Annotated in this window: 24 protein-coding genes (1 of these 24 running past the window's edge); 16 read left to right on the forward strand and 8 right to left on the reverse strand. The window is 66.4% G+C overall.

Annotated features, from left to right (window positions below; genetic code table 11):
* Nucleotides 1-1841, forward strand: a 1841-nt coding sequence (locus AC6CID_RS12200; protein ID WP_498354005.1) for an acyltransferase family protein, incomplete at its 5' end; no start/stop codon positions are given.
* A gap of 307 nt (nucleotides 1842-2148) precedes the next feature.
* Entirely contained in the window at nucleotides 2149-2301 is a 153-nt protein-coding gene (locus tag AC6CID_RS12205) for a hypothetical protein (protein WP_455901182.1), read from the forward strand.
* A gap of 201 nt (nucleotides 2302-2502) precedes the next feature.
* Here AC6CID_RS12205 and AC6CID_RS12210 read toward each other — a convergent pair whose 3' ends face one another.
* The 4 genes from AC6CID_RS12210 to AC6CID_RS12225 form a co-directional block, all read right to left on the reverse strand.
* Nucleotides 2503-2880, reverse strand: coding sequence for a hypothetical protein (locus AC6CID_RS12210; protein ID WP_498354006.1), 378 nt, complete (start codon nucleotides 2878-2880; stop codon nucleotides 2503-2505).
* A gap of 270 nt (nucleotides 2881-3150) precedes the next feature.
* Complete coding sequence (locus tag AC6CID_RS12215) at nucleotides 3151-3957, reverse strand: aspartate dehydrogenase domain-containing protein (protein WP_498354007.1); 807 nt, start codon at nucleotides 3955-3957, stop codon at nucleotides 3151-3153.
* A gap of 180 nt (nucleotides 3958-4137) precedes the next feature.
* Nucleotides 4138-4944, reverse strand: a complete 807-nt coding sequence (locus tag AC6CID_RS12220) for a helix-turn-helix domain-containing protein (protein WP_498354048.1) — start codon at nucleotides 4942-4944, stop codon at nucleotides 4138-4140.
* Nucleotides 4945-5375: 431 nt separating this feature from the next.
* The gene (locus tag AC6CID_RS12225) at nucleotides 5376-6299 is read right to left on the reverse strand and encodes a UTP--glucose-1-phosphate uridylyltransferase (protein ID WP_498354049.1); all 924 of its coding nucleotides are present in this window, start codon (nucleotides 6297-6299) and stop codon (nucleotides 5376-5378) included.
* A gap of 502 nt (nucleotides 6300-6801) precedes the next feature.
* Between AC6CID_RS12225 and AC6CID_RS12230 the strand changes: the two genes are divergently transcribed.
* From AC6CID_RS12230 to AC6CID_RS12265, 8 genes are all read left to right on the forward strand, one after another.
* On the forward strand, nucleotides 6802-8349 hold the full coding sequence (locus AC6CID_RS12230) for a sugar transferase (protein WP_498354008.1): 1548 nt from the start codon (nucleotides 6802-6804) through the stop codon (nucleotides 8347-8349).
* 343 nt (nucleotides 8350-8692) lie between these two features.
* A complete protein-coding gene (locus AC6CID_RS12235) occupies nucleotides 8693-10021 on the forward strand; it encodes a UDP-glucose dehydrogenase family protein (RefSeq protein ID WP_081494089.1) in 1329 nt (442 codons plus the stop codon).
* Between the two features lie 79 nt (nucleotides 10022-10100).
* Nucleotides 10101-11051: a glycosyltransferase gene (locus tag AC6CID_RS12240; RefSeq protein WP_498354009.1), complete on the forward strand. Its 951-nt coding sequence runs from the start codon at nucleotides 10101-10103 to the stop codon at nucleotides 11049-11051.
* 2 nt (nucleotides 11052-11053) lie between these two features.
* A complete protein-coding gene (locus AC6CID_RS12245) occupies nucleotides 11054-11983 on the forward strand; it encodes a glycosyltransferase family protein (RefSeq protein WP_498354010.1) in 930 nt (309 codons plus the stop codon).
* A gap of 160 nt (nucleotides 11984-12143) precedes the next feature.
* Nucleotides 12144-13070 carry a nitroreductase family protein gene (locus AC6CID_RS12250; protein WP_498354011.1) on the forward strand — a complete coding sequence of 309 codons (927 nt, stop codon included), beginning with the start codon at nucleotides 12144-12146 and terminating at the stop codon, nucleotides 13068-13070.
* Between the two features lie 539 nt (nucleotides 13071-13609).
* Nucleotides 13610-14449: an O-antigen ligase family protein gene (locus AC6CID_RS12255; RefSeq protein WP_498354012.1), complete on the forward strand. Its 840-nt coding sequence runs from the start codon at nucleotides 13610-13612 to the stop codon at nucleotides 14447-14449.
* A 1-nt stretch (nucleotide 14450) separates the two neighbouring features.
* Entirely contained in the window at nucleotides 14451-15704 is a 1254-nt protein-coding gene (locus AC6CID_RS12260; RefSeq protein ID WP_498354013.1) for an MATE family efflux transporter, read from the forward strand.
* Nucleotides 15701-16948, forward strand: coding sequence for a polysaccharide pyruvyl transferase family protein (locus AC6CID_RS12265; protein WP_498354014.1), 1248 nt, complete (start codon nucleotides 15701-15703; stop codon nucleotides 16946-16948). The genes AC6CID_RS12260 and AC6CID_RS12265 overlap by 4 nt, the downstream gene beginning before the upstream one ends.
* A 411-nt stretch (nucleotides 16949-17359) precedes the next feature.
* On the opposite strand, the gene AC6CID_RS12270 is transcribed toward AC6CID_RS12265, so the two are convergent.
* Nucleotides 17360-19198, reverse strand: coding sequence for a DUF4012 domain-containing protein (locus AC6CID_RS12270; protein WP_498354015.1), 1839 nt, complete (start codon nucleotides 19196-19198; stop codon nucleotides 17360-17362).
* Nucleotides 19199-19413: 215 nt separating this feature from the next.
* Between AC6CID_RS12270 and AC6CID_RS12275 the strand changes: the two genes are divergently transcribed.
* Nucleotides 19414-38193, forward strand: coding sequence for a non-ribosomal peptide synthetase (locus AC6CID_RS12275; RefSeq protein WP_498354050.1), 18780 nt, complete (start codon nucleotides 19414-19416; stop codon nucleotides 38191-38193).
* Nucleotides 38193-39944 carry a tyrosine-protein kinase domain-containing protein gene (locus tag AC6CID_RS12280; protein ID WP_498354016.1) on the forward strand — a complete coding sequence of 584 codons (1752 nt, stop codon included), beginning with the start codon at nucleotides 38193-38195 and terminating at the stop codon, nucleotides 39942-39944. The genes AC6CID_RS12275 and AC6CID_RS12280 overlap by 1 nt, the downstream gene beginning before the upstream one ends.
* Here the strand turns inward: AC6CID_RS12280 and AC6CID_RS12285 are convergent.
* On the reverse strand, nucleotides 39915-40430 hold the full coding sequence (locus AC6CID_RS12285) for an arsenate reductase/protein-tyrosine-phosphatase family protein (protein WP_024101937.1): 516 nt from the start codon (nucleotides 40428-40430) through the stop codon (nucleotides 39915-39917). The genes AC6CID_RS12280 and AC6CID_RS12285 overlap by 30 nt on opposite strands.
* Before the next feature lie 181 nt (nucleotides 40431-40611).
* Here AC6CID_RS12285 and AC6CID_RS12290 point away from each other — a divergent pair, with 181 nt between their 5' ends.
* Complete coding sequence (locus tag AC6CID_RS12290) at nucleotides 40612-42027, forward strand: DUF7159 family protein (protein ID WP_255025410.1); 1416 nt, start codon at nucleotides 40612-40614, stop codon at nucleotides 42025-42027.
* A 9-nt stretch (nucleotides 42028-42036) separates the two neighbouring features.
* On the opposite strand, the gene AC6CID_RS12295 is transcribed toward AC6CID_RS12290, so the two are convergent.
* Nucleotides 42037-43320: a YibE/F family protein gene (locus tag AC6CID_RS12295; protein WP_006553046.1), complete on the reverse strand. Its 1284-nt coding sequence runs from the start codon at nucleotides 43318-43320 to the stop codon at nucleotides 42037-42039.
* 329 nt (nucleotides 43321-43649) lie between these two features.
* Nucleotides 43650-44906, reverse strand: a complete 1257-nt coding sequence (locus AC6CID_RS12300; protein ID WP_006553045.1) for a pyridoxal phosphate-dependent aminotransferase — start codon at nucleotides 44904-44906, stop codon at nucleotides 43650-43652.
* Nucleotides 44907-45072: 166 nt separating this feature from the next.
* On the opposite strand from AC6CID_RS12300, the gene AC6CID_RS12305 reads away from it, so the two are divergent.
* The 3 genes from AC6CID_RS12305 to AC6CID_RS12315 form a co-directional block, all read left to right on the forward strand.
* On the forward strand, nucleotides 45073-45276 hold the full coding sequence (locus tag AC6CID_RS12305; protein WP_006553044.1) for a cold-shock protein: 204 nt from the start codon (nucleotides 45073-45075) through the stop codon (nucleotides 45274-45276).
* Nucleotides 45277-45489: 213 nt separating this feature from the next.
* Nucleotides 45490-46662, forward strand: coding sequence for an alkane 1-monooxygenase (locus AC6CID_RS12310; protein ID WP_064256517.1), 1173 nt, complete (start codon nucleotides 45490-45492; stop codon nucleotides 46660-46662).
* A 74-nt stretch (nucleotides 46663-46736) separates the two neighbouring features.
* Nucleotides 46737-57671 carry the start of a non-ribosomal peptide synthase/polyketide synthase gene (locus AC6CID_RS12315; RefSeq protein WP_498354017.1) on the forward strand. It continues 19626 nt past the right edge of the window, so the window shows 10935 of its 30561 coding nt (coding positions 1-10935); it begins with the start codon at nucleotides 46737-46739; its stop codon lies beyond the right edge, outside the window.

The raw sequence follows: 57671 nt of genomic DNA on the forward strand, positions 1-57671 counted from the left end.
GAATCATCCCGGCCGCATTGCTCGTCCTGACCGTTACTGTCCTCGCGGCGTACATCACATTTCCTGCCACCCGAGCGAAGGAAACCTTGGTTGACGCTCTCTGGGCCGCGGCATTCGCCGCGAACTGGCGGTTCGAACAAGTCGGTACCGACTACTTCCAAGAAGGCCTTCCACCTTCGCCCATCCAGCACTACTGGTCTCTGTCGGTAGAAGAGCAGTTCTACTTCGTGTGGCCCGTGGTTCTTCTCGGCCTGTTTTGGATCACCCGCAGGTCGCATCGACGCAAGCGCAGCTCCATACGGCAAGGTGCGCTGGGCGCAGCAATGTTCACCATGGTTGCGACATCATTCATATGGGCCATGCTGCAAAGCTCCAATGAGCCCACGTCGGCGTACTTCTCAACCTTCACCCGAGTGTGGGAACTCGGAGTCGGCGCGCTTCTCGCCATCGCTGGTCCGGTACTGATGAAGCTCCCGGACCCGATACGTCCGGTGCTTGCGTACATCGGGCTGGCCGGTGTTATCGCGTCACTGTTCGTCATCACGTCCGAGACTCAGTTCCCGGCGCCGGGTGCAGCGCTTCCCGTCTTGTCCACTGCACTTGTCGTTGCCGCGTTCCACGGCTCACAGGTCCGGGGCGTTCCGATGCTCACTAACCGTGTGGCGCTGTACTTCGGTCGCACCTCCTACTCGCTGTACTTGTGGCACTGGCCGGTCATCGTGGTGCTTGCTGCGGTCATGCCGGAAGACACTGTCTACTTCGTGGTTGCTGCGATCGCCGCCCTCGTCCTCGCTCACGTGTCGTTCACGTACTTCGAGGACCCGATTCGTCGTTCCAAGTGGCTTGAGAGGCCTACGTCGGTCCGGGTGAGAACGTCGGAAGTGGAGCTTACCCCGTCTTTCTGGCGGACTACTGGATTCATCACGGCGGCTGTTGTGGTCGCCAGCGCGATGCTGATTCAGCTCTCGGATCGAACCAATCGCGCAGGTGAACAGTATGAGTCGCTCTACGTCGCCGGTGTGGAGGAGTCGATCGAGAATGCCGACCCGTGTTTCGGTGCGGCAGCAATGGTCAACAAAGCGCAGTGTGATCCGTCGGTGAACCTGGATTCGTTGACCCCTCGCCTGGATACCTTCGCGAAGGACACACAGGGCGCATATTCCTGCTGGCGCCAGAAGGACGGCCCCATGCCGACCTGCCGTATCGGCTCCACCAAGGACGACGCGCTGCGTGTAGCGCTCATCGGAGACTCCCATGCCGCAATGCTGCTGCCGGCACTCAGCCAGTTCGTAGTCACAGAAAATTGGAGCCTTCGGGCGTTCGTGGGCTACGACTGTCAGTGGGAGATCAGACCCACGGACAACTGCGGCTCCGTCATGGCCAGCATTCAAGAAGAACTGCTCGCGGGCGATCCTTACGACCTAATCCTCACGACCGCCTCTCGAAAGTATGGAGATGTCGAGGCCTTCCACGCGGCCTGGACCCCGGTGATCGAGCGCGGCAGCAAAGTCGTTGCGATCGCTGACAACCCGTCAATCTCCGAAGACGTCATTTCCTGCATGACGCGGTTCGGAGCGGATAGCGACGACATCGCTCAATGCGGCACACCAATATCCAGCGCTACCGAAAAAGCAGACAACCTGGTCACTGCCGCGAACGCTATCGCTGACGCTGCAGTGGTCGATATGACCGATCTGTACTGCAGCCACGGTTGGTGTCCGGCTGTCATCGGCAACGTCGTGGTCGCACGTGACACTGGCGGTCACATCACCGCTACGTATTCCAGGTCTCTAGCGCCTTACCTGCTAGAACGAATCCGACCTCACTTGCCTGCTGCTTGACAGCTCCGAATTAGCGCTGGTGGGGAGGGAATGGGGTCCCCTCCCCACCAGTGCATCCCCAAGGGTTGGTTCCTGTGGGCCGTGATGCAGCTCGGCTCCCTGGGGTTGTGCCGAAAGGTTCCCCGCTCGCATGGTTGAGGTCGTCGGCTAGGATCGTCCGCCAGCAGACGGACCGGGCCGGCTGGCTTCTTCGAGTGAATGATGCGAGCTCCGTGTAATCCGAACAGTGTCATGCGAACGGGTGAATCTGCAGGTGACTTCCTTACCCGGCAGTAACAAATCGGCGACTCGATACGTTGTTCGGTATGTGAACTGGGTTTTCTGGCTGATCGTCGGGTGGCTCGCCGTATCGGTGACCGTCGCGATCGTCTTCGGCCGTGTCATCCGCGCCCGCGACAAACGCGAGGCCCCGCCATCGCTCCACCGGGACGACGACGAGCAGTGGCGGGACGCCGGCTGAGCCTGCCGCGCCGAGGGCGGACAGCAGCAACTTTGACGGTGCCTGGATCGCCTGTGGTACGAGGCGTCGATGGAATCGAGCTACGTGAAGGCTCGACGGCCCACCTCAATGGTGGACGCCGTATCCCAGGGTTGAGGCTGAACAAACGAGTCGTGCGCGTCGGTGGGTATCCACCGACGCGCACGACGTCGTTCTGGAGGGTCAGACCGCGCTGCGTACAGCCCCTCCGTAAGTGTGTCCCCTGGCTGCCGAGATCGGCACGACCGAAGCAACGTCGGCGGAGGCTTCGGCCAGCGCTGCAAGGATCTGCTCGGGGCCGGCGCATGTGCTTGCGCACGTGACCCCTCGAGCCCGGAGCTTCTGAAGGGTGAGTGCTTCGGCGGTAGTGCAGTAGCCGTCGAGGATGTCCTCGGTGAGGATCGCGTAATCCACTTCGCCTTCGAAGGCAGTGATGGTCTCGATGCCTGCGAGATCGAGGCTCTCCTGCAGTTCTCTCCACCGGTCGAGTGCGACGGCATCGGAGGGAGTGCCGAGGAAAAGTACCCGCGCCGGTCGGTCGGAAGGCGATGATGTCGTCACAGGCTGCTCCAGGGTGCGAGTAGGTCAGGTGAAACCGAATAGCCACTCCCGGTAGGGAGTTACACCTTCACCTGCGAAATGTGTTGTTTCACACTGTGTACAGCACTGGTTCATCTGCCGCTACCTGGAGAACCATCAGGAAACACGAATGTGACAGAAGCCGTTACGGTTCGGACCACCCGGTGAGGACTTTGGTCCCGAAATTCTTCGTCAAACACGCGAAAGCGACAATGTCCTTCAGGTGAAGGCATCGGGCCACTTCGGAGCGCGCTACTTTCTCCGAGGAGTCCCCAGCACGACCGCACCTGACCCGATTCCCCGCGGCAGGGCCGCAAGAACCTCGACCACCGACCAGGCAGTGATCGCGGAGGTGCGCCCGTCCGACGCCGGGTCGATCGAGTTCTCGAACATCAACTCGTATCGGCCGAGCGGTGACTCCCACTTCACTATGTGACGTGTGCTGGTGGCATCCGGGTCGGCAAAGACCACCACCTCGACCCGATCGAGCCCGAGCGTCGCGAACGCGAGAGCCACCGACGAGTTCGAAGTTCGAGGGAAGGTCAGTGCTGCTTCTCTGGCGGATCCTCGGAACACCTCACGTTTCGCGTCCAGACCTTCTTCGATGCCGAGAGCACTGGGTCGTTTGATCGTGGTGTGAGTCAGGCGGGCGTCGCGTGTGCCTGCTCGTGCCGCCGAGGCCAGAATGTCGAAGCCACCGATCGCGCCCGTCGGGAGCAGCACACGTCCTGGTCCTGCCGCGAACGATCCCGCATCGAAGCCGCGCTCGGCGAAGACACCGCATGAGCAGACGACGATGTCCTTACCGCGTTGCACCGCGTCGGGCAGCAGGGTGCGGGCTGCGTCGACGGTGGCTGCTTCCACCACGACGTCGGCGGTGTCGAACGCAGCGTCGGTCTCCTCTGTACTGCTTCGTGAGGTGAGCACGGCCGCGAGGCTCACACCCGGCACCGTGTCGTCGCGCAGAGCGTCGATCACGGTCTGTCCGATCGTGCCGGCTCCGACGACGCACACTGCGATCGGTCGACGCTCGATTCCTTCGGGTGCCAGTTGCCTCACATCCTCTGCGGTATACCGCCGCTCGTACTCGTGACTACGGGCTCATGGTACCGAGGGAAAAGGTCCACGATGTCCGACTCACGACGTCACCGTGTCTCGCGCGACGCCGTCCGATGATCGGAATATGTTGCTATCACGTCGAATAGGGAGGCAGCGCGTTGTCGACGGCGGCGAGTGCGTTCACGCAGCCAACGGCATCGCTTCTTGGAACGGAGCGGTAATCCTGTGCGACGTCACCTGACGGCACGGGCACCGTACCGCGCGCCCGAGCTCGTCGTCGGGTAGCCAGCCGTACTCATCGCACCCACCGCACCGCGGTGGGAGTTTCGGTCGGGGTGGTTGCAGTGACTGCCAGACCGGGATCCACGCCGCCGCGGAACGAGCCGGATCCCATGGTCGATGACGTTCGAGCGCGGCACGGACAAGAGCCTCCACTCCATGGGTGTCGATGGATTGTTCGACGAGTGCGCGTTTCGCGGCCGACAAAGAACCGAACCGGGCAGTGAGGCCGGCCCGGCGGCACGCCGTGGCCAGTTGATCGAGGGAAGAGGGCTGTTGCGCTTCGGGTTCGACAGCGCCGGTGCGCTTCGACGCGTGGGGGAGTGCAGCAGGTTCATCTTTTGGTTCAAGGACGGTTCGGGTGACCGGGGTGTCACCCCGCTCGGTCGTTCCTGTCACCCCGTGACGCTTCGTCTTGTCACCTCGTTCGGAGCTGCGGGGTGACGACGTGTCACCCCGCTTCATCGACAGGTTGTAGAGGACGGGTCGGCGGTCTTCGCGAGGGATCGTCGCCGCGATCCGCTCTTGATCACCCCGGGAAATGAGGCCGAGGGTTGCGAGCGCCTTCAAGCAACGCTGTACTTGGCGTTCGCTGATGCGGGCGTACCCGGCGAGTGTCCGCACGGATGGATATGCGTCCGCGCCGTGACGGGACGCGTGATTGGCCAAGCCGAGCAGGACCACCGTCAGCGCTGGTGCCGAGGGCATCCCGGGCGGAGTCGGGGACGGAATTTCGGCGCGTTCGAGCGCCCAGATGATCGCTTCGATGCTCACGATGTCACCTGCGCATAGGTATGCTGACGCATGTTCGACTCCTGTTTAGTCGGACATCCGGCCCGTCGCGATGCCAGTCGCGGCGGGCCATCTGTTTTCAGTTTTCGCACACGCATTCGAGCGCGTGGTTGATCATCTTGGCACCCACGCGGAGGAGCGTCAACGCCTGTAGGGGTCTCCCAAGTAGCGCGAGCCCCGCTGGCAGGGGGAGGAGCCAGCGGGGCTCAGGTGCTGCCAATTCCCGGGGAGGGGAAGGGGCATGTTGCAGGGAGGCAACACACTTGAGAATTTAACCAGAATCGGTGCCATACGGCACATCGAAGCAAGGACCTAAGTCCCATCAATGTGATTCGATCGCACTTCGCTCAGTCGGCGTTAGAGGCGCCAAGATCAAGCCGCTCGTGGAGCCACTTGCGGAGTCCGTCGCCGTATTCGTCACTGTCGAGTGCCGCGTCGACGGCTGCACGGAGATATCCACCAGGGTTGCCAAGGTCATGGCGGGTCCCGCGGTGCACGACGACGTGGACCGGGTGACCTTCTTCGATCAACAGCGCAATCGCGTCCGTCAATTGAAGTTCTCCGCCGGCACCCGGCTTGATCCGGCGAAGGGCGTCGAAGATCTCACGATCGAGGAGGTAACGACCGGCGGCAGCAAGCGTGGAAGGAGCGTCGGCAAGAGCGGGCTTCTCCACCATGCCGCGAACTCGCAGAACATCCGGATTCGCGACGTCGGGTACTTCCTCGACCTCGAATACGCCGTACGAGCTCACCTGACTCTTCGGAACGTCGATGGCGCACAGTACGCTTCCTCCCCGCTTGGCGCGGACACGAGCCATCGTTTCCAGGATGCCGCTCGGTTGCACGAGGTCGTCCGGGAGAAGAACGGCGATCGCATCTTCGTCAGGCTCCAGAGCGGCTTCGGCGCAGCCGACAGCGTGACCTAGACCGAGCGGCTTCTCCTGAACAACCGATGCGACCGTGAGCAGATTCGGTGCGCGGCGTACCTTCTCGAGCAGCTCGAGCTTGCCCTTGGCCTCGAGGTGCTTCTCGAGGTCGAAGTCGTCGACGAAATGCGCGACAACTCCATCCTTTCCGGGAGCCGTCACGATGAGAAGTCGTTGAGCTCCCGACTGGGCGGCTTCCGTCGCGACGAGTTCGATGCCCGGGGTGTCGACCACCGGCAACAGCTCCTTCGGCACAGTCTTTGTGGCCGGCAGGAATCTGGTGCCCATCCCTGCCGCCGGTACCACTGCTGTGCGGAAAGCTATGCGCATTCCTACTTCTTGCATGGTTCTACCCTCGCCTCCCCTGTCGAGCGCATGACCGCGCCGGAATACCCGCGAATGCACGGTCAAAACGTTGAACAATGGTGATATAGATCTCACCTTCAAGTTTCCGACCGTCAATCCCGCATCACCTGAGGGGTCGGTAAGCGCAGTCTAGGGGCCGCCCTGCGGGTTCGCGAATCGAAGAATGCACTGAAAGTGCAAGATAGCAGGGAAGATTGCCTTTGACGGGGCTTGTAAACGCGGATCGCGTCGCCAACCGTAACTGCGCGGCACATACAAAAAGAAGGTTCGATCTGGACGACCGTTCAAGCTGCCAGATCTCGTAAGTAACGTTACAGTCTCAACGAGCGTTTTCGCATAGGAGCGACACGCGTACAACTGGAAGAACTGCGCCCGGCTGGGCACGCAACGGGCAGGTCACGCGACCGGGGAGGGTACGCGGATCGGGTCCGGCGTTGCTTGTTCGTGCGAGCAGTAGGTGTCTCGGGGAGGAGACAACGATGTGGGTGGTTGGGCTATGACCGCCGTCGGGGAGGCGAGTCACGGCGTACCCGATGCCCTCGTGGGGGACTACGCCAATTCCATTCGTGGACAGCGTCAACCGTCGGGTTCGGCGAACCGTAGAAACTGGCAGCAGTCCTACATCAGCCGATTGATCTGGTCCGACGTGATTGTGGTTGTGCTGGCCGTCGTTGTGGCACACACCGTCCGGTTCGGGCAGGGCGACCTATTTACAACGGAGCCGGTCTCCGAACTCAGTTACGCGTTGATCTCGGTGGGGCTTGCCGGTCTCTGGCTGATCACTCTCGCCTTGTTCCGCACGCGCTCACGGCGTGTTATCGGCGCAGGTCATAGCGAATATCAACGTGTCGTATCGAGTACCGCTCGACTATTCGGGTTCATCGCGATCATCGCACTCGTATTCCGCCTGGAACTGGCACGTGGATATTTGGCCACTGCCCTGCCGGTGGGTCTTGTCGGTTTGTTGCTTACGCGGTGGTTGTGGCGGAAGGTGATCGCGCGCAAGCGGGCTCGGGGTGAGTTCCAGACGTCGGTGCTGGTGGTCGGTGGTGCGCGGGCGGTGCGGCATATGACGCGCACCTTCTCCCGTAAGGACGGGGAGGGTTACCGCGTGGTCGGGGTGTGTGTGCCGCGTTATTCGGGGGCGCCGGGTGAGGTGATCGATGTCGACGGCCGGGAGATCACCATCTACGGCGACGAGCATTCGGTGGTCGACGCATTGAAGTTGTCGCGTGCCGACACGGTGGTGGTCACCGCGACGGAGACTCTGGGCAGCGAGGGTCTGCACGATCTGGTCTGGCAGCTCGAACCGCTCGAGACGGATCTGGTGGTCGCGACGGGGGTGGTCGATGTGGCGGGTCCGCGGATCGAGATGCGTCCGGTGGCCGGACTGCCGCTGATCCATGTGGAGAAGCCGAGTTATCACGGGGCGAAGCGGTCGGGGAAGCGGATTTTCGATCTCGCCTTCGCGGGCCTGGCGTTGGTGGTGTTGGCGCCGGTGTTCGCGGTGGTTGCGTTGTTGATCAAGCTCGAGGATCGGGGTCCGGTCTTCTACCGGGCCGAGCGGATCGGTCTCGATGGTGAGCCGTTCGGGATGGTGAAGTTCCGGTCGATGGTCACCGACGCGGACAGGTTGGTCGACACCTTGTTGGCGCAGAACGAGGGTGCGGGTCCGTTGTTCAAGATGAAGGACGATCCGCGGGTTACTCGTGTGGGGAAGGTGATGCGGCGGTTCAGTATCGACGAGTTGCCGCAGTTCCTCAATGTTGTGCGGGGGGAGATGAGTGTGGTGGGTCCGCGTCCGCCGTTGCGGCGTGAGGTGGAGGCCTACGACGGTCGGGTCCAGCGCCGGTTGTTGGTGCGTCCGGGTGTGACGGGTCTGTGGCAGGTCAGTGGCCGCTCGGATCTGTCGTGGGACGAGTCGGTGCGGTTGGATCTGTCGTATGTGGAGAACTGGTCGATGGTCTCGGATGTGTTGATCATCGGTAAGACCGTCAAGGCGGTGCTCGCCAGCGACGGCGCCTACTGAATGACCGAGATACTGATGATCTGTTCTTTCGACGATGTTCGTTGTTGCGACTTGCCTTATTTTTTATCGCATCACTCATCGAGTACCCAAACTATATGAGCCTCCGGATTTGGTCAAAGGGTCGGTGTCGTCGTGAACGGTCAGAACCTTAATAATCTCCAGCTTCAGTCGGTGGTGCGCGTTCGCGTCCCAGTTGGTTTTGGTTCCTCATCCGGGACATTTCGCGTCGTGGCGCCGATTCCTCGGCACAAAGTGAATCCGTGCGACGATTGCATGGTCGTCGAAAAGCCTCTGCCGTCGGAACCAATCCGCCAACCTAGTAGCTAGATATGGGAGTAATGACATGAGTCGTAGAATCGCAGTATTCGGTACTGGCTACCTTGGAGCCACACACGCGGCCTGCATGGCCGAACTGGGTCACGAAGTTGTAGGAGTGGACATTGACCCGGCGAAGCTCGCGAAGCTGGAAGCCGGCGAAGTTCCTTTTTATGAACCGGGCCTTGAAGAGGTCTTGCAACGAAATATTCAGAGCGGAAGACTGCGCTTCACTTCATCGTACGAGGAAGCCGCAGCGTTCGCAGATGTGCACTTCATCGGTGTCGGCACGCCTCAACGCAAGGGGGAGTTCGCCGCTGACCTGACGTATGTTAATGCAGTAATTGATCGGCTGGCACCTTTACTGACCGGTCCGTCCGTCATTTTCGGAAAGTCGACGGTTCCGGTAGGGACGGCCGAAGGCCTCGCGGAACGTGTACGGACACTTTCGCCCGCTAGTGAAGAAGTCGAGCTGGCCTGGAACCCAGAGTTTCTCCGCGAAGGATTCGCTGTGCAAGACACTCTGCATCCAGATCGTATGGTTCTAGGGGTCTCACGGAACAGCCGTGGACTGGCGGAACGGGTCGCTAGAGAAGTCTACGCACAACTTATCGAAGAGGACATTCCGTTCCTCGTCACTGATCTAGCGACAGCGGAACTTGTCAAGACGGCAGCGAACGCATTCTTGGCGACAAAAATTTCGTTCATCAACGCGATGTCCGAAGTGTGCGAGGCCGCAGGAGCCGACGTAGCATTCCTCGCAGACGCGATTGGCCACGACGTCCGCATCGGGCGACGCTTCCTTAACGCGGGTATCGGTTTTGGCGGAGGGTGTTTGCCTAAGGACATTCGTGCTTTCATGGCCCGCGCAGGGGAGATCGGTGCGGATGAAGCGCTGACATTCCTGCGCGAAGTTGACAATATTAATATGAGGCGTCGAGCACGTATGGTCGAGCTCGCCCGTGAAGCAGTCGATGGTTCGTTGATCGGGTCCCGAGTTGCGGTGCTAGGTGCTGCTTTCAAACCTGACTCCGATGACGTGCGAGATTCGCCCGCCCTGAACATTGCAGGCCAGATCCAGCTGCAAGGCGCATCAGTGACGGTCTTCGATCCAAAAGCGATGGAGAATTCGAGGACAATATTCCCCACGCTTAGCTACGCAACTGACATCAAAGAAGCATGCAGTGGCGCCGACGTGGTCCTTGTGCTGACGGAATGGCAAGAGTTCCGTGAGCTTGCGCCGACGAGCATCGAAGATCTCGTTCGCCGGAAGAAGCTGATCGACGGACGAAATTGCCTTGATGCCAGCAAATGGAGGGCTGCCGGATGGGAGTACCGCGCACTGGGCAGGCCTTGACAGGAGTGTGAATCCCGGCAGGGATCGACGACTTTATCGGCTATAAGCAACATTCTCCGAATAAGGGGCGGAACGAACCATGGAAATCGCAGAAAGTAGCAGGCGCTTGATCTTGGCAGCCTCTACTGGAGGACACCTTGAACAGTTGGTTCGACTAGCGCCGACTCTCGGCGCGACCGACGACTCACTCTGGATTACATTCGATTCACCGCAGAGCAGGTCGTTGCTTGCTGGAAAGAACGCGCTCCATGTTCCGTACATCGCGCCGCGGGACTACGTGGGCACATTCAGTGCATTCCGTACCCTGACATCCTACTTGCGGTCTACGAGCATCAAATACGACGAGGCGATCAGCACAGGGGCTGCCCTTGCCCTTGCAGCGCTGCCAGCCGCTCGATTGGCCGGCGTGCCGACACGCTACATCGAGAGTGTCTCGAGGACTGACGGACCGTCGTTGTCCGGGCGTATCCTACATGCGCTCAGATTCACAAAGTTGGAGGCTCAGCATAAGGAATGGGCTACTGGGCGCTGGAGTCACCGCGACAGTGTGATGAGCGCCTTCACGGCGGTTAGCAGTGATACTTCTGTTGACAAGCCGAGGCTCTTCGTGACGCTAGGGACCATCAAGCCTTTCAGGTTTGACTCTGCGATTGATGCAGTCCTCAAGACAGGCTTGGCTGATGAGAACACTGTCTGGCAGGTTGGCTGTACGACTCGTACCGATCTACCTGGCCAAGTCTTCGAAACCGTCGAGAGCGAGCAGTTCGGGAGCTTTGTTCAGGAAAGCGATGTCGTAATTACACATAGCGGTGTCGGCTCGATCTTGAACATCCTTGGAATGGGTAAGTATCCGGTAGTTCTTCCTAGAAGGAAGAAGCGAAACGAGCATGTCGACGACCATCAGTTGCAGATCGCTCGTCTGGTGGCGGACAACGAGATCGCGATTGCTGTCGATCCACTCGATCTGAAGTCAGAGCATCTTCTCGAGGCAAGCACTCGCCGGATTCTCCTCCCGGAGGCAGCACGATGATAGTGAGTTGGATCGATTTTCACGGCCGAAGCGCTGGTCTGGCAGAGGAACTCGGCGTCGAAGCAGTATTCTTGCCAGACGCGATTGCAAAGAAGCGTCACGTGTTCAAGTACCTGGCTGCAGCACGATTCACTCGAAGTGTCATTCGCGATCGTCGTCCCAATTCGGTTATCGTGATGCTTCCGCCCGCTCCGTTGCTAGTCGTAGCGGCGTTATCAAAGCCGCGAGGCAGCAAGTTGATCGCTGACTTGCATACGGGCTTCTTTTCGGATCCTAAATGGTCGTGGTTCTCCCGTATTGGACTGTGGATGCTGCGGAAAAATTCCGCAATCGTGACCAATGAACCCCTTGCTGTTCAGTGCCGAAGGGCAGGAGCAAAAGCATTTGTCCTGCACGATATATTAGTTGACCGCCGTGTCGGAAGTGTGGAGCGTGGCGCCGGAGCATACATCCTGTGCCCTCTGAGCTACGCAAATGATGAACCTCTAGATGCGCTAATCGAGGCTACCCGCCGTATGCCTGACCTGAATTTCGTTTTCACTGGAAACGCTCCAGCTTGGGTTCGGCAGTCTGCACCCGAAAATGTGAGCTTTCCGGGATTTGTGTCCGCAGAGGAATACAATCGATTGGTGCGCGACTGTCTGGCTGTAGTGGCGGTGACGGATCGTGACCATACGATGCAGCGAGCAGGCTACGAAGCACTGATGGAAGGTAAACCTCAGGTGACGGCGCATTTTCCGGTTCTCCGAGATTTCTTGGAGTGCGCAGCTGCATACGTTGACCCAAGTGCGCCGGAATCGATTGTGCGCGCAGTGATGGAAATATCAGACGATCCTCAGAGATTTATTGACGCAGCCAATGAGGTATTGCCACGTCGGATGTCCGAACAGCAGCATGAAATAAAGATGATCCGTGAATTTTTAGGATCCTGATGCGGGATCGTTTTCGTATGCGATTTATGTTAGCTCTTGGAGGGCGATGATGAGCCTTGTTTTAAAAGTTAGACGGCACGCAAAAAAGGTTAGAATGATACGGCAAGCGAGGTCGATCACACAGCTCGTGGGGTCATATGTATATGACGCCCGGAGGTTTATGCGGTTCTCAGGCATTGTCAATTCAAGCACACTCGAAGTGCTGGAGTCACATATTGTTATGGACTTCCATCGCGTCGAGAAGGGTTTGACACTGCCGGAACCGCGTCCGTGGTTTGGTCGCGAAACGGTTGAAAGGTTGCTCGCCAACTGCGCACGTTATGCTGCGTCCGATGGTCACGATAAGGCAATCCTGGTCGGAGCTCTGGGAGCGCTAAGCGAATACAAGCGCAAATTTCAATCGTCTCCGAACGAGTGGTGGTCGGCTATCGAGCCTGTATTCGAGGAATTGGCGAACTCGACACCGATTCTCGAAAACAGCGCGGGCGGCACCGAACCATTGTCGCCGTCCAGTAAGGAGATCGATGGATGGAATTTCTCGAAGTTCGCACGTTCTCGCAGCAGTGTTCGAAACTTCTCCGAACGTAGCGTCGAGGTCGACATAATCGAGAGCGCGATCGTGGATGCACAAACTACGCCGAGTGTTTGCAATAGGCAGGCCGCTCGGGTACGCATCTTCGCGCGAGGGGAGTTTGCGAATAAGGTTTTGCAGACCCAGAACGGAAACCGCGGATTCGGTCATACAGCGAGTCACGTTCTTGTTGTGACCTCAGATCTATCCGCGTTCTTAACGCCAGGTGAGCGTAACCAGGGGTACATCGATGGTGGAATGTTCGCCATGTCGCTGATTTACGCCTTACACGGTGCGGGTATAGGCAGTTGCCCTTTGAACTGGAGCACGGTAAAAAGTCAAGACTTGAGATTGAGGAACCTGATCGGATTGCCGGATGAAGAGGTGGTGATCATGATGATCGCAATCGGCTATCCGTCGGGCGATGCCGTAGTTACGGCGTCTCCGTTGCGGAACTTTGACCGGGTCCTATTAGGCAATGGTCAGGTCCAGACCACAACGCCAGGCTCAGCATGACGACCGCCGGTAGGGTCCGTCGAGGCCCGGATTTGAAAGCTCATATTGCGGGCGCCGCCTCGCAGATCCGCCACCCCGGGCTGCTTGCGTTCTGCTTAGCGCTGATACCCACGGTGTCAGGTACGAAGCGGGGGCTCCTCGTGCCCGGGCTACGGCTTTCCGAGGTATTGGCGATCGCAGTTCTTGCGCTTCTTCTAATTAACTTGCACCGTCATTTCAGGGTCGGGGGGGCCGTCTTCTGGGGTCTTCTTGCATATTCCGTAGTTACTGCAGTCGTCGTAGCATCCCATTGGTTCAACTCATCCGACCTCGGACCCAAAGACTTCATCACTTACGGGCTTGGTCCGATTGTTCTTCTCCTCACCTTTACAGCGTCATATGCTGCTGGCGCTGCGTGTGTTGGATTCTTGCTCAAGGTATGTCGATACCTCATCGTGTTTGCAGCAATAATGGGCGGTCTCGCTTTTCTTCAAATTGCCGGCGTAGCTGGCTCTCGAACTCTCGCATCGGTTCTAACCGGAAACCAAACTATTGTGAACATGCCGAACTGGAAGGTACCTCGCGGTATCGGCATCTTCCATTCGTGGCATGCGTATGCGGGCTATATGGCGCTTACGCTTATTGTGGCGATTGCACTTCTTGCACATGGCGTGCGTCTCTACGAAAGAGCGTTTGTGCTTCCAGTGTGCATGGCGCTAATAGGAGTCGGCCTAATATCGTCTTTTACTTTCGGTATGGCCCTGTTAGGGCTCGGTGGTGCCGCGTACTTCCTGCTGCGAAAGGGGAAGCGGATTGTAGCACTTCTCGGCGCTATTCTTGTGCTCGTAGTTTCGCAAACGAGCTTTGTCTCGGGTATTTTGTCCGAGCGAGTCAACAGGCAGTCGCAAGTTACAAATGAATATGGGTTTCTTCCTCAAACTGTTGCATTTCGCCTCGCTCTTTGGAAGCGAGACTTCATTCCGTTGGTCGCAGATAACCCGTTGACTGGACATGGGCCTATTCGTGCGTCAGACCGTGTGTTTCAATACGCTGAGTCCATGTACATCCTCGTACTGGTCACTACCGGAATCATCGGTATCGTTTCTTTCTTGGTTTTCGTCTTCCTTTTGATTGGGAGTCTCGTTCGACGGACGCGTAAATTTCATCCTGTCGATCCTGTGACCGCTGCAGTGGTTGAATCGGTTTTGTGTTTCATGAGCGGGCTACTGGTCCTCATGTTTATCCATCCGTACCTGAACGACGCTGGGTCCTCGGAACTACTCGTGATTCTGGTGGGAATTATTCTGGGATCGCGACACCTGGTTGGCGAACACGGTGCATTGGAGCTCCCCGAGGGGCCCGATCTGGGAACCGCTGTTGTCGGCAAAGCCGGAGACTGACTTGGGTGTCATAGAAAAGTCTGTCCATGCAGCAAGACGACTTGGATGGTCGGCCGCGGCGCAGGTGACGTCCAATGCGTCGAATTTCGTCCTGACCGTTCTTGTTGCTCGCGCCTTGGATGTTGCGCAACTCGGTGTCTTTGCACTCTTGATGGCTGTTAACGGAGTTGCGATCGGTGTCGTCCGGGCGTGGACGAGCGAGCCGATGATCTTCAAAGAGGCCGACACACGCCAATTCAATGAGTCGGACAGGCACTCTGCTTCGGTGTTCTCGACGGTTCTTGTGAGTGTGCTAGTCGGGCTCTTTTCTTCCCTTACTGTAGTCCTATTTGTTAATGACATGCGGTTAGCTATTGCTTTCGGCGTCGCTATATTCTTCGCGGTAGTGCAGGATTCGGTTCGTTTTGCTCTAGTGGACTCGGGTAGGGCCGCACAGGCGTTTGGTGTTGAAGCGCTATGGCTCCTTGTTGAGGTGCCGGTGATTCTCGCAATCGCGCCCACTAGTTTGTCGCAGTTTGTATCAGCGTGGGGCTTGGGCGCAGCGGCAAGCGTCCTGTGCGGATTCTTGATTCTCCGTCCCCGTCTCGATGCCCGACTGGCGGCAAGATGGCTCCATTCCGTTAAAGGTGTGGGTCCTGTATATTCCATTGATTACTTTGTCGCGGGCGGCCTAACCCCTGCGGCAACGTTTGTCGTTTCTGCGGTGTCCGGCCTTGACGCATCTGGATGGCTGCGTGCCGCCCAAATGCTGCTAATGCCCTTGTCGATTTTTACGATGGGTATGAATTTTGCCTTGATTCCGGAAGCGACTCGATTGGTGGCGTCTGGTAATGCACGTGCGTCTCGCCGGCTGCCGGCGTTGTACGGCGCTTGTGTCGTATTAGTCGCAGTACTCTGTATCGTTGTTTATCAGATATTGCCGTCCGATATTTCGGTAGCGCTTATGGGGGAGGCGGCAGAGGGAGGTTTGGCGGTTCTTCCGTTCACTGCCATCGCGCTAAGTGTCGCTGCCGTAAGTGTGGGCCCTGGATTAGTACTTCGTGCAATAGGCATGGTGCGGGCATCAATGCTGATTAAGATCTTCGCGGCGCCCGTAACGCTCATCGCGGTGGCGGTGGGCGCTGCGTGGGGTGGGGCGATTGGTTCCCAAATCGGACTAGCTGGTGGAACCGCCACTCGTGCTGTGGGGTCATGGGTTCTGATGTCCTCGTCGTTGAAGAGTAGAAGTGATTCTAGATCCGAGGAGACTGTGTGAAATTTTCATCAATGGTGAAATCGCTTGGGAAGTCCGTCATTGGGACGGGCGCCTTTGGGGTGATAATAATTGCCATCGATACCCTGGTTGCTGCTGTTGAGATTGCTCGTATGCGCCGCTCTCCACGTGAATTCGATGTAACTATAGTTGCTGCGCCTGGCGCTGGGAATATCGGTGATCAAGCGCTCTTGGAAGCGTGCCTCGATCAAGCTGGTGACGGGAAGATTTCGATCCTCGCAGGTGGTGCTGAAGCATTGAAAATTCCTGCTCGATTCCAGGAACGAGTAGATGTAGTTGCGAGTAGAGCTCTGCTGTACTCGATGGGCCCGAAAAGGTTTCAGGGTGTCCGCACGCTTGTCCGTCTTGCGCATCGGAGTAAGCGAGTATGGATTATTGGTGCGGACACCATGGACGGCGCGTATAATCCATTAGCGTCTGTGTCACGGTTTTCGGCTGCCTGGCTAGCTTCGATTGCAGGTGCGGAAACTCGAGTGCTTGGGTTCAGTTGGAACGATCGCGCTACTCGATCAAGTATTGTAGCCGCAAAATTCGCGCAGCGAAGGGCCCTGCTGTCCGTCAGAGATCCGATTTCGCTACGCCGTATTCGCGGGTCTGGGGTTCATCTCGCTACTCTCTGCGCGGATATTGTCTTTTCTCGCGCGGGCCGACATGTTGAGGATCCTCGTCTCGCGAAGTGGTGTGATGCACAGATGGCGCAAGGGCGCCGGATCGCCATTGTTAATGCGAGCGGCCTGATTTCCTCATCGTTCGATCAAGTCATTGAGTACGAGTATGTAGTGGAGAATCTGCTTCAAAAGGGATGGAGTGTGGTTCTCCTACCGCACGTGTCCCGACCAGGAAATGATGATATCGAGCAACTAGGCAAGATTTGTGTTGACCCAGTAGCGAAGGATCAGGTTTTTCGGATGCTGGAGCTGCTGAGCCCGGACGAGGTTATGTCACTCGCGGGACGTGCATCAGTGATTATTACCGGCCGGATGCATCTCGCTGTACTAGGAATTCTCTCTGGTACGTATCCTATTACAATGTCGACGCAAGGTAAGGTCGAAGGCCTTTACGAAGTGCTGAGGGCTCCTCATCTCGTCATAGAGCCCGAAGCAGGCTGTGGCAAGAAGATCTTGGATGCGCTCGGCGAGCTCAGCCGTTCCGATGGGGACGTCAGGAGGATTCATGAACTGGACATCGCGCGTTTGGTGAACCGGGCAGAGTTGGCCTTCCAGTGAGCGGCATCGAGTGATAGACCACTCTTGGTAGGACAGCATATCTGTGGTCTGTCGCATCGCGTTCAATCGCGCTCCGGTGGCTTAGCCTCAGTATTCGGTTCTCTGTTCGGTACCTTCGAGGGATCTGAAAGCGTCGCCGGACATTCGGCGTGCACGGTTCATCTTTGGTGAGAGTGGGTGCCGAGGTCATTTGCAACCTTGGCGCCCAGTCTCATGCGGCCGCGACTTGTTCCGAATTGCGTGCTGTCTCCGATTCGTCAGCTTGGCCATGATCGTCGACCAAGATCGTGCACAGTGACCGCCTTACGGTTGGACTAGTGTGACAAAGCTGTTGGTGATGGGGCTGAGCAGGCTTGAGTGGGGGCAATCGCTTTCAGTTTCCGGGCTGGCGTTGCGGGGGCTTCGTCCTTCTCACTTTTTTGCGCAGTCCGGTACGGTGATGTCTACGCGGGGGCTGTCCACGAGAGGTTGAATCGGGACGCGTGGCTCTCCGATTGCTGTGGGCTCCGTCAACTCGTAAACTATCTCAACGGTTTCGCCTTGCGGTACCGGAGCCTGGATGTTGAACAGAGGGTGGCCACGCTCCATTCCGGTGTAGCCGAATGTGGTGTTGCCGTTGACGGTCACCTTCTTCAACTTGGCGCCCTGGGTCGCAAGGAGCCCGACGTCGGTGAGATTTGTACCTATAGGAGCGCCTACCGGGTTATCGAACATGCCGGCGACGTAGTCGGTGTAATCGCCCGGAGGAAGGCCGTTGGTCAGTCGTACAGTTACCTTCGATTGACGTGTGTCTCCGTCACACGATCCCGCTGTGTACTCGATTTCGCGCTCCAAGTAATAATCCAACTTGTTCCCGCCGAGGTTGTTGATCACCACGTGCGCATATGGAGCGGGGTCATCGGGAACCACGTGGCCGAGCGGTGTCGTGGCCAGAACGTCCTGCTCTTCAGGGACGGAGCTCCATACGGCAAGTCGGCCCTCACTCGCGGCGCGCCCCAGCGCCTCGAGCAATGCCCGAGGCTTGGAAATGCTGCCGGTCAGCTTCTTCACCACGGTCTGCGCAACCGTTTCCAGATATGCCTTACGCGCCGTCTGGTCGTCGCCGAAACGCGAGTAAGCGGTGGACTCGGTCAACTCCACCACGTTCTCCGCGGTGATCTTCTCTCCGCCCGGGAGCGTGACGTCACCGACCACCTCCAGGACATAGCTCAATGCGACGGGGTCAGTCGCGATCGCTCCGTCCACGCGCTGGCCTGTTTCCTGCTGCCACATCGACTGCCAGATCTGGCCTGCGTACGGGAAGTGCGGACTCACATTGCTGTTGCGGAAGTCCTGCGTGGGGCGGCTGTGCCCGTAGGCACGCTGGAAATCGGGGCCGAGGTCGATCGGGTCGTAGTCGAACCGGAATTCCCGGTTGCTCGTTACGTCGTCGACGGAGACCGCTCCGTCATTTGCTCGGATCACAGTGAAGCCGCCGAGCAGTCCACCCGTACCGCGTGCCTCCGCGTTCGTCTGGAAACCGACGAAGTAACTACGCGGACCGTCTGCGCCCAGCATTGCCGGCGCGATCTGCGCCGCGAGCGACGTGTTGTTCAGCAGACCGGACAACTCGGACACCTGCTCCTGCAAGTCGACTCGTGCATCGTTGATCACGCCGAACCACGTGCTGTCCACATTCTGAGCCTGCTCGTCGAGATTGCTGATGGCCGCGGAAGTCGTCTCGAGGACGGGTGCGGCGTCCCGGAGGGCGGCAAGATTGATGCGTGCGCCGTCCAAAATCAACTGATCGGGAGAGACTGCACTGCCTGCGTCGACCGCCGGAAGGAGGACCTGCTCTGTGAGACCGCTCACAATGGTGGTCATCTGGCGAGTGGAATCGAACGGGCTCCCCAACAATGGGACGGCGCCAGCTATGCGCCACGGCACCGAGTCGACCGAACTCTGGGCGTCCTGGGCGTAACGATCGGCGTCGCCGGCGGCAATGCGAGCCTGGTCGGTATCGCCTGCGAGCAGAGCGTCTTTCGCCTGCGTCGCGAAGTTCTGCGCCTTTTCCAGATTCGATTTCGCCTGCAGGCCTTCGTAACCCAGCCAGCCGATGAATCCGACGACAACGAGTGCGCCTACGCCGCAGCCGATCTGCACGCGACGGCGCTTCGTGCGCTGAGCTGCGATCTCCTCATCGGACAGACGTCTCCGCACCTTGCGTCGACGCCGTTCGGGCGAATCTGACTCACCGGTAACATCGTTCACGCCGCTTGTGCCCCCTTCGTGGTTTCCGCTCGAGACGATAACCCGATTCTGATCTGGCCGACCGTTCAAGTGGTGGGTAACCGTGACTGTAAGTAAACTTCTGCACGGTGATCGTGACAGTGGAGTTGGGAGGCTCCGTCCACGATCGCACGATAGGGGAGGATTCTGCACGTCCCCTGTCCTGAATTGTGTCGGGCGAGGGCGAGGGGAGCGTGGTGCATCTACTTCCGCTGTCCCCTAGTCAGCGGGGTCTCTGGTACGCGCAAGCACTCCATCCTGATGTGCCCTTCACGATCGCCCAGTACGTAGAACTTCGAGGCGAGCTCGATCACGACCTCGTTCGTAAGGCATGTGTGCAGGGTGCACGCGACGTGGAGTCCGGCTTCCTTTTCCTCGTCGAAAAGGAAGGGCTTCCAGAGCAGGTCGTCGATGTCGAGTTCGACGACGACGTCCAGTACATGGATTTCCGTTCGTGCGACGACCCCGAGACTGCGGCCCACCGGTGGATGAGCGAGCGGTTCTCGCGCCCCATCGATCCGCTGCGCGACCGATTGATCGCGACGGCGCTGCTCCATGTCGCCGACGGCCGGTATTTCCTGTCCAGCTACGTCCACCACATAGCTCTGGACGGGCACGGCGCGATGATCATGCTCAACCGCTCGGCCGAGCTCTACTCGGCGTGGATTGCGGGGGAGGAGACACCGCCCGTCACCTCTATGCCCGTCGAAAAGATCGTCGAGTTCGAGGCTGCATATACGGGGTCGAAACGTCAGACCGCCGATCGTGCCCACTGGCTCGAGCGGCTTTCCGACCTGCCCGAACCGATTTCGCTCGTCGAGGGCGTCGCTCCGCCGAAGGTGCCGGCGCGCCAGGCCGGTACCGAGTTGTTGTCCGAGGTTGCCGACGCCGTGACGGCTCTGGCCCACGACGCGAATTCGACCGACGTCCCGGTCGTCGTCGCAGCCTTCGCCGCATTTCTGTCCCGCGCATGCGGCACCGACGACGTCGTGCTCACGCTTCCGGTCTCGGCCCGCACCACCGCGCCGTTGCGTCGCTCCGCCGGAGCCATCTCCAATGTTGTTCCGCTGCGGGTCCGCGTCGATCAGGCGGCGCCGGCCACCGATCTGATCCGCGACGTGCAGGTCGAACTCACCGGAGCCCTGCGTCATCAGCGCTATCGCTACGAGGACATGCTGGCCGACCTGCGCGAGATGGGCCGCGAGCACAGCGAGACCCGCAATGCGTTCGGTCCCGTCGTCAACCTGATGATGTTCCACCCGCAGATCGCGTTCGGCGACGTGATCGGCGACTACCACGTGCAGTCCACCGGACCGGTCGACGACCTGTCGGTCAACGTCTACCCGGGCATCGCCGGCCGCACGATGCGCGTCGACTTCGAGGCCAACCCCAATCTCTACAGCGGCGAACACCTCTCGTCGCTGCACAGCCGTTTCCTCGGATTCCTGAAGGAGTTCGTGCAGAACGCAGGCGTCGCGGTGGGCGATCTCGCCCTCGCCGAGCCAGCCGAACTCGACGGCCTGGCTCCCGCCCGCGGACGCACCGCGCCCGAACCGGAACTGCTGCCCGACGTCCTCACCCGCCACGCCGCGAGCGACACGGTCGCCGTCGTGGACGGACACGACAGCATCACCTACCGCGAACTCGACGCCCGTTCCGACGCGCTTGCTCATGCGCTGGTCGCCGCGGGTGCTGGCCCCGAAGAGCGCGTCGCGGTGCTGCTGCCTCGCTCGATCGATTCGGTGGTCGCCCTATGGGCCGTCGCCAAGACCGGTGCCGCCTACACCCCGCTCGACCCCGAACTTCCCGCCCGTCGCCTCGAGCAGGTGCTGCGCGACGTGCGGATCGCCGTCGCCCACGACCATCCGGTGCTGCCCGAGCACGTCGCCCGCCTCGCGCCGCGAGCCGACGGATCCGGCGAGACCTTCGCTGCCGAGCATCGCCTGCGGCCGCTGCACGTCGACAACACGGCGTGGGTCATTCACACCTCCGGTTCCACCGGCACCCCGAAGGCCGTCGCAGTGGGCCATCGCGGTGTGTCGGCGCTCGTGTCGACGCTGCGCGATCGCTACCGCGCCGACGAGACGTCGCGGGTGCTGCACCTCGCGTCGCCGTCCTTCGACGCATCGCTGCAGGAACTGCTCCTCGCCTTCGACGCCGGCGCGACTCTGGTGATCTGCCCGCCCGACGCCGTCGGCGGACCGGCGCTGGCCACTCTGCTGCGCAGCGAAGGCGTCACCCACGCGATCACCGCACCGGCGATCCTCGCCGTCACCCCCGACGACGGCCTGCCCGACCTGCAGGTTCTCGACGCCGGTGGCGAAGCACTGCCGCAGGCCGTGGCCGATCGCTGGTCCACCGGCCGCACCATGCTCAATGCCTACGGGCCCACCGAGACCACGATCCTCGCGACGCTCAGCGACCCGCTGCAGCCCGGCGCGGGCGTGCCCATCGGCCGGCCGATCGACGGCATGACCGCCGTCGTCCTCGATTCCCGCCTGCATCCCGTGCCCGCCGGCGTGATCGGCGAGCTGTATCTCGGGGGACCGGGCGTCGCGCGCGGCTACCTCGGCGCGCCGGCCCTCACCGCCGAACGCTTCGTCGCCTCGCCGTTCGGTGGGCGCATGTACCGCACGGGCGACCGCGCCCGCTGGACCACCGACGGCCACCTCGAGTTCCTCGGCCGCGCCGATCAGCAGGTGAAGATCCGCGGCTACCGCATCGAACTCGGCGAGATCGAAGCCGCGCTCGTCTCCTTCGACGAGGTGCAGGCCGCGACCGTCACCGTCCACGGCGAGCACATCGCCGCCTACGTCGTGGGCGACGTCGACCCCGCCGATCTCACCGTCCGCCTCGCCGACGAACTGCCCACCTATCTGCGTCCGTCGTCGATCACCGTGCTCGAGGCGCTGCCGCTCACGCCGGGTGGCAAGGTCGACCGGCGCGCGCTGCCCGCACCGGAGCGTGCCGTGGCCGTCGGATCGCGGCCGCCCAACGGCCCGACCGAGAAGATCGTCGCGGAGCTGTTCGCCGAACTCACCGGCATCGACGACGTCGGAGCCGACGACGACTTCTTCGCGCTCGGCGGTCACTCGCTCGGCGCTGCGCAACTCGCTGCCCGTCTCGGTGCCGCACTGGGCCGCGACGTGCAGTTGCGCGACGTGTTCGCCCACCCGACCGTCGCCCGACTGGCGGTCGCCGCGGCGAAGCGACCGGAATCGGAATCGCGACCCGTCGCCGCCCCCGACACCGGACCGTCGCCGCTCGCTCCCGCGCAGCGCCGACTGTTCCTGCTGGCCCGGGCACACGGCGACCCGGCCGCCTACCACCTGCCGTTCGCGCTGCACCTCGACGGCACCCTCGACCTGCCGGCGCTGCAGGCCGCGGTGGTGGACGTCCTCGACCGGCACGAAACCCTCCGCACGCTGTTCCGCCTCGAACTCGACGGCCCGGTGCAGGACGTGCTGCCGCTCGACCGTGCCGTCGCCGGTCTCGCCCTCGAGCCCGAAGCCGCCGACGGCGACGTCGAAGCGCTCATCACCGAGTGGGCGGCCGAGCCGTTCGATCTCACCGCGCAGATCCCGTTCCGGATCCGCCTGCTGCGCCTTGCCGACGACAAGCACGTGCTCGCCGTCGTCGCCCACCACATCGCGCTCGACGGTGCGTCGTTCGTGCCGCTCACCGCCGATGTCGCCACCGCCTACCTCGCCCGCACAGCCGGGGAAGCGCCCGCGTGGACGCCGCTGCCGCTGCACTACCGGCACTACGCGCAGTGGCACCTCGACCGCCTCGGCGATCCGGCGGCACCCGACACCCGCGCCGGTCGTGAGATCGACTACTGGACACGCACACTCGACGGTCTCGCCGACGCGGCGCCGCTGCCCACCGACCGTCCCCGCAACGGCGGCTTCGGTCCCGCTGCGGCCGTGGACTTCGCGGTGCCGGCCGACCAGGTCGCGGCCCTGCGGTCCGTCGCTGCCGCGCACGACGCCACCACCTTCATGGCCGTCCACGCCGCCGTCGCCGTGTGGCTGGCGGCCTGGACCTCCGGGCACGACATCGCCATCGGCACCGGAACGGCAGGTCGCGACCATCCCGACCTCGACGCCCTCGTCGGCATGTTCGTCGGCACCGTCACCCTGCGGACCAATGTCGACCCGGCGCAGCCGTTCACGTCGCTGCTCGCGCAGGCCCGCGACACCGACCTCGACGCCTTCGCGCACGCCACCGTGCCGTTCGACTACGTCGTCGACGCCCTCGGTTTCTCGCCCTTCCACGTGATGCTCGCCTACGACAACGTGGACGTGCCCGATCTCGAACTGCCCGGCCTCACCGTGCGGCCGCAGGAGATCGCCTCGTCGCAGGCACGATTCGACCTCGAGATCTCGCTGCGCGAACTGCGCGACGGATCGCTCACCGGCCGCCTCGTCTACGACACGAAACTGTTCGACGACGACACCATCGCCCGCTGGGTGACCCGCCTGAGCGGAGTGCTCGAGCAGGTCGCGCAGCATCCGTCGCTGCCCGTCGGCGACCTCGACCTCGGCACTCTCTCCGTCGAACCGGCCGAACCCGGCCCGGAGGCGACCTTCGCCGAGATCATCGACCGCTCGCCGGCCTGCGTGACCGAACCCGGGGGACAGGCCGTCGAGATCCGCACGGCGGCCCGCCCGCTCGCGTGGACGCTGCGCGAGCGGGGCATCGGCACGGAAGACCGTGTGGCCGTCGTGCTCTCGCGGTCGACGCGGTCGGTGCTCGCCGCCGCGGCCGTGGCGCTGAGCGGCGCGGCCTTCGTGCCCGTCGACCCCAACCAGCCCGCCGCACGCATCGCTCAGCTGCTCGGCGCATCCGGCGCGCGGTACGCGATCGTCGACGGCGACGTCGCGCTGCCCGCCGGGGTCGAGCCGATCACCTTCACCGTCGAGGGCGACACCCGCCCGATCACCAACGCCGATCGCGTGCGGCCGCTGCACGTCGACAACACGGCCTACGTCGTCCACACCTCGGGATCCACCGGCCGGCCCAAGGGTGTGGTGGTCGCGCATCGCGGACTCGGCCCTCTCGCGCAGTCGTTCGTCGAACGCTTCGACCTGCCCACCATCTCGGGCACCGCAACCGACGCACGGGTGCTGCACTTCGCCACCCCCGCCTTCGACGGCGCGGTGCTCGAATACGTCCTGGCGCTCACCTCCGGCGGCACGCTGGTGGTCGCGCCCGCCGACCTGTTCGGTGGCGACGAACTCGTGGAACTGCTTCGCGCCGAAGGCATCACCCACTGGTTCTCGACGCCCTCGGTGCCCACCCAGCTCGACCCCACCGGACTCGACGCCCTGCGCACCATCGCGATCGGCGGCGAAGCGTGGCCGGTCGGGACCGCCGAACGCTGGGCGCCCGGCCGCACCCTGCTCAACGTCTACGGCCCCACCGAGACGACGGTGCTCGCCACGTCGAGCGAACCCTTCGCACCCGGAGACCGGCTCACCATCGGCACCGGCCTCGTCGGCGTCACCGCGGTGGTGCTCAGTGAACGCCTGCGGCCCGTGCCCGAGGGTGTGACCGGCGAGCTGTATCTGGGGGGACAGGGCGTCGCCCGCGGCTATCTCGACGCTCCCGCGCTCACCGCCGACCGGTTCGTCGCCAACCCGTTCGGCGCCGGGCGCCTCTACCGCACAGGCGATCTCGTCCGTTGGACGGGACACGACGACGACCGCGCCCTCGAATTCATAGGCCGCAGCGACCACCAGGTCAAGATCCGCGGCTTCCGCATCGAACTCGGCGAGATCGACGCGACCCTGCAGAACCACCCGGGCATCGGCACCGCCGTGACCGTGGTGCGCGGCGACACCCTCGCCACCTACGTGCACAGCCGCAACGGCCGCCTCGACCCGCACGAGATCCGCGAGTGGGCCGCCGAGCGTCTGCCGCGGCACATGGTGCCCGCGACCGTCACCGCGCTCGACGCGTTCCCGCTCACCAGCACCGGCAAGATCGACCGCGCGGCCTTGCCCGAACCGGTGGTCACCGCGACTCGCACCGACGGATACCGCAGCGCCACCGAAGAACTCGTCGCCGGTGTCGTCGCCGACCTGCTCGACCTGCCGAGCGTGGCCGGATCCGACGACTTCTTCGCCGTCGGCGGCAATTCACTGCTCGCAACCCAGCTCGCCGCGCGCCTGCGGGGAGTCGCGGGTCGCCGGGTGGGTGTGCGCGACATCTTCGAGCACCCCACCGTCGCCGAACTCGCGAACCTGCTCGCCGAGGAACCCATCGGCGAGCACCTGCCGCTCGTGCACGTCGACGACGACAGCGACGCGCCGCTCGCCCCCGCGCAGCAACGCATGTGGCTGCTCAACCGGTTCGACGTGGCCGACGGCATCGACGGCGGCGACCACATCGCCTTCGCGTTCGATCTCGACGCCGACACCGACCTCGACGCCGTGCGCGCGGCCGCCGCCACCGTGCTGACCCGCCACGACTCGCTGCGCACGGTCTTCCCCGACAGCCCGTCCGGCCCACGCCAGCACGTGCTGCCGACGGTGACGCTCGACCTCGAGCCCGTCGACGCCGGCACCGACCTCGATGCGGAGCTGACCGACTTCGCTCGCGCGCGTTTCGATCTCACCGTCGACCCGCCGATCCGCACCCGGCTGTATCGGACAAACTCCGGCTACGTGCTCGCCGTGGTGATCGACCACATCGCCGCCGACGGCTTGTCGCTGCTGCCGCTCGGCCGCGACGCCGTCGCCGCTTACCGTGCCCACCGCGACGGGGAGACTCCGGAGCTGCCGGCACCGTCGGTCACCTACCGCGACTACGCGCGCTGGCACCGGGCCGTGCTCGGCGACGAGAACGACCCCGACAGCCTCGCGGCACGGCAGCTCGCCTTCTGGAAGCAGACCCTCGACGACGCGTCGCCGCTGCTCGCGCTGCCCACCGACCGTCCCCGCAGCGCGGCGACGACCGGTGCCGCGGGTCGCGCGAGTTTCACGATCCCCGCCGAACTGCACGCCGCGATCGACAAGCTCGCCCGCGCCCACGACGTCACGCCGTTCATGGTGATGCACGCGGCCTTTGCGATCTTGCTGTCGGCGCTCGCCGCCACTGACGACGTCACCATCGGCACGCCCGTCTCCGGACGCAGCGACGCCGCGGTCGATGACGTGGTGGGCATGTTCGTCGGCACCGTGCCGCTGCGGTTGCGGGTGCATCCGCGCCGCACCTTCGCCGACCTGCTCGCCGATACCCGTCGCGCCGACCTCGACGCCTTCGCTCACGCCGACGTGCCGTTCGATCGGATCGTCGACGCGGTGGGTGCCGGCACCGACGCGCACCACCCGTTGTTCCAGGTCATCCTGGCGTACGAGTCGTTCTCGCTCGACGAGTTCACGCTACCCGGCAGCTCCACGACGATCCGCGAAATCCCGGTGGGCACGGCCCGCGTCGACCTCGAACTGACCGTCCGCGAACGCCGTTCCGAGACCGGTGTACCCGCCGGTTTGGAAACGGTCCTCACGTACGCGGACGAACTTTTGGATTCGCACACGATTGTGCAGTGGCAGTCGTGGTTCGTGCGTATCCTCGAGGCCGTTACCGCCGACCCGGCTGTGTCGGTCGGCGGTATTGAGTTGGGCGACGCCGACCTCACCCCCGTCGGCGTCGCGCAACAACTTTCGGCAGAGTCGCTGCCCGAGCTGGTCGCGCAGCGCGTGGCCGACGATCCGGCGGCCGTCGCCGTGGTGGGGGACGGGTACTCCCTCAGTTACGGCGCGCTGTGGTCGCGTTCGGGCGCGCTCGCCAAACTCCTCCGCGAACGCGGCGTCACCGCCGAGGACGTCGTCGCCGTCGCATTGCCGCGCACCCCCGAGCTGGTCGTCGCGATCCTCGCCGTCTCCCGCGCCGGTGGAATCTACCTGCCCGTCGACGTCACGCATCCCGCCACGCGACTGCAGGTCCTGTTCGACGACGCGCAGCCCTCGCTGGTCGTCACCGACAACGACTTCACCGACGTCCGCGTGCCGACGCTGCGACTCGACGACCCGGAGGTGGCCGGCCGCCTCGACGACGGCGCCCTGTTCGACTTCCCGCTCGTCGCGGATCTCGGCGCCTATATCGTCTACACCTCCGGCTCCACCGGAGCCCCCAAGGGCGTGCAGGTCACGCACCGCAACGTGCTGTCGCTGCTCGCCGCGACCGTCGACGAATTCGGGCTGCGCGCCGACGACGTGTGGACGATGTTCCACTCGCCGGCCTTCGACTTCTCCGTGTGGGAGATGTGGGCACCGCTCGCCACCGGCGCGTCTGTCGTTGTGGTCGACCACCTCACCGTGCGCGACCCGGCCGCCTTCGTGGACGTGCTCACCAGCAACCGGGTGACGGTGCTCAACCAGACCCCCACGGCCTTCTACCAGCTCGCCGCCACCGATCACGCGCCGCTCGAAGACCTGCGGCTGGTGATCTTCGGCGGCGAAGCCCTCGACCCGGAGCGCGTGCGCCCGTGGGCCGCAAGCCATCCGCATGTGCGGACGATCAACATGTTCGGCATCACCGAGACCACCGTGCACGTGACCTTCGGAGACGCCACCGCGACCGGCATCGGTGCGCCGCTGCCCGGTCTCGCCGTGGATGTGCTCGACTCGTCGCTGCGACCCGCACTGCCCGGTGCGATCGGCGAACTGTACGTGCGCGGAGACCAACTCGCGCGCGGCTACCGCGGACGCCCCGGCCAGACCGCGACCCGCTTCGTCGCCGCTCCCGGTGGCACCCGCCGCTACCGCACCGGCGACCTCGGCCGCCGCGACACCAGCGGTGCCCTGCACTATCTCGGTCGCGCCGACCAGCAGATCGAACTGCGCGGCTACCGCATCGAACCCGGCGAGATCGAAGCCGCCCTGCTGCGCAGCGAAGGCGTGCGCCAGGCCGTCGTGCTGCTGCGCGACGACCGCCTCGTCGCCTATCTCGTCGGAGGCAACGCCATCGACGCCCTGTGCGACCTGCGACGCAGCCTGCCCGACTACCTCGTCCCGTCGGCCGCCGTGGCTCTCGACGCGCTGCCGCTCACCGCCAACGGCAAGCTCGACCGCGCCGCGCTGCCCACCCCCGACGTCACGGCCGATGGGGGAGCGGCACCGCACGGACCGGTCGAGGAACTCGTCGCGGACGTGTGCGCCGAACTGCTCGGCATCATTGCCGGCACCCTCGGCGCCGACGACGACTTCTTCCACCTCGGCGGCAACTCGCTGCTCGCCACGCGCCTGGCCGGTCGCCTGTCGGACGTACTGGACACCGATGTCACCGTGAGAGACATCTTCGAGAACCGGACCATTGCGTCTCTAACCTCATACATAACCAGTGGAAGCGATAAGCCCTCTCGCCGTGCGCGTCTCGTCGCCGACCCCGACGCACCCGCCCCGTTGTCGGCGGCCCAGCAGCGCCTGTGGTTCATCAACCGCTTCGACCCGGCCTCCCCGAGCTACAACCTGCCGTTCGCGGTGCGGCTCGACGGGAACCTCGACCTCGACGCGCTCGCCGCCGCCGTGACCGACGTGCTCGAACGGCACCGCACACTGCGCACCGTCTACCCGGCCGCCGACGAGTACACCGTGCTGCCCCCGGCACGCCCCGATCTCGACCCGGTGGCCGTGCCGGAGGACGCCCTCGACGAGTTCGTCCGCGACTACGCCACCACCGGCTTCGACCTCACCGTCGAACCCCCGGCCCGCATGCGGCTGTACCGGACGGCACCTGACCGGCACGTGCTGCTCGTCGTCCTGCACCACATTGCAGCCGACGGCTGGTCGCTCACGCCGCTGCTGCGCGACATCGCCGTCGCCTACGACGCCCGCCTCACCGGCGCTAGCCCCGAGCTGCCGGCGCTGTCCGTCCAGTACACCGACTACGCGCGGTGGCAGCGCAGCGTCGCCGACGAACAGATCCCGTACTGGCTGGGCGAACTCGCCGACCTGCCCGATGAGGTGACCCTGCCCGGCGACCGGCCGCGCCCCGCGCAACCCACCGGACACGGTGCCGCCCATACCGTCTCGCTCGACGCCGACCTCGTCCGCGGACTGCACACGCTGGCCCGTGAGGGTCGCGCGACGGTCTTCATGGTGCTGCACGCCGCACTCGCAGCTCTGCTCGCGCGGCACGGTGCCGGTCGCGACATCCCCATCGGCACCGCCGTCTCCGGTCGCGGCGACCCGCAGCTCGACGACGTCGTCGGCATGTTCGCCGGCACCCTCGTGCTGCGCACCGACGTCGACCCCGACGCCACCTTCACCGAGCTGCTCGCGCAGGTGCACCGCCGCGACCTCGCCGCCTACAGCAACCCGGACGCACCGTTCGAGACGCTCGTCGAGAAGCTGCAGCCCGCCCGCAGCGAAGCACGGCACCCGCTGTTCCAGATCGCGCTGTCGCAGGCACGACCCGTCGCCTCGACCTTCGCGCTGCCCGGCCTGAACGTCACCGCCGCGCCTGTCGACACCGAAACGGTCAACGTCGACGTGCAGGTCACCGTCACCGAGCAGCAGGACGGCATCGACCTCGAATTCTTCTACAGCACAGACCTGTACGACGCCGACACCGTCGCCGACTACGCCGACCGCCTGCGAACGATCCTGAGCGCGGCCGTCGCCGATCCGGACGTGCGGGTCGGGGAGATCGACCTGCACGGCGACGCCGGCCTGCCCACTGTCGGCGCTGTGCCGGGCGCACCCCGGTCGCTGCGCCAGTGGCTCGCGCAGGGCGCGGCTGCCGGCGGCGAGGAACTCGCGATCGTCGACGGCGACCGCGAACTGTCGTATCCCGAACTGCTCTACTATTCCGACGCTCTCGCCGCGCGTCTCCAGCTCGCCGGTGTGCGCCCGGGTGATCCGGTGGCGTGCGCCTACCCGCGCTCGCTCGAATCGGTGCTCGCGGTGTGGGGCATCATCGGCGCCGGCGCCGCACCGATGCTCGTCGACCCCACCGCCCCCACCACGCGTCTGGGCGAGATGCTCGCCGACGTGCACGTGGGAGTCGGTGAAGCGCCGACACTTCCGGCGACCGTGCAGTGGCTCGAGGTGACCTCCGACGACGAGGAGCCGCTCGCCGACGTCGTCGATCCCGCACCCGACGCCCCCGCCTACTTCGTCTTCACCTCCGGCACCACCGGACACCCCAAGGCCGTCACCGTCACCCAGCGCGCCGCGAGCGCGTTCGCCGAGGACATCGGCGAATACCTCGCAGCCTTCCCGGGCGATCGCGTCCTGCACGTCGCGGCACCGTCGTTCGACGCCGCGATGCTCGAGATGCTCACCGCCGGCATCTCCGGCGCGACGCTCGTGGTGGCCGACGCCGACAGCTACGGTGGCGCTGCCCTCGGCGACCTGCTCGACAGTGCCGCGATCACCCACGCGGTGATGACGCCGTCGACGCTCGCGACCGTGCCGGTGCGCGACCTGCCGGCCCTGCGCACCCTCGTGCTCGGCGGCGACCGGCTCACCCGCGAGATCGTCGATCGCTGGGGAGACGGGCGCACCCTCGTCAACAGCTACGGCCCGGCCGAGGCCACGATGTTCGCCACCAACTCGCAGCCGCTGCGACCCGGCGACGACATCGTCATCGGCACCCCGGTTCGCGGTGTCACGGTCGAGGTCCTCGACGAGCGACTGCGTCCCGTGCCCGCCGGCGTGGTCGGCGAACTGTACGTCTCGGGACCGCGACTCGCGTCCGGCTACCGGGATGCCGCCGCGCGCACCGCCTCGCGGTTCGTCGCCGGACCCGACGGCCGTCGCTACCGCACCGGCGACCTCGTGCGCTGGACCCGCACCGGCGCCCTCGAATTCGTCGGCCGCAGCGACAACCAGATCAAGCTGCGCGGCGTGCGCGTCGAACCCGGCGAGATCGACACCGCCCTCACCGCTCTCGACGGCGTCGAGCGGGCCGTGACCCTCGTGCGCAGCGGTCGCCTCATCTCCTACGTCACCGGCGAGAACCTCGACGGCAATAACCTGGACGACGCAGACCTGCGAGCGCAGCTGCGCACCCTCCTGCCCGCGCACCTCGTGCCCACCGCGATCGTGCCGCTCGCCGCGATCCCGCTCACCTCCCACGGCAAGGTCGACGCCGCCGCCCTGCCCGAACCTGCCGGCGGCGAAGGCAGCGAACCCCGCACGGGGACCGAAGCGCTCGTCGCCCGCATCATCGGCGACGTCCTCGGCGACGGCACCACGGTGGGACGCACCGACGACTTCTTCGCCGTTGGCGGCAACTCGCTGCTCGCCACCGTCCTCGTCGGCCGCCTGCGCGACGAGACCGGCACCGACGTGCCGCTGCGCACCGTCTTCGCGAACCCCACCGTCGACGCGCTCGCCGCCGCCCTCGACGCCGGTGGTTTCGACACCGACGCCGGACCCGTCGCGGTGTCGCCGCGCCCGGAACGGATCCCGCTCAGCCGCGCCCAGCGTCGCCTGTGGGGGCTGAGTTCCCTTGCGCCCGATGCCTACCGGCTGCGCAGCGAGGTCAACCTGAGCGGACCGCTCGACCTCGGTGCCCTGCAGGCCGCGCTCGGCGACGTCGCGCTGCGCCACGAGATCCTGCGCACCGATTACATCGTCGACGGCGACGGCGTGTACCAGCAGGTTCACGAGGCGCCGCGCAGCGACCGGTGGCGTGTGCGACTCGAACGCACCGGCCCCGATCAGCACGTGCTGTATCTCGACGTCGACCATTCGATCGCCGACGGCACGTCGCTGCGGCCGTTGCTGCGCGACCTGACGATTGCCTATCTCGCCCGCGTGAACGGTGCGGCACCGCAGTGGGAACCGCTGCCGCTGCAGTACGCCGATTACGCCCTGTGGGAAGCCGAACGCGGGATCCCCGAGCGCGACCTCGAGCACTGGCGACGCGCCCTCGACGGACTGACCGTCACCGAACTGCCCGCCGACGCCACCGGAACCGACACCGGTGCGCGCAGCGTCGACTTCACGGTGCCCGCCGAGGTGCGCGACGCGCTCGCCGACCTCGCCCGCGCACACGGCGCCACCGAGTTCATGGTGCTGCACGCCGCGCTGTCGGTGCTGCTCGCGCGGCTCGGCGGCAGCGACGACATCGCCGTCGCTGCCGTGGTGGGAGGACGCCGCTGGGCGCAGCTCGAAGACCTCGTCGGCCCGTTCCTCGACACCCTCGTGCTGCGCGCCCGCGTGGCCCCCGACATGTCGTTCGCCGGGCTGCTCGGCCAGGTCCGCGACTTCGACGTCGCCGCCTTCGACCACGTCGCCGTGCCCTACGAGCAGCTGCTGTCGGAGCGGCAGAGCGGCGCACCGCAGGTCGCGCTGGCGCTGCAGGACTTCGGCATCGATCCGATCAGCCTGGGAGAGCTCACCGTCGAGGCCCACGAAGTCCTCGACGACACACCGAAGTTCGACCTGCAGTTCACGCTCGCCCCGCGCCCCGACGGCTACACCGGCACGCTCGTGTTCGACGCCTCCCGTTTCGCCGGCCGCACCGCCGAACTGCTCGTCAGCCGTTTCGTCGCGCTGCTCGGCAGCCTGGCGAGCGCACCCGACAGGACCATCGGTGAAGTGGTCGTCGATGCCCCAGCCGCCGCCCTCGACGGTGGCGAACCGGCCCCGGCACACACACTCGCCGAGATGTTGCGCGCCACCGCCGCCGCTCATCCCGACCGGGAAGCCCTGCGCGGCGAGGGCGAATCGCTCACCTACCGCGAACTCGACGAGCAGTCCGACGCCCTCGCCGAGGAGTTGCGGGCCGACGGCGCGCGGGACGGGAAGATCGTGCGCATCGACGCACCGCGCAGCGTCGACTACATCCGCACCCTGTGGGCCATCACCAAGACCGGTGCGGCCTTCACACATTCGCGGCAGGCAGGGGAGACGTGCCTGCCCGGAACCGCCTACGTCGTGTCCACCTCCGGCTCCACCGGCACCCCGAAGCGGGTCGCGGTGACGCACCGCGGACTCGCCCCGCTCGCCGCCGAAGTGGCCGAGCGTTACCGGGTCGAGCCCGGACACCGCGTGCTGCACGGCTATTCACCCGAGTTCGACGCGGCACTGCTCGAACTGCTGCTCGCCCACACCACCGGTGCGACGCTCGTCGTCGCACCCCCGGACGTCTACGCCGGTCAGGACCTGCACCGCTACCTCGCCGAACAGCGCATCACCCATTACCTGTCGACCCCCACGGTGCTCGGCACCCTCGATCCCGAGGGACTGCCCGACCTGAAGGTCGTCGCTTCGGGTGGCGAATCCCTGTCGCCGTCGCTCGCCGCGCGCTGGGCCGACGGCCGCGTGATGCTCGACGCGTACGGACCGACCGAGGCCACGATCGTCGCGACCCTCGTCGACATCGAACCCGGCACCCGACCGAGCATCGGCAAGCCCGTGCCCGGCACCGTCGCCCACGTGCTCGACGCGCGCTTGCGTCCCGTGCCCGCCGGAGGCGTCGGCGAGTTGTATCTCGCGGGTGAGGGCCTCGCCGCCGGATATCTCGACGACCCGGCCCGCACCGCCGAACGCTTCGTGGCCGCTCCCGGTGGTGCCCGCATGTACCGCACCGGCGACCGCGTCCACCGCCGCGTCGACGACACCCTCGGCTATCTCGGCCGCACCGATCGCCAGCTCAAGGTGCGCGGCGTGCGCATCGAACCCGGCGAACTCGAAGCCACGCTGCTCGCCCAGCCCGGTATCCGGCAGGCAGCGGTGGTCGCGGTGAGCGGCACGCTCGTCGCGTTCGCGGCCGGACCGGACCTGTCGGCCGACGACATCACCGCGCGACTCGCGCTCGTCGTGCCGCCGCACCGCATGCCGACCCGCGTGCACGCGCTCGACCAGCTGCCCCTCACGTCCAACGGCAAGCTCGACGTCGCAGCGCTCGAACTGCACGACGCCGCGGCCCTCGACGACGACGCCGCCCTGGACCGTCCGCTCACCGACGCCGAGGATCTCGTCGTCACCGTCGCCGAGGACGTGCTCGGCGCCCGTCCGGCCGCGCACCGCGGGTTCTTCACCGCCGGCGGCGACTCGCTGTCGGCCGTCGTGTTCGCCGCGCGGCTGAGCGAGGCGTTCGGTACCGACGTGCCGGTGCGCGAGGTGCTCGCCGCCCCCACGCTCGCCGCGCTCGCCGCCCGCATCGAATCCGGCGACGACCAGCGCGTCGCGCTGCGGCCCTACGACGATGACACCCCGGCACCGATCGCACCCGCGCAGCGCCGCCTCGGCATCGTCGCGCGGTCCGAGACCGGCACCGCCGGCTATCTCGTGCCGGTCGTGCTCACGCTGAGCGGCGACCTCGACGTCGACGCCCTCACCGCCGCGGTGAGCGATGTCGTCGACCGCCATCGCGTGCTGCGCACCGCCTTCACCGACGACGTGCAGGTACCCGTCGACCCGCCGGTGCTCGAACACTCCGCGCCGGAGGACGTCGCCGCGGCCGTGACCGCCACGATCACCACGCCCTTCGACATCACGATGCAGGCCCCGATGCGGATCCGGTTGTTCGACGTCGAACCCGGCCGCTGGGTGCTCGCCGCCGCCGTGCACCACATCGCGTTCGACGGCGCGTCCGTCGGACCGCTGCTCACCGATCTCGCCGTCGCCTACGCCGCGCGTCGCGGGGCAGAAGCGCCGGTCTTCGAGTCGCTGCCCGTCACCTACGGCGACTACGCGCGCTGGCAGCACGAACTGCTCGGCGACCCCACCGATCCGGGCTCGCTCGCCGCCCGCCAACTCGACTACTGGACAACCACACTCGCCGGCCTGCCCGACGGCCCGCTGCCGCTGCCCGCCGACCGGCCGCGCCCCGCGCAGCCGACCCACCGTGGCGCGCAGATCGTCTCGACCCTCGACACCGAGACCCACCGACGCCTCCGGGACGTCGCGCGCAGCCACGACGTCACCGTGTTCATGCTCGTCCACGCGGTGCTCGCCGCGATGCTCGCGCGTCGCAGCGGACGCACCGACATCGCCGTGGGCACGGCGATCGCGGGTCGCACGGATGCCCGCCTCGACCGGCTCGTCGGCATGTTCGTCGGCACCGTCGTGCTGCGCACCGCCGTCGACCCGTCGCGGCCGTTCACCGACCTGCTGCGCGACGTGCGGGCCACCGACCTCGGCGCGCTCGCGCACGCCGACGTGCCGTTCGACGAGGTCGTCGCCCGCCTCGCGCCGCGGCGCGACCCGTCGTACAGCCCGCTCTTCCAGGTGCTGCTCACGCACCGCGTCGAGGCCGGCGAGGTGCTGCCGCAACTGCCGGATGTGCAGATCGCCGAGACCGACGCCGGGGAACCGGCCGCGCAGTTCGACGTGGTCGTCGAACTCGTCGAGCGCGAGGCCGGACTCGACCTGCGCCTGGTCTATGCGACGGATCTGTTCGACGACACTACCGGCGACGCGATGCTCACCGACCTCGTGGCGATGCTCGCCGCCGCCCTCGCCGAACCCGACCGCGCCGTCGGCGATCTCGCCGTGCCGGTGCCCGCACCGCTGTCGGCTCCCGCCGTCGCACCGCGCACCCTGCCCGAGATCTTCGCGACCGCCGTCGAGCAGCATCGCGGACGCATCGCGGTGCGCTCCGGCACCGTCGCCTGGACGTACGGCGGACTCGACGCCCGCGCCGACGAGATCGCCTCCGTGCTCGCCTCCCACGGCGTACGACGCGGAGACCTCGTCGCGATCGCCGTGCCGCGCAGCGAGTACTGGCCGCTCGCCGTCTGGGCGATCACGAAACTCGGTGCGGCATGGGTGTCCGTCGACCTCACCCAGCCCGACGCGCGCAGCGCCGCGATCCTTGCCGACTCCGGTGCTCGCATCGGCCTGACCGTCGGCTACCGCGAACTCGGCCACGTGACGTGGCTCGACCTCACCGCCGACCGCAGCATCGACTTCGACGCCGTCGAACCCCCGCGTCCCGCAGTCACATCCGGCGACCTCGCCTACACGATCTACACGTCCGGCACCACAGGCACGCCGAAGGGCGTCGACGTCACCCACCGTGGGCTCGCGGCGCTGCTCGACGTGCAGACCGCCCTGCTCGACCTCGGGCCGGAATCGCGCGTGCTGCAGGTCGCCTCGCACACCTTCGACGCCGCGGTCTTCGAACTGCTCTCCGCCCACGCGCACGGCGGTGCCCTTGTGATCGCCCCCGACCACACCTTCGCCGGGGAACCCCTGCAGGAGCTGATCGTCGACGAGCGCGTCACGCACCTCAACCTCACGCCCACCGTGCTCGGCACCCTCGACCCCGAGGCATTCGAGCCGACGACGATCGTCGCCGCGGGTGAGACCCTGCCCGGTGCACTGGTGGGCCGCTGGTCGCGGCACCGGATCGTCAACGGCTACGGACCCACCGAATTCACCGTCGCCGTCTCGTATTCCGCGCCGCTCACCGATGACGAGAAGCCGAGCATCGGCACGCCTGTCGCGGGAGCCACCGCCTACGTGCTCGACTCGCGTCTGCACCCCGTGCCGCGCGGCACCGTCGGCGAGCTCTACGTGACCGGTGCCAGCACCGCCCGCGGCTACCGCTACGAATACGGCCTCACCGCAACGCGATTCGTCGCGAACCCGTTCGTCGACGACGGGTCGCGGCTGTACCGCACGGGCGACCTGGTTCGGATCCTGCCGAACGGGGTACTGGATCACGTGGCCCGCATCGACGACCAGGTGAAGATCCACGGCATCCGCATCGAACCCGCCGAGGTCGACGCCGCGCTGCTGAACCGTCCGGGAGTCGCGGCGGCCGTGACCGTTCCGCATCCCGGACGTGACGGCGACACCGTGCTCGTCTCCTATATCCAGCCCGAGACCGGCACCGCACCCGACACGGCAGCATTGCGTCGCGCGCTCGTCGCCGACCTGCCGCGTCACCTGCGGCCGGTGAGCATCACCGTCGTCGACGCACTGCCGCTGATGGCATCCGGCAAGGTCGACCGCGCGGCGCTGCCCGCCCCCGACACCGCCGTCGACGAACCATATGTGGCGCCGCAGGGACGCATCGCGCAGACCGTCGCCGTGGTGTTCGCCCGCCACCTCGACCGGCCGATCGACGAGATCTCTGCTGACCGAAGCTTCTTCGACCTCGGTGGCAGTTCCATCGCGGCCGTCACCGTCGCCGGTGAACTGCGCGACGAGTTCGGCGCCGACGTTCCCGTCGAGTGGCTGTTCACCAGCCCGGATCTCGCGTCGCTCGCCGACCGCATCGACCACGGCCGCAGTAATGACGAACGCGACCCGCTCGGCAGCCTCGTCGAGATCGCCGGTCGCGGTGACGAGAAGCCGCCGTTGTTCTGCGTGCACCCCATCAGCGGACTCGCATGGATGTACGCCGGTTTCGCGCAGCATCTCGACGGCCGTACCCTCTACGGTCTCCAGGCAACGGGCTTCGACGACATTCCGGACAGCATCGGCGAACTCGCCGCGCGGTATGTGGCCGAAATCCGTAAGGTGAGGGCCGATGGTCCCTACCACCTGCTGGGCTGGTCGGTGGGCGGCACCATCGCACACGAGATGGCCGTGCAGCTCCGCGAGCACGGAGAGCAGGTCGGTGCGGTAGTGCTGCTCGACACGCTCACGCCCGAGACTGTGCCTGCCGAGCCCCACCCGACGGCAGAGAACGTACCCGACATCGCCGGGCTGCCCGAAGAACTCGTCGCCGAGGTCCGGCGCCGCACCGACGCCGCCGCGCAGGCCGTCGAAGACGCGGTGCGCCGACACACCCTCAGCGAATACGACGGCGACATCGACCTGGTGGTCGCCGAACCCGATCTCGACCGGCACCCAGATCTCGCCGCCACCTGGCAGCGATATGTGCGCGGTCTCGTCGTCGAACATCCGGTGCCGTTCACGCACTCGGAACTGGCCGATGCGGACGCGGTGCGTGCGACCGGCCCGGTGCTCGACAGCGTGCTCGAGCGCCACGACGACCCCCACACCGCGCCCGCCGGGTGCGCACGCAGTGTTACCGCAACGAGGGAGACGCCCTGATGGAAGTACATGATTACCTGCGAATTCTGCAGGCGAGGTGGAAGATCGTCGCCGTCACGACGGTGGTGGCGGTTCTTGCCGCCCTCGGCGCCTCCCTGCTGACCACGCCGCAGTACGAAGCCAAGACACGCCTGTTCGTGTCGACCTCGTCGGGCGCATCGGTGCAGGAGATCTATCAGGGCAACCTGTTCTCGCAGCAGCGAGTCACCTCCTACACCGAACTGCTCGAGGGCACCACCCTCGCGCAGCGCACCCTCGACAAGCTCGGTCTCGGCGAGATGTCGGCCGTCGATCTCGCCGGCAAGGTGACCGCCTCGTCGACCCCCGACACGGTGCTCATCGACACCGCCGTCACCGACGAGTCGCCCGAGCGTGCCCGCGACCTCGCCAACGCACTGTCGGACGAGTTCGTCGTCATGGCACGCGAACTGGAGACCCCCGAGGACGGCGGCCCGCCGACCGCCCGCGTGGTGGTCGAGCAGTACGCGGCCACGCCGTCGGCGCCGGTGACGCCGAAGACCACACGGAACGTCGCGCTGGGTCTGGCCGTCGGTGTGCTGCTCGGCATCGCCCTCGCGGTGCTGCGCGATCGCCTCGACAACACCATCAAGGACCGCAACGCCGTCGAGGAGCTCGCCGGCACCGGTGTGGTGGGTGTGATCCCGCTCGAGAAGGCCCGGCACGAAGAGCCGGCGATCGTGTTCGCGGACGCCAACAGCGGCGACGCCGAGGCCTACCGGGAGATGCGGACCAACCTGCAGTTCCTCGAGGTCGACAACCCGCCGCGCGCGATCGTTATCACCAGTTCCCTGCCCGGTGAGGGCAAGACCACCACGGCCGTCAACCTGGCCCTGGTGCTCGCCGAGGCCGGTCACTCCGTCGTGCTCGTCGAAGCCGACCTGCGCCGCCCGCGTGTGACCAAGTACCTCGGCACGCTCGGCGACGCCGGCCTGTCGAACGTGCTCGCACACACGGCTGCACTCGAGGACGTGCTCCAGCCCACGCGCTTCGACGGCATGTGGGTGCTCGCGGCCGGCGGTCTGCCGCCCAACCCGTCCGAGCTGCTCGGTTCCGCGCATGCGCGGGAGGTCATCGAGGACCTGCGGTCGCGCTTCGACTACGTCATCATCGACGCGCCGCCGCTGCTGCCCGTCACCGACGCGGCGATCCTCGCGAACATCGCCGACGGTGCGCTGCTCATCGCGCGTTACGGCAAGACCACCCGCGAGCAGTTCGCGCGGGCCGTCGGCAACCTGCGGGCGGTCAACGCGCCCGTGCTGGGCACGATCCTGGCGCTGACCCCGACCAAGGGACGCGGCACGGCCTACGAATACCGCTACTACTACAGCTCCGACAAGGACGGTGCTGCTCCGGCAGCCGCCCAGACGAGCACGCCGGCGACGCAGCGTGTCGGAGCGCCGGCACCGACCGCACCGGCCGCCGAGCCGGCTGCGCAGGCTCAGACGACCGCGTCGGCACCCGTCGAGGGACCGGCCCGGCCGCAGAACGGTCAGCATCATGTCGAGCCGCCGGCCACGCAGGCCCACCCGGCGCCGAGCAACGACGCCTACCACTACCGCGCTGCGGAGCAGTTCCCGCCGGCGCCGCAGCCGGCATCGGAGCGATACGGCAGCGAGCCCTACCAGGCGCCGCAGGCCTACTCCGCCGCCGAGCCGCTGTCGCGACCCGTGGTGCACGCACCGCGACGCCCGGTGAACGACTCAGGCTCGGAGAGCGGCGAGGAGAGGTAGCAACAGATCGGCGATCTCGGATCCGACCGTGACGAACGTCTCCTCGTCTCGGCCGATCGGGTCGACGATGTCCTCCGGCCCGGGTGCAGACATCTGCGCCCGGGCCGTCGTCAGTTCTGCGATGGTCCGCGCACCGGTGGCGTTCTGCAGCCGGGCGGCCTCGCGCAGCGTGAACGTCACCCGCATCCTGCGCGGTGCGAGCTGGATGACCTTGGCGCGGTGCCGCTCGCTCATCGTGATGATCATGTCGGAGTCCTCCGCGATCGGCGGGGTGATCCGACGCGCAGCGAATCCGTCCGGATCGCCTCCGAGCTGCTGCAACACGAGTGCCGCGGTGGGTTCCATGCCGTAACCGACCATCGCCCGGGTGCCGGCGCTGTGCGCCGAAAGGTCCTCGCGACCGGCCTCGGCCGCGTATGCGGTGGTCAACCTCTCTGCGGTGGGTGATCGGCAGATGTTTCCGGTACACACATAGAGAATCCGCATTCGGCGATCCTATGGGAGACGCTATCCAGGCGCTCAGGAGCCATCTCCGGGGTGCTCGGTCCCGGCGTACGTCATACGAACGGCCCTCGTGACCCGCCGGTAACGTTCTGTACCATCGTCGGTGATTTCGGGCGCCGGGGGAAGCTGACGCGGCTGGCGCATCCAACGTCGAAGGCGGCTGATGAGTTCTATTCTCGGTGTGACCGTGGGGGAGAGCGCCGTTCGGGTGGTGCGGCCGGTGGATCGAACGACCCCGACGGCGGGGTTCCAGTTCCAGGTGGTCGAAACCGGTAAGGACGATCCGGCGCGGCTGGCGGCAGGCACCCTCGGGGTGCTCTTCCAGACCGGTGTGGCGGGCGATCCGATCGAGCGGGTGGGACTGGTCTATCGCGACCAGGCCCAGGGCGAGCGCCTGCGCGCGGCAATGGCCGTCGAGCACATCGACCGTTACCTGCTCGTCTCCGAACCCGAAGCCGCCGTCACCTATCTGCAGGCCACCGGCGAGCTCGGCAGCAACACCGCCGTCTTCTACGACCTCGGCGACGCCGGGCTCACCGTCACCGTCGTCGACCTCGTCTCCCGCGAGGTGCTCGCCGAACGCACCGACAGCATCGGCGGCCGCGTCTTCGACAACGTGATCCGCGACCACCAGCTCGACACCAACGGTGTGTGGCGCCCCGACGACCCCGCCACCGACGACGAATTGTCGGCCCAGTGCCGCGAGGCCAAGGAGAAGCTCTCGCAGAGCGAGACCGTGGCCGTGCCGGGCGCGGCAGGGGTCGTGCTCATGTCGCGCGAGACCTTCGATCCGCTCATCGCGCAGTGCGTCGAGTCGTCGGCGCAATTCGTGCACCAGGTGATCTCCCGTGCCGGTCGCAACCCCGAGGCCGTGGTCCTGCTCGGCGGCGGCGCGCACATCCCGCTCGTGCAGGAGGTGCTGCGCTCCTGGCTCGGCCTGCCCCTGGTGGTGCCGCACGAGCCCGAACTCGTCCTCGCCAAGGGCGGGGCCCTGGCCGCCGCGCAACCGGCCACCTCGCAACCGGTGAGCACCCTCACGCGCATCGTGCCGGGTCAGCCCCCGTCGACGAGCGCCGACACCGAGCAGATCCCGGTCGTCGCCGCCGCGGCCACTGCGCCCACGGCTGCCGCCACCGGTGCGGAGTCCGCCGACGCGAAGAAGCCGTGGTGGTCGTCGCTGGCCGGTCGCGGTCCGTCGGTCAGCGGCAGGCAGATCTCCGGCGCCGGGATCGCGGGCACGGCTCTCGCGGTCGTCGCGGTCATCGGCGTGGCGCTGAGCACCGGCTTCACGAGTTCGTCGACCGACGAGACGAGCCCCACCCAGTCGTACATCCCGACGACCACCAACGCGCCGCGGCAGAACCCCGCGCCGGCGGTAGCGCCCACGCAGGTCACCACGACCACCACGGTCGAGCAGGAGCCGGCTCCGACCACCCATTCACCGCGCCCGGTTCCGCCGGCCCCCGAACCTCCGCCCGCTCCGGCTCCGACCATCCCGGGGCTGGGAGTGCCGGTCCCGACGCTGCCGCCGCTGCCGACGATCGAGCTGCCGCCGCTGCCGCAGATCCGGCTTCCCTGAGTCACCCGCTCACGCGCGTCGCGCGTGCCGGCCACCCGTCTGCTGTCCGGGGGCGTCGGTACGCGCGAGCACGGCGGCGATCGCCGTGGTGAGCGGCACCGACAACGTGAGCGCGATGCCGCCGACGCATGCGCGGACCAGCTCGATCGCCACGGCGTCGCTCGTGATCACATCGGTGATCGACCGCCCGGCCACCGAGAACAGCAGCAGGAGAGGCAGCGCGCCGCCCGCGTAGGCGAGGACGAGCGTGTAGACGGTGCTGGCGATGTGGTCGCGGCCCACGCGCATCGCCGCCGAGAAGATCTCACGACGCGACGACTCGGGATCGAGTCCGGCGAGTTCGAAGGCCGACGACGCCTGCGTGATGGTGACGTCGTTGAGCACACCGAGCGAGCCGATGATGAATCCCGCCAGCAGTAGGCCCGAGATCGACACGTGCCCGATGTACAGCTGCACGTCGGTGTTCTGTTCCTCCGACAGACCGGTCAGATGTGTCATGCGGATCGCGACGTAGGACAGCAGGGCGGCGACGACCATCGAGGCGAGCGTGCCGAGCAGCGCCGAACTGGTCCTCAGATTCACACCGTGCGCCAGGTACAGCACCGCGTAGAGGATCAGTGCACCGCCGACCAGTGCGACCGGCACGGCGGGTTTGCCGTCCAGGAGCGCCGGGAGCATGAACGCCACCAGCACACCGAACGCGACCACCAGGCCGATCAGGGCCCGCAGACCGCGCCAGCGGGCGATCGCGACCACCACGACAGCGAACACCGCGACCACCAGCGCGAGCGGGAAGCCGCGGGCGTAGTCGTAGAAGGAGTACTGGGTGGCGCCCGCCGGATCGGTCTGGCGGACGAGACGGATCTCGTCGCCGGCCTGTAGATCGGGCTGACCCGGGCCGGGGATCACCTCGAGGAGCGTCCGGGCACCGTCGTCGGGACCGGATTCGATGGCGACGATGCTGCGTTCGCAGTCGAAGGCGTTGCTCGAGGGAGGGGACGGCTCACCGGTGAAGACGCGCCCGAAGGACGCGCTGCCGCACGGGCCGGTGTTCTGCTCGACGACCGTTCCGGCCTCGGTGACGACCGCGCCGCCGCTACTCGTCTGAAAGGGGGCGGGGATGTCCACGGCACGGCTGCTCGGCCATAACAGGGCGGTGCCGAAGAGCACCAGGAGACCGATCGCAGCCAGCAGGCCGACCACGATCTTCGCGGCGATGGGTCCGAGTGGGATGGGACTTTCGTCCTGCCCGTGGCCGTGTCCGTGGCCGAAATGGCCGTGTCCGTGATTCACCCGGACAGGCTAGCCAAGAGGCGAGATGGTTGGGGCTGGTGGTGGCGGGGAGCAGGGGGGGTGTCCCCGCCACCGTCACCTGATCTCGCACAGGGGGGATGGCGATCGATCAGGGAGCCCGGCACAGTGCGTAGTGCTTTAGTGCCATAAGACAAATTACTGGTTCCGACCCCGGATTGGGGAGGGGTTGGCATGTGTCGATGGTCACGAAGCCGACAAACTGTCCGTTCGGGTAGGTCGACCGTGCCTCTAAACAGGGACTTTGGTCCCGAAAGGGGCAATGTAACTGTTCGGCAACGATTGCCCGCCCGGGGTCGGAAGCCCTGTTCCTACTGTTTGTAGGAGGACAGAAAGTTACCGATCCGCTCGATCGCCACCGCCAGATCGCGTGCCCACGGCAGCGTGACGATGCGCAGATGGTCGTGGTTCGGCCAGTTGAAGCCCGTGCCCTGCGTGACGAGGATGCGCTCCTGCAGCAGCAGATCCTGCACGAGCTTCTCGTCGTCGTGGATGTCGTAGACCTCCGGATCCAGACGCGGGAAGGCGTAGAGCGCACCGCGCGGCTTCACGCAACTCACGCCCGGGATGGCGTTGAGGCGCTCCCACGCGACGTCGCGCTGCTCGAGCAGGCGCCCACCGGGCCGTACCAGGTCCTCGATGCTCTGATAGCCGCCGAGCGCCACCTGGATGGCGTGCTGGGCCGGCACATTGGGGCACAAGCGGGTCGAGGCGAGCAGGTCGACGCCCTCGAGGAAGCCCTCTGCGTGATCCTTCGGGCCGGTGATGACCATCCAGCCCGACCGGTAGCCGGCGACCCGGTACGCCTTCGACAGGCCGTTGTAGGTCAGGCAGAGCAGGTCGGGGGCCAGCGACGCGAGGGAGACGTGCTTCGAATCGTCGTACAGGATCTTGTCGTAGATCTCGTCGGCGAGCAGCAGCAACTGGTGCTTGCGGGCGAGGCGCACGATCCCCTCGAGCACCTCGTGCGAGTACACGGCGCCCGTCGGGTTGTTCGGGTTGATCACCACGATCGCCTTGGTGCGGTCGGTGATCCGGGACTCGATGTCGTCGAGATCCGGGTTCCAGTCGTTGGTCTCGTCGCACAGATAGTGCACGGGGGTGCCACCGGCGAGCGAGGTCATCGCCGTCCACAACGGATAGTCGGGTGCCGGGATGAGCACCTCGTCGCCGTCGTCGAGCAGGGCCTGCATGGTGATGGTGATGAGCTCGGAGACTCCGTTGCCCAGGTAGACATCGTTGATGTCGAACTTCGGGAAGCGCGGCACGAGCTCGTAGCGCGTGACGATCGCGCGACGGGCGGAGGCGATGCCCTTGGACTCCGAGTAGCCCTGCGCGTGGGGCAGCGCCGCGATCATGTCCTGCACGATCGTGTCGGGCGCCTCGAACCCGAACGGTGCGGGGTTGCCGATGTTGAGCTTGAGGATGCGATGCCCCTCGGCCTCGAGCCGCGCGGCGTGGGCGTGCACCGGCCCGCGGATCTCGTAGAGCACGTTCTGGAGCTTCGACGACTGCTCGAGCCGACGGCTGATGTGATGGTGAAGTTGGCCTTGCTCCTCGATAGTCACGGCTTACATCGTGCCACCGTGCCGCAACAGGATTTCATCCGCGTTTTGCCGGTTGCGGTAACGAGTTGGGAAACAAGGCGCGACGAATGTCCGGATCAATGCGATGATCGAGGTCCATCTAGGCCTCACGTCGGGGTGACGTGGGGGAATGCAAGGAGCAAGTGGTATGGCGCAGGGCACTGTCAAGTGGTTCAACGCGGAAAAGGGCTTCGGCTTCATCGAGCAGGATGGTGGGGGAGCAGACGTTTTCGTCCATTACTCCGAGATCCAGGGTTCGGGCTTCAAGACCCTGGACGAGGGGGCACGAGTCGAGTTCGAGATCGGCCAGGGGCAGAAAGGCCCGCAGGCTCAGGGTGTGCGCGCCATCTAGGTCGCACTCTTTCGAGAATTCCGCGTTCGACGGCGTCGCACTTCCGGTGCGGCGCCGTCGTCGTGTGCTCTCTGTCACAGCCGGGAGGCGTAGGCCTACCCGTCGGTAAGTACTGCTTGTAAGGTATATCCGGTTCGTGGGGTAACAGTTTGTTTTCTCCGGTTCGTGGGGATTCGTACCGGACGGTTTTTCCTTCCTGGGGGATTGGTGTTTGTGGATTCGGCTACTCCTCGCAGTGCGACACACGATCGATGGACCGACCCCAAGAAACGCCTCTGGCTGTACGGACTCGTCGTCCCCCTGAGCCCCTTCATCGCCTACTTCCTCGTCGAATACCTCCACCTCGGCGTCTTCTGGGCCACCGGTGCACTGGTCATCGCCGTCGTCTGCCCGTTGGTCGACGCGTTCGCGAGGCTGGACACGAGCAATCCGCCCGAGAGTGTGATGCGGACGCTCGAGAACGACCGGTACTACCGCTACTGCACCTATCTCTATCTCCCACTGCAATACGCGGGCCTGACATTCGGGTGCTGGATGTGGGTGTCGCAGCCCATGGGCGGCGCCGAACGATTCGCGATGGCCGCCACACTCGGCATCGTCGGCGGTGTCGGCATCAACGCGGCGCACGAACTCGGACACAAGCGCACCACCATCGAGCGGCGCCTCGCGAAGATCGCGCTCGCCCAGTCGTTCTACGGCCACTTCTACGTCGAACACAATCGGGGGCACCACGCCCGTGTGGCGACCCCGGAGGACCCGGCCACCGCCCGCATGGGAGAGAGCTACTGGCGCTTCCTGCCCCGTTCGGTGTTCGGCAGCCTCCGTTCCGCGATCCGTTACGAGAAGGGCCGGCTCGAACGTCGCGGCACGTCGTTCTGGAATCTGCGGCACAACGACATCCTCAACGCATGGGCGCTGAGCGTCGTCCTCTACGCGGTGCTCATCGCCGTGTTCGGCTGGTCGATCGCCCCGTGGCTCGTCGTCCAGGCCGTCATGGCGATCATGTTCCTCGAAGGCGCCAACTATCTCGAGCACTACGGGCTGCTGCGCGAGAAGCGACCGGACGGCAGCTACGAACGCGTGCAGCCCCAGCACAGCTGGAACAGCAACCACGTGTGCTCCAACCTGTTCCTCTACAACCTGCAACGGCACAGCGACCATCACGCCAATCCGCTGCGCCGCTACCAGACCCTGCGGTCGATGCCGCAGGCGCCGCAGCTACCCGCCGGTTACGCGGTATTGATCATCCTGGCTCTGTTCCCGCCGCTGTGGCGGCGCATCATGGACCCGCGACTGCTCGAGCACTACAGTCACGATTTCTCGCGAATCAATATTGAGCCTGAGAAACGAAATGCGATTCAGGCACGATACGGTGGTCGCAGTTAGGCGCCATGTCGGGGAGACCGCGCCGTTTCTGTGATGCGCACACCCGTGCGGATCATGCGCGCCCGGGGAGATAAGTGGAACAGCAGTATGTGCCTGCATCGTCGCAGTTCGGGGAGGCCGGCGACGGTTTCCCGCTCTCGTCGGCCCAACGCGGGATCTGGTTCGCCCAGCATCTGCTCGGCGACATTCCACTGACCATCGCCCAGTACGTCGACGTCCGAGGCGAATTCGATCCCGAGATCTTCGCGGACGCCGGCGCCGCCACCGCCCGCGAACTGGGCACCGGCATGCTCCGCATCTTCGAGGTCGACGGCCACCCCCGTCAGGTCATCGACCACGACCTCGAGGACCGCGCCACGATTCTCGACCTGCGCGACGAGGACGATCCCGAAGCAGCGGCCATCGCCTGGATGCGCGCCGAGTACCGCACGCCCCTCGACATGCTCGAGGACCGGCTGATCGTCTGCGCGGTCCTGCGAATCGCCGACGACCGCCATTTCGTCTACACCCGGATCCACCACATCGCCCTCGACGGCTACGGGGCGACCACCTTCGACACCCGCACCGCCGAGCGTTACAGCGCCGCGGTACAGCAGCGCGAACCCGCCCGCTTCGACGTCAGTCCGCTGCCGGAGATCGTCGAGGACGAACAGCGCTACCGCGTCTCGGCCCGGTTCGAGAGCGACCGCGCCTACTGGGCCGACCGCATCCGCGACCTGCCGCACCCCATCAGCCTCGCCGGTCGCGCCGCGCCCGTCGGCCCGCACCCGGTCCGGTTCAGTGCGCCCCTGCCCGAACGTGTCGAGGCCGCGATCGACCGGATGATCGCCGAGCGCGAGAAGACCACGACCTTCGCGACCGTGGTCGCAGCGGCCTTCGCGGCCTTCCTCGCCCGCGTCACCGGTGAGACCGACGTGGTCCTCAGCCTCCCGGTCTCGGCGCGCACCACCGTCCGCCTGCGTCGCTCCGGCGGCATGGTCTCCAACGTCGTCCCGATCCGCGTCGGTATCGAACCGGACGGTAGCCGCGACGATCTGATCGACCGGATGCAGCTCGAATTCACCGGGGCACTGCGTCACCAGCGGTACCGGCACGAGGACATGCGCCGCGACACCGGCTACGGCAGCGCCGACCGCGGATTCTTCGGGCCCGCGGTCAACGTCATGATGTTCGACCACGAGATCCGCTACGGCGATTCGGTCGGCCGCCGGCACGTGCTGAGCACCGGCCCGGTCGACGACCTCTCGCTCAACATCTACCCGAGCGCGCCGGGGCAGCCCGCCCACATCGACCTCGAGGCCAACCCCCACCTGTACACGGTCGACGAACTGCGCTCGCACCACACACGATTTGTCGAGTATCTCGGCGAACTCGCCGACTCCGACCGCACCATCGGCACACTGACGGTCCTGCACGACGACGAATACGAGAGCCTCGTCCCGTATCGAGGACTGCCCGCCCAGCCCGTGCGGCTGTTCGCCGACTTCCTCGCCGACGGTGTGCGCCGCAATCCCGACGGCGTCGCGATCGTCGACGGCGACCGGCAGGTCACCTACCGCGAACTCGACGATCTTTCTACACGTCTCGCCGCACAGCTCGTCGACGCCGGGGCCGCCCCCGAGACCTTCGTGGCACTGAGCATGGACCGCGGCGCCGATGCGCTGATCGCGGTGTGGGCGGTGGCGAAGACCGGCGCGGCCTTCGTCCCGATCGATCCGGCGCTCCCGGCCGACCGGATCGCCTACATGGTCGATGATGCCGGTGCACAGCTCGGACTCACCGTGCAGAGCCGGATCACAGACCTGCCGTCCGGGCCCCGCTGGATCGCCGTGGACGACCCGCTCCCCTCGGATATCGACGTCGAGGTCGTGCGCTCGCCGGCCGTGCCGGAGAACCCGGCGTACATGATCTACACCTCGGGCTCCACCGGAACCCCGAAGGGCGTGGTCGTCACCCATCGCGGGCTCGCGACCTTCGCCGCCGACACCCGCCCCGAACTCGCCCTCGGCACCGACTCGCGGATGCTGCGGTTCTCCTCGGCGAGCTTCGACGCGTCGATCTTCGAGATGCTGCAGGCCTTCAGCGCCGGAGCGGCCATGGTCGTGGCGCCGCCGCACGTTCTCGGCGGCAACGAACTCGTCGACGTCCTGCGCGCCCACCGGGTCACGCACATCGTCTCGGCGCCCACCGTCCTCAACACCGTCGACCCCGCGGGCCTGCCCGATCTCGAGGCCGTCGTCGTCGGCGGCGACGTGTGCACCGCCGACCTCGTCGAACGCTTCGCTCCCACCTGCCGGTTCACCAACAGCTACGGCCCCACCGAGACCACCATCGTCGTCACCGCCGGAGACCCCCTGGCACCCGGCGACCCGATCACCATCGGCCGTCCCCTCGACGGTGTCGTCGCCGTGGTGCTCGACCGTCGCCTGCGACCGGTGCCCGTCGGATTCGTCGGCGAGTTGTATCTCGGCGGACCGGCTTTGGCGCGCGGCTACCACAGCCGTCCCGGGCAGACCGCGGATCGATTCGTGGCCAACCCCTTCGAACCCGGCACGCGCCTGTACCGCACCGGCGACGAGGTGCGGTGGACGCCCGATCACCAACTCGACTTCGTGGGCCGCTCCGACTTCCAGGTGAAGATCCGCGGATTCCGCATCGAACTGGGCGAGATCGACACCGCCCTGCTCGACCAGGACGGCGTCGACTTCGCGACGACCGTCGTGCACGACAGCGGCAGTTCCGTCGTCCCCGTGTCGTACGTACGTATGGAATCCGGCGCGACCTTCGACATGCAGGGACTGCTCGACGGTGTCGCCCGCGTTCTCCCGGCGCACATGGTGCCCGCGGCCGTCGTCGAACTCACCGAGATCCCGGTGACTCCCGCCGGCAAACTCGACCGCGCTGCGCTCCCCGCACCGCAGTTCGCCACCGCAGAATTCCGCGCCCCCGAAACCGACTCCGAACGCCTCCTCGTCGAGGTCGCCGCCGGACTGGTCGACGTCGAACGCATCGGTGTCGACGACTCGCTGTTCGCCCTCGGCGCCGACAGCATCGTCGCGATGCAGTTCGCCGCCCGCGCCAAGGCCGCCGGACTGCACATCACCGCCCGGCAGATCTTCGAACACAAGACGATCGCGGCGCTCGCGCGGGTCGCCACCGCCGTGCCCACCGCCCTCGTCCTCGACGAACTGCCCGGCGGGGGAGTGGGCGACATCCCGATCACGCCGATCGTGCACGAGATGCTCGGGCGTGGTGACTATTCCACCTTCGCGCAGGCCGTCCTCGTCTCCACCCCCGCGGATCTGACCTACGACGATCTGCGGGCCGCGCTCGCTGCCGTCGTCGCCCGGCACGACATCCTGCGGTCCACGCTGCGCGACGGGCAGTGGCGGACGCACGCCGAACTGCCGGACCTCGATGCGTGGATCACCCGCGTCCCGGTCGCCGACGCTACCGAATCCGATTCTCTCGTCGACCGTGAATGCGACGCTGCCGCACAGGATCTCGATCCGGAATCCGGTCTCGTGCTGCGTGCCGTGTGGTTCGACGTCGTCGAGCCGGTCGGGCAGGGTCGCCTGCTGCTCGTCGCACACCACCTGGTGGTCGACGGCGTGTCGTGGCGGGTACTGCTGCCCGACCTCGGCCAGGCCTGGATGCAGGTCGCGGCAGGACAGACACCGTCGCTGCCCGAGGTGGGTACCTCCTACCGCCGCTGGGCGCACGCCCTGCACGACACCGCCCGCGACCACGTCGGTGAACTCGACCACTGGACCGAAACCCTCGGTGGTGCAGCACCGCTCACCGCAGTCGCGTCGCTCGACCCGGAGATCGACATCCTGGCGACCACCGCGACCGTCCGGGTCGATCTCGACCCGATTGTGACCGACGCGGTGCTCACCCGACTGCCCGAGCTGTACGGCAGCGGCACCGCCGACGGTCTGCTCACCGCCCTCGCGCTCGCCGCCGCCCAGGACGGGCAGCGTTCGTTGCTGCTCACCCTCGAAGGGCACGGCCGCGACCTCGACGGCACCGGCACCGTCGACCTCGCCCGCACCGTCGGCTGGTTCACCAGCGCGTATCCCGTGCGCCTCGACCTCGCCGACGACCTCGACCCCGCCGACGCCGCCGCCGGAGGACGCGCGAGCGCCACCGCGATCAAGGCCGTCAAGGAACGTCTCGCCGCCGTCCCGAACAACGGCGTGGGATACGGCATCCTGCGCCACCTCGATCCGGAGGCATCGCCGGTCCTCGCCGCCCTGCCCACCGCGCAGGTGTCGTTCAACTATCTCGGCCGTCTCACCTCCGGTCACATCGCCGACGAGATCCGTGAGATCGGCTGGGTGCCGCTCGATCTCGCCCTCGACCCCAACCGCGCATCACGGATGGCCGCATCGGTCGCCGTCGACATCAACGCGATGGTCGTCGACGGCCCCGACGGTGCGCACCTCACCGCGTCGTTCACCTATGTGCCGCGGGTGATCTCCGCCGAGACGGTCGGCGCGCTCGCCGAACGGTGGAAGGACGCACTCGTCGGCCTGGCCGCCCACACGCAGCGACCCGACGCCGGTGGTCTCACCCCGTCCGACGTGCCGCTCGTGCACACCCGCCAGCAGCAGATCGAGCAGTGGGAGAACCGCTTCGGTCGCCTCGTCGACATCTGGCCGCTCTCGCCGCTGCAGACCGGTCTGGCCTTCCACGCCGCGCTGTCCGTCGACGCGGTCGACGTCTACACGGCACAGCTGCGTCTCGACCTCGCAGGGGAAGTCGATGCCGGTCGCTGGCAGGCAGCGTTCGCATCGTTGCTCGCACGACACGCCGCCCTGCGCACGGCCTTCGTGCACGACGGTTCCGGCAGCCCGGTCCAGCTCGTCCTGGATCACGTCGAGATGCCGTGGCGCCACGCCGATCTCACCGGATCGTCCGACCCGCAGCACGACCTGCAGACGCTCCTCGACAGCGAACGCTTCGCCCGCTTCGACCTCGCGCACCCACCGCTGTTGCGCGCCGTACTCGTCCGGCTCCCCGAGCAGCGCGCCGTCCTCGCCCTCACCAACCACCACATCGTGCTCGACGGCTGGTCGATGCCGCTGCTCGTGCGCGAACTCCTCGTCGGCTACGCCGCCGGCGGTCAGGCGGCGCTGCCCACCCCCGCGTCCTACCGCGACTACCTGACCTGGCTCGACCGGCAGGACACCGACCGCGCACTCGACGCGTGGGCCGAGGCGTTCGCCGACCTCGACGAACCCACGCTGGTCGCACCCGGAGCCACCGACGCCGTCGACGACGCACCCGCCCAGATCGACATCGACCTCGACGCCGACGACATCGACGCCCTCGCACGGCTCTCGCGACGCACCGGCGCGACACTCAACACCATCGTCCAGACCGCCTGGGGCCTGCTGCTCGCCCGGCACTGGGGTACCCGCGACGCGGTGTTCGGCGCAACCGTCTCCGGGCGGCCCGCCGACCTGCCCGACGTCGAGAACATGCTCGGCCTGTTCATCAACACCCTGCCCGTGCGGGTGCGGATCGACGAGACCGAGTCGGTCGCCGACCTCGTGCTGCGCCTGCAGGGTGAACAGACCGCCCTGCTCGACCAGCAGTTCGTCGGCCTCGGCGCCATCCAGGACCGCATCGGCACCGGCACCCTCTTCGACACGCTCACCGTCTTCGAGTCGTATCCCGTCGACCGCGCCGGATTCGACGAGAACACCGACATCGCCGGCATGCGCGTCACCGACGTCGACGCCCGCGACGCCACGCATTACCCGCTCTCGCTCATGGCGTTGCTCGAACCCCACCTGCGGTTGAGCCTGCGCTACCGCACCGACGTCTTCGACGCCGCGACCGTCGACGACCTCGCCCGCCGCTTCACACAGATCCTGAAGTTCGTCGCCGAGCGCCCCGACGATGCCGTCGGCGCCGTCGACGTGTTCCTGCCCGGCGAACGCGAACGGGTCCTCGAGTCCTGGAACCACACCGCGCACCCCGTGCCCGCCGGAGATGTCGTCGCGTTGTTCGAGCAGCAGGTCGCGCGGACACCCGATGCGCCGGCCGTCGTCGTCGACGGATCGGCGTCGACCTACGCCGAGTTCGCGTCCGACGTGCGCCGTCTCGCCCGTCGGCTCCTGGCCGAGGGTGTCGCTGCGGAAACGCGCGTCGCCGTGGCGGTTCCGCGCTCCTACGACCAGCTGGTCGCGATCTACGCCGTGCTCGCCGCCGGTGGAGCGTACGTGCCGGTCGATCCCGACCAGCCGGCCCAGCGCACCGCCCACGTTCTCACCACCGCCTCGCCGCAGCTCGTGCTCGCGACCGACGAGACCCGCGACAGCCTGCCCGCCGGCCTGCGCGTGCTCGATGTGTCCGACGTCGACGGGTACGCCGGCGACCCGCTGACCGACGACGAACGACCCGCACTCCGCCCCGGCAACCTCGCCTACGTGCTGTTCACGTCCGGCTCGACGGGCCGGCCCAAGGGTGTCGCGGTGACGCACGGCGCCCTGCACAACCAGCTCGCGTGGATGCGCGCGGCCTTCGCGCCGGACGCCGCCGACACGGTGCTCTACAAGACACCCTTCACCTTCGACGCGTCGGTGTGGGAGTTGTTCCTTCCGCTGCAGAGCGGGGCGCGGCTGGTGGTCGCCGACCGCGACGGGCACGCCGACCCCGCCTACCTCGCGTCGGTCGTCCACCGCGAACGCGTCACCGTCGCGCAGTTCGTGCCGTCGGTGCTCGACCTGTTCGTCGCCGAGGTACAGCACGCGGGCATCGACGCCTCGTCGCTGCGCGCGGTGTTCTCCGGCGGTGAAGCACTCCGGGCGTCCACCGCCGCCCGCGTCCGCGAAGTCCTCGGCGCCGAGGTCCACAACCTCTACGGCCCGACGGAGACGACGGTGCAGGTCTCGCACCGCACCGCGATGGTGCAGGTCGCGCACCGCACCGCGCGCCGCGACGATGCCGAGCAGGTGCCGCTCGGCCGACCCGTGTGGAACACCCGTTTCCTCGTCCTCGACGCGGTGCTGCGTCCGGTGCCCGTCGGGGTGCCGGGTGAGCTGTACGTGGTGGGCTCGCAGGTCGCGCGGGGCTACCAGGCCGGTCCCGCCGTCACCGCCGACCGCTTCGTCGCGAACGCCTTCGGGAACTCGGGCGATCGGATGTACCGCACCGGCGACCGCGTCCGGTGGAACCGCGACGGCGAACTCGAATACCTCGGCCGTACCGACTTCCAGGTCAAGCTCAACGGTCAGCGCGTCGAACTCGGCGAGATCGAGAGCGCCCTGCTCACGCATCCCGGCATCACGCAGGCCGTCGTCACGCTGCGCACCGGCCGGCACGGCGACTATCTCGCCGCCTACGCCGTCGCCACCGGTGAGCGGCCGGACGAGAACGCGGTCCTCGCGTCCGTCGCCGACCGCGTGCCCCGGCACATGGTGCCGTCGGTGCTCGTGTTGCTCGACGACCTGCCCGTCACCGCACACGGCAAGGTCGACCGGGCGGCCCTGCCGGAACCGGACTTCGACGCCTCCGCCGCCTACGTCGCGCCGCGCACCGATACCGAGGCCGCCGTTGCCCGCATCATGGGCGAGCTGCTCGAGGTCGAGCAGGTCGGTGCGTCGTCGAACTTCTTCCAGCTCGGCGGGAACTCGCTCGGCGCAACCCGATTGATCGCCCGCGTCAACGAGACGTTCGACGCCACCATCGGCATCCGCGCGCTGTTCGACGAGCCCACCGTCGAAGGCCTCGCCGCCGCCGTCGACCGTGCCCGCGGCACCGGTGCCGCGGCGACCGTGCCCACGGCCGGGCCGCGCCCCGACCGGATTCCGTTGTCGCCGGCGCAGACCCGCATGTGGTTCGTCAACCGGTTCGACCCCGGCTCCGGCGCCTACAACGTCGGCGCGGCTCTACGGCTGCGCGGCGACCTCGACCTCGACGCCCTGCGCGCGGCGGTCGTCGACATCCTCGAACGGCACGAAACACTTCGGACGACATACCCGGACTCCGATGCCGGTCCGTACCAGAACATCCTCTCCGTCGACGACGCGCTGCGGGATCGTCCCCTGCTCGTCGCCGGCACGGAGACGGTCGCGGAAGACGACCTTTCCGAACGTATCCGGACGCTGACCGCACGCGGATTCGATATCACCGTCGAACCGTCCCTCGAGCTGACATTGCTCGAGTGTGCCGACGGCAGCCACGTCGTCGTGATGGTCGTGCACCACATCGCCATCGACGGCTGGTCCACCCAGGTCCTCGCCACCGATCTCGTGCTCGCCTACTCTGCGCGCGCCACAGGTGGGGCACCGCTCTGGGAGCCGCTGCCGCTGCAGTACGCCGACTACGCACTGTGGATGCGCGAGCTGCTCGGCGCACCGGGCGAACCCACCGAGATCGCCGCGCGCGAACTCGACCACTGGACCGCGAAACTCGCCGGCGCACCGGCGCTGCTCGAACTGCCCACCGATCGGCCGCGACCCGCGAGCTCGTCGTTCCGGGGCGCCGCGGTGCCGTTCACCGTCGATCCCGAGACCGTCCGCCGCCTCGACGCCTACGCACAGGCCCACGGCGTGAGCCGGTTCATGGTGCTGCACGCCGCGCTCGCCGTGTTGCTCGCCCGGCTCGGAGCGACCGACGACGTGTCCGTGGGCACGCCGGTCGCCGGTCGCGGCCACCGCCGCCTCGACAACCTCATCGGCATGTTCGTCAACACAGTGGTGTTGCGGACCCCTGTCGATCCGGCTGCGGGCTTCGACGACATCGTCGCCACCGTCCGCGACGTCGACCTCGACGCCTTCGCCCACATCCAGGTGCCGTTCGAGCAGGTCGTCGAGGCCGTCGACCCCGTGCGGTCGCAGAACAGCGCACCGCTGTTCCAGGTCGCGCTGTCGGTCGAGGAAGCGCACCCCAGCGACCTCGAACTGCCCGGGTTGCGGGTCGAACCGATCGTGCCCGACTTCGGCATCGCCAAGTTCGACCTGGAGCTCACGCTCCGCGACGACAACGGTGCCCTGGCCGGCACCCTCACCTACGCCACCGACCTGTTCGACGCGTCCACCGCCGCCCGCACCACCGAGCGCTGGAACCGCATATTGGCGCAGCTGCTCGACGACCCGCGCAGCCCCGTCGGCGACCTGCCGTATCTCGACGCCGACGAAACCGCCCGGACACTCGACGCGGCCCGACCGGAACCGATCCGGATCCGGACGCTGCCGGAGATCCTCGCGGCCGGTGTCGCCGCGTCGCCGAACGGTGTTGCCGCCGTGGACAAGACACGACAGCTCACCTACCGCGACCTCGACGAGCGTTCCAACGCTCTGGCCCGTGTCCTCGTCACCGAGGGTGCCGGACCGGAAACCGTGGTGGCCCTGGCCTTCGAGCGGACGATCGAGTCGCTGGTCGCGGTGTGGGCGGTCGCGAAGACCGGCGCGGCGTTCGTGCCGATCGACGTGAAGCTGCCCGTCGACCGCATCGCGTTCATGCTCTCGGACTCGGGTGCCGCCTTCGGCCTGACCATGAGCGGGATCGCTCCGGCCGTCGACTTCCGTTGGCTCGCACTGGATTCCGACGGCATCGTCGACCGGTGCGCCGAGGTGTCGACCGCCGCGCTCGACGTCGGCGTCGCACCCGACGCCGCGGCGTACATGATCTACACGTCCGGCTCGACCGGCACCCCGAAGGGCGTCGTCGTCACGCACCGGGGCCTCAACGCCTTCACCGCCGAATGCCGCACCGAACTCGGGCTCACCGCGCAGGCGCGGGTGCTGCGATTCTCCTCGGCGAGCTTCGACGCGTCGGTGTTCGAGATCCTCGCCGCCTTCGGTGCCGGAGCCACCATGGTGGTCGCGCCGCCCGAGATCGTCGCCGGTGCCGACCTCGAAACATTCCTGCTGCGCCACAACGTCACCCACGTGCTCACCGCACCGGCCGCGCTCGGTGGCGTCGACCCGGCGAGGCTGCCGGATCTCGAGGCCGTCGTGGTCGGTGGCGACGTGTGCCCGCCCGAGCTGGTCGAGCGGTTCGCGCCGCGTTGCCGGTTCGTCAACAGTTACGGCCCCACCGAGACCACGATCGTCATCACGATGACCGACCCGCTGGTCGCGGGCGGAGCCATCACCATCGGCCGGCCCATCCGGAGCGCCGGTGCCGTCGTGCTCGACGCACGCCTGCAGCCGGTGCCCGACGGAGTGCTGGGCGAGCTGTATCTGGCGGGCCAGGCGCTCGCCCGCGGCTACCACGACCGACCTGGGATGACGGCCTCGCGGTTCGTCGCGAACCCGTTCACCGGTGGGCTCATGTACCGCACGGGCGACCTCGTGCGCCGACGCGCGTCGGGCGAGCTCGAGTTCGTCGGCCGCAGCGACGCACAGGTCAAGCTGCGTGGTCTGCGCATCGAACTCGGCGAGATCGAGGCGGCGCTGAGCCGTCAGGACAGCGTCGCGCACGCCGTCGTGGACGTCTACCGCGACGCCCACACCGGCGAACGGCTCGTCGGCTACGTCGTGCCCTGCAACGGCGCCGAGGTCGATGCCGATGCGCTGCGCAGCGCCGTCGCCGACGTCCTGCCGTCGTACATGGTGCCCTCGCAGATCGTGCCGATCGAGACGGTGCCCGTCACGGTCAACGGCAAGCTCGATCGTAAGGCGCTGCCCGCTCCCGATCCGGTGACCCGCGAGTTCCGTGCCCCCACCAACCCCGTCGAGGAGACGGTGGCCGAGATCGTCGCCGAACTGCTCGGCGTCGAACGCGTGGGCCTCGACGACGACTTCTTCGCGCTCGGCGGCAACTCGCTCATCGCAACGCGCCTGGTGGCCCGCATCGGGGAAGCGCTCGGCACCACGGTGCCGGTGCGCGTGGTGTTCGAGGGATCGACCGTGCAGGCGCTCGCCGAGACCGCCGGCTCGCACATCGGCATGGGGGAGCGGCTGCCGCTCGTGCCGCAGGAGCGTCCCGCGCGGGTGCCGCTGTCGTACGCGCAGCAACGCATGTGGTTCCTCAACCGCTTCGATCCGACG

It is taken from the genome of Rhodococcus sp. GQ147, assembly GCF_059759155.1.

Excerpts from the sequence above, each read along its gene's own strand:
- AC6CID_RS12235 (WP_081494089.1), top strand. The coding sequence starts at position 8,693 with ATGAGTCGTAGAATCGCAGTATTCGGTACTGGCTACCTTGGAGCCACA.
- AC6CID_RS12305 (WP_006553044.1), top strand. The coding sequence starts at position 45,073 with ATGGCGCAGGGCACTGTCAAGTGGTTCAACGCGGAAAAGGGCTTCGGC.
- AC6CID_RS12290 (WP_255025410.1), top strand. The coding sequence starts at position 40,612 with ATGAGTTCTATTCTCGGTGTGACCGTGGGGGAGAGCGCCGTTCGGGTG.
- AC6CID_RS12240 (WP_498354009.1), top strand. The coding sequence starts at position 10,101 with ATGGAAATCGCAGAAAGTAGCAGGCGCTTGATCTTGGCAGCCTCTACT.
- AC6CID_RS12220 (WP_498354048.1), bottom strand. The coding sequence starts at position 4,944 with ATGCCCTCGGCACCAGCGCTGACGGTGGTCCTGCTCGGCTTGGCCAAT.
- AC6CID_RS12285 (WP_024101937.1), bottom strand. The coding sequence starts at position 40,430 with ATGCGGATTCTCTATGTGTGTACCGGAAACATCTGCCGATCACCCACC.
- AC6CID_RS12255 (WP_498354012.1), top strand. The coding sequence starts at position 13,610 with ATGCCGAACTGGAAGGTACCTCGCGGTATCGGCATCTTCCATTCGTGG.
- AC6CID_RS12250 (WP_498354011.1), top strand. The coding sequence starts at position 12,144 with ATGCGGTTCTCAGGCATTGTCAATTCAAGCACACTCGAAGTGCTGGAG.
- AC6CID_RS12225 (WP_498354049.1), bottom strand. The coding sequence starts at position 6,299 with ATGCAAGAAGTAGGAATGCGCATAGCTTTCCGCACAGCAGTGGTACCG.
- AC6CID_RS12280 (WP_498354016.1), top strand. The coding sequence starts at position 38,193 with ATGGAAGTACATGATTACCTGCGAATTCTGCAGGCGAGGTGGAAGATC.